Here is a 57,671-nt window from a genome sequence, read left to right on the forward strand (position 1 = left end):
AGAACGGTCTTGCCAACGCCTGCACCGCCGAACAGACCGATCTTGCCACCCTTGGCATATGGAGCCAGAAGGTCGACAACCTTGATGCCGGTGACCAGAATTTCAGCTTCAGTCGACTGTTCCGTATAGGCCGGAGCTGGCTGGTGAATGGCGCGCATCTGCTTGGTCTTCAGCGGGCCTGCTTCGTCAACCGGCTCGCCAATGACGTTCATGATGCGGCCGAGCGTTTCTTCGCCAACCGGAACCATGATCGGATTGCCGGTATCGCGCACTTCCTGACCGCGAACCAGACCTTCGGTCGAGTCCATGGCGATGGTGCGGACAGTGTCTTCACCGAGGTGCTGGGCAACTTCGAGAACCAGACGGTTGCCCTGATTGTCTACTTCAAGTGCGTTGAGGATCAGCGGCAGCTGGCCTTCCTCGAACTTGACGTCAACAACAGCGCCGATGACCTGCGTGATGCGGCCAATGCCGGCCGCCGGAGCAGCGGCAGTTTTTGCTGCAGTGGTCTTAGGAGCGGCCTTCTTGGCCGGCGCCTTAGCCGCTGGCGTTGTTTCGGCCGCGGCGGTAGTTTTAGGGGTCGCTGCTTTTGCCATCGATCCTTTTACCTTCCGATTAGAGCGCTTCCGCGCCCGAAATGATTTCGATCAGTTCCTTGGTGATCTGCGCCTGACGCTGGCGGTTGTACGTGATCGACAGTTTGTTGATCATGTCACCCGCATTGCGCGATGCGTTGTCCATCGCGCTCATCTTCGCGCCCATCTCACCAGCAACATTTTCCAGCAATGCGCGGAAAATCTGCACCGAGATATTACGCGGAATAAGCGTGCTCAGAATTGCTGCAGGGTCAGGTTCATATTCGTAGATCGCATCACCTGCTGCCTCTGCCGCAGCCTCGCCAGCCGAAGCCGGGATCAGCTGCTGGGCAGTCGGAACCTGGCTGATCACCGACTTGAATTCTGAATAGAACAGGGTGCAGACGTCGAAAGCGCCTTCCTCAAACAGCTTGATGATCTTCTGACCAATCTGGTCAGCATGAACAAAGGCGAGCTGTTTGACTTCACGCAGATCGACGTGATCAATGATCACCTTGGAGAATTCGCGGCGCAGAATGTCTGCGCCCTTCTTGCCAACCGTGATGATCTTGACCGTCTTGCCTTCAGCAAGGAGCTTGCGGGCATGATCGCGCGCCAGACGCGCGATCTGCGAGTTGAAACCACCGCAAAGACCACGTTCGGCCGTGCAGACAACGAGCAGATGGACATCGCTCTTACCCGTACCAGCCATCAGAGCCGGCGCATCTTCGCCGCTGACGTTCTGCGCAATATTGGCGAGAACGGCACTCATGCGCTGCGAATAAGGCCGTGCGGCCTCAGCAGCTTCCTGAGCACGGCGCAGCTTCGCCGCGGCGACCATTTGCATCGCCTTGGTGATTTTCTGCGTCGCCTTGACCGAGGCGATACGGTTTCTCAGATCCTTTAGTGAAGGCATCCGTTCATCCCGTCACAAAATTCAAGCAAAGGACTTGGCGAAGCTGTCGATCGCTGCCTTGAGCTTTGCCTTGATGTCGTCGGTGAGTGCCTGCTCGGTGCGGATTGCATCCAGCACATCCTTGTGCTCGGTGCGCAGCGAAGCAAGAAGGCCTTCTTCGAACTTGCTGACCTGGTTGATCGCCAGCTTGTCGAGATAACCGTTAACACCTGCGAAGATCACGGCAACCTGTTCTTCCGTCTTGAGCGGCGAGAACTGCGGCTGCTTGAGCAGCTCGGTCAGGCGGGCACCACGGTTCAGCAGGCGCTGCGTTGCAGCGTCAAGGTCAGAACCGAACTGGGCAAAGGCCGCCATTTCACGATACTGGGCAAGCTCACCCTTGATCGAACCGGCAACCTGCTTCATCGCCTTGATCTGAGCGGCAGAACCAACGCGCGAAACCGACAGACCGACGTTAACAGCCGGACGGATACCCTGATAGAACAGGTTGGTTTCAAGGAAGATCTGACCGTCGGTGATCGAGATCACGTTGGTCGGAATGAAGGCCGAAACGTCGTTGCCCTGCGTTTCGATAACCGGCAGAGCGGTCAGCGAACCAGCACCATTCTCGTCGTTGAGCTTTGCAGCGCGCTCGAGAAGACGGGAGTGCAGGTAGAAAACGTCGCCGGGATAAGCTTCACGGCCCGGAGGACGACGGAGCAGCAGCGACATCTGACGATAGGCGACAGCCTGCTTGGACAGATCGTCATAGCCGATCAGGGCATGCTGGCCGTTGTCGCGGAAATATTCACCCATTGCGCAGCCGGCAAACGGAGCCAGATACTGCATCGGCGCCGGATCGGAAGCGGTTGCAGCAACGATGATCGAATATTCGAGAGCACCGCGTTCTTCCAGAACCTTGACGAACTGGGCAACCGTCGAGCGCTTCTGACCGATAGCGACATAGACGCAGTACAGCTTGTCCTTTTCAGGGCCGTTGTCGTGGATCGGCTTCTGGTTCAGGAAGGTGTCGAGAATGATTGCGGTCTTGCCGGTCTGACGGTCACCGATCACCAGCTCGCGCTGGCCACGGCCAACCGGGATCAGGGCGTCGATGGCCTTGAGGCCCGTCGACATCGGCTCGTGAACCGACTTGCGTGGAATAATGCCAGGAGCCTTGACGTCGACGCGGCGACGCTCGGTAGCCTTGATCGGACCCTTGCCGTCGATCGGATTGCCCAGCGCGTCAACGACGCGACCAAGCAGAGCCGGACCGACCGGAACGTCAACGATGGCGCCAGTACGCTTTACGATGTCGCCTTCCTTGATGTCACGGTCGTTACCGAAAATAACGACACCGACATTGTCGTTTTCAAGGTTGAGCGCCATGCCGCGAATGCCACCAGGGAATTCGACCATTTCGCCAGCCTGGACATTGTCCAGACCATATACACGAGCAATACCGTCGCCGACGGACAGAACCTGACCGACTTCGGAGACTTCAGCCTCTTTGCCGAAATTCTTGATTTGCTCTTTCAGGATAGCGGAAATTTCCGCGGCGCGGATGTCCATCAGCCGACCTCTTTCAGTGCAAGCTTAAGAGAAGAAAGTTTTGTGCGAAGGGACGTGTCGATCTGACGCGAACCCATTTTGACGATGAGACCGCCGAGGATCGACGGATCGACGGTGACGTTGATCGTCACGTCCTTGCCGGCAACGCCCTTCAGCGTAGCCTTCAATTCATTTTGCTGGGCTGCGGTAAGCGCATGCGCCGAAATCACATCGGCGGTGACTTCACCGCGATGCTCGGCAGCAATCTTGCGGAATGCAGCAATAATGCCCGGCAGCGCGAACAGACGGCGATTTGCCGCAACCACGCGCAGGAAATTACCGACCAGACCCTTGATGCCAGCTTTGTCAGCAATAGCGCCAATAGCGTTAAGCTGATCTTCGGAAGAGAAAACCGGGCTGGAAATCAGGCGCTTGAGGTCTTCGCTTCCGCTCAAAAGCGCCTCGAAACGGTCAAGATCTTTTTCCACAGCCGCAACGGATTTTACTTCGAGCGCCAGCTCGAAAAGCGATCCGGCGTAACGCTGGGCGACACCTGAAATGAGCGAAGACGTTTCTGCCACGAAAAACCTGCTCTCTGCGTTGTAATCATCTTTTTGGTGGTCCAGAGCCTATTTTGGAACCAAATCGATGATTTTATTGAATGTTTTCGACCAAACCCCTGACGCGCGAGCGCGCCAACATCGAAATGTGAATGCCGTCTAGCATAGACGAAACCGACTCGCAACACGCGAATCCCGGACTTTTGTGCAAGCTTTGCCGCATTTTGCGAACAAAAAAGTCGCACTTGCCACATTAAGGCCGTTCACACGCCTCTTTTACAGCATGCAAGTCTAGCTGACAAAGCCAAAAGCATAGAGCAGAGGTCCTGCCGCAAGCAGGAATTCAACGATGGCGGCCAGCCAGTTCTGCAGGGTCGAGCCCTTGTCCGACAGGATTGAAATCAGTCGGCCGAACAGGGTGAAACCCCAGGCCACGCCAAGCACGAGCCACAGGAATGGCTGTGCGAAAATCAGACAGCCCAGCCCCAGCCCCAGATGGAAACCGGCAAGATTGGCGCGCACTGCGGCAATCGCCTCCGGCCGTTCATTGACCGGCTGCAGGCGCAGCACCTTCAGCATGAGGCCTGGCGCAAAAAGCAGCAGAAGGCCAAACACGGCCGTCACCACAGCAACACTCCATGCCAGCCATTCACCGGTTGTTGTCGGAAGGTAGAACTCCATTTTGATCCCTATTTCTGGCAGATCCATTGCTACAGGAAGCTTTGCGGATCGATATCGACCTGCACGCGGATTGAGCCTCGCTCTTTTGGCCCGGCGGTCAGCATGGCACGGATAAATGCCTGAATATCCGCGCGTTTTGTGCCATGCACAAGGATGCGGAAACGATATCGTCCCCGCACCAGCGCAAGCGGCGCCTCGGCCGGTCCCAGCACGGAAATTTCCGGCGACATTGGCGCAACCCGGCGCAATGCCCGCGCATGGTTTTCCGCATCCGGCCGGTTGTCGGCCGAAATGATCAGCGCGGCCAATCGTCCGAATGGTGGCAGCGCATTGCGCTCTCGTTCCTCAATCTCGCGGGCATAAAAGGCATCGGCATCACCGCTGACAATCGCACGCATCACCGGATGATCCGGCTGATAGGTCTGGATCAGGCCGAGCGATTTTCGTCCAGTTCGGCCGGCGCGCCCCGTCACCTGATTGAGCAGCTGAAATGTGCGTTCCGCCGCGCGCGGATCGCCATTGGCAAGGCCAAGATCGGCATCGACAACGCCCACCAGCGTCATGTTCGGGAAATTGTGCCCCTTGGCAACAAGCTGCGTGCCGATGACAATATCGACCTCGCCCCTGGCAATCGCCTCAAGTTCCATCCGTAGACGTTTGACACCGCCCGCCATATCCGACGAAAGCACAATGATTCGCGCCTCATCAAACAGGGCTGCGACTTCTTCGGCAATGCGCTCGACACCCGGACCGCAGGCCACCAGATGGTCAAGCGTGCCACATTCCGGACAGGCTTCCGGCACCGGTTGATGATAGCCGCATTGATGGCACATCAGCTGGCCACGAAAGCGGTGTTCGACCAGCCAGCTTGAACAGTTCGGACACTGGAAACGATGGCCGCAGACCCGGCAAAGCGTCAAGGGTGCATAACCGCGCCGGTTGAGGAACAGAAGTACCTGTTCGCCCCGCTCCAGTGTCCTGCCCATTTCCTCCGTCAGGGCAGGCGACAGAAAGCGTCCCGGCGGCGGCGGTGAACGGCGCATGTCGATGGTCTTCAGGTCAGGCAGGGCTGCCTCGGCATAACGGCCATGGAGCTTGATTCGCCTGTAGCGCCCCTGATCGGCATTGACCTGGCTTTCGATCGAAGGCGTTGCCGAGGCCAGCACGACCGGAAAATCGCCAATATGCCCGCGCACCACCGCCATATCCCGCGCATTGTAGAAGACCCGGTCCTCCTGCTTGTAGGCCGGATCATGTTCCTCATCGACCACGATCAGGCCGAGATCCTGAAACGGCAGAAACAGCGCCGAGCGCGCCCCCGCCACAACCCTGACCGTTCCTTCCGCCACCTGCCGCCAGACGCGCTCACGCGTGCGTGGAGCAAGATCGGAATGCCATTCGGCTGGCCTTGCCCCAAATCGGTCATGGAAACGGTCAAGAAACTGCTGCGTCAGGGCAATTTCCGGCAGAAGAATCAGAACCTGCCTACCCTGCTTAATCGCTTGTGCCACAGCCTCAAAATAGACTTCCGTCTTGCCCGAACCGGTCACCCCATCAAGCAATGACACGGAAAAGCGTTTTGCGGCCACTGATTCTGCCAGAATGTCGGCTGCTGCCTGCTGATCTTCCGACAGTTCCGCCCGGCCATGGGTAATGTCCGGCATGGCCACCACGGCCGGCGGTGGGAGCATGATTTCCTCAAACACGCCCTGATTTTTCAGCCCGTCAACCACCGTCTGCGAGACACCGGCAGCATGGGCAAGGCCGGAGCGCGTCCATGCCATGCCATCCCTGGCAAGCTCGATCACGCGCGCCCGCGTTTCCGTCATGCGTTCCGGCGCCTGGCCGGTATAGCGCAGCCCCGGCACTGGCGGCTCCGGATCAAAGGCTGCCGGCACACGCAACACCATGCGCGCCACCATGCCCACCGGTGACAGCGTATAATCGGCCGCCCAGCGGATGAAACGCAGCATGTCCGCATGCAATGGCGGGCAATCAAAAACCGCAGATATTGCCCGCAACTTCCTGCCATCTACCTTGTCAGTCTCACCATCACAGACAATGCCAGCCACCTCACGGGGGCCAAGCGGCACACGCACGATCGATCCGGGCTGGACCTGCATCCCTTCCGGCACCATATAGGAATATGGACGCTCGGCCGGCATGGGAACGAGCACCGGCACGACTCGCGGCGCGGGGTCTTCGAACAGTCCTGAAATAAGGTGCGAATCTTGTGACATGATCGCGTGACCTTGACGCGGCTTTGCGCTAAAGAAAAGCCACCTTATGGGACTTAAATGGATTTAACTCCTGAAATTGCCCCGCGATCACACCACTCTACGCAAGAGGAACGCTGCTATGAAGTTTTTCGTCGACACTGCGGATGTAAATGAAATCCGCGAATTGAACAACCTTGGCCTGGTCGATGGCGTAACCACCAACCCGTCCCTGATCGCGAAATCCGGCCGAAACATCCTGGAAGTGACCAAGGAAATCTGCGGCATCGTCAAGGGCCCGGTTTCGGCTGAAGTCACGGCAACCGATTTTGACGGCATGATCAAGGAAGCTGCCGTGCTTGCCAAGATTGCCGACAATATCTGCATCAAGCTGCCATTAACCCTTGATGGCCTGAAGGCCTGCAAGAAGCTGACCTCGGAAGGTCTGAAGACCAATGTGACGCTGTGCTTCTCGGCCAATCAGGCGCTTCTGGCCGCCAAGGCTGGCGCAACCTATATCTCGCCCTTCATTGGACGCCTCGATGATACCGGCATCAATGGCATGGAACTGATCGCGGAAATCCGTTCGATCTACGACAATTATGATTTCCGTACCGAAATCCTGGCGGCGTCGATCCGTACCGTCAACCATGTCAAGGAAGCCGCCCTGATTGGCGCTGACGTTGCCACGATCCCGCCTGCAACGCTGAAGGCGCTCGTCAAGCATCCGCTGACCGACAAGGGCCTTGAAGCCTTCCTCGCTGACTGGGCGAAGACCGGCCAGAAGATCGCCTGAACGGCCGGATTGGCTGAACCAGAAACAATGACGGCGGCTCGATGAGCCGCCGTTTGTTTATCCGAATGCTTTTGATGCGCCCTGAGCAGTTCCAGGAAAATCGGAAACCGGCTTTCGTCTGGAACTTTGAAAAAACAATATGTTAGAGCTGCGACATCTTGAGCGCCAGGGCAAGATAGACCTGCTCGGCCAGCTCATGTGCAGCACGCTTGAGCGCATCGCGTTCAGCCCGCAGATTGGCAAATTCCTGCCGCGGACGGTCAAAGGAGGCAATCGCCGTGCGGGTTCCCCTGGCAACCGGCTTGCCATTCATGTCACGCAGAACGAAGCGTGATGTCGCCTTGGCCATACCCGCCGATGGACGGCCCGTACGATCCGTACGGTCGCCAATATCGACGCTGACAGCAGACGAAACCGAATAGTTCAGGCCAAGATCAAGCTTGTAGACCGGATTGGCCGGCTCGCCCGCGCCGCCGCCAAGCAGGAAGATCAGGCGGTTGCGCACTTCCTGCCCAACAATGCTGTTTGCTGGCGCAATCGAGATGGAGGCAAGCTTGCTGCGCATATCCGGCGCCACGCTGGCGCCAATCGTTGTGCCCGCATTGGATGAATAAAGCGGCTGAACCGTGCAGCCTGCCACCAGCAATGTGCTGATGGCAACGACTGCTGCACCAAGCGATTTGAACGCTGCAGAAAAACGATCAGACAACGACATTGACGATCCTTTGCGGCACCACGATAACCTTTTTCGGCGAAGCTCCACCCAAGGCTGCCTTGACAAAATCAAGGTTGAGCACCGCCGCCTGGATTGTAGCTTGATCAGCGTCGCGTGCGATTGTCAAATCACCGCGCTTCTTGCCGTTGATCTGAACCGGCAGAACGACCTCGTTTTCCACCACGAGTGCGGGGTCAAAGGTCGGCCATGGCGCACGCGCAACCAGCGTCTTCACGCCATTGACCGTGCCCCCCAGTTCCGCAAGGCACTGTTCTGCCAGATGTGGCATCATCGGCCCGATCATGATGATGAGCTTTTCTGCCGCATCGCGCAGCGCTGCCTTCATGGTGTCATCCACATTGCCGCCTGCTGCCCGCTGCAGCGGTGTGGCAAGCGTGTTGACCAGTTCATAGAGGCGGGCAACCGCACGGTTGAAGGCAAGCTTTTCAATATCATCGCCGACCGCCTTGACCGCCTTGTGCGCAGCCTTCGACACAGCCAGGGCCTCCCCTTCGCCTGCAGGCTTTGGCGCCACATCCTTCAGGACGCAAGCAGCCTCGGCGATCAGGCGCCAGACGCGCTGCACGAAACGGTGCGCACCTTCTGCGCCGGCCTCCGTCCAGATCACATCGCGTTCCGGCGGCGAATCGGACAGCACGAACCAGCGTGCCGTATCCGCGCCATAGGAGGCGATGATGTCATCCGGATCGACGACATTCTTCTTCGACTTCGACATTTTCTCAATCGAGCCGATTTCGACCGGCGCGCCATTGGAAATCAGGCTTGCCACGCGCTTGCCGTCAACTTCCTCAATGCGCACCTCGGCCGGTGAAACCCACTGACCATCGGCCTTGTAGGTCTCATGCACCACCATGCCCTGGGTGAACAGGCCCTTGAACGGTTCATCGAAACCGACATGCCCCGTTGCCTTCATCGCACGGGTGAAGAAGCGCGAATAAAGCAGGTGCAGGATCGCGTGTTCAATGCCGCCAATATACTGGTCAACCGGCAGCCAGCGATCTGCCACGGCACGGTCGGTCGGCTCATTTTCCCAAGGTGCGGTAAAGCGCGCATAGTACCACGACGAATCAACGAATGTGTCCATCGTGTCGGTTTCACGGCGCGCATCGCCACCGCATTTCGGGCATTTGACATGCCGCCAGGTCGGATGGCGATCAAGCGGATTGCCCGGACGGTCGAATTCGACATCATCCGGCAGCTTGACCGGCAGGTCGGCGCGCGGCACCGGAACAACACCGCAAGCATCGCAATGGATCATCGGGATCGGGCAGCCCCAATAGCGCTGGCGCGAAATGCCCCAGTCACGCAGACGATACTGCACCTTGCGCATGGCCTGCGGACGACCGTTGAAATCGGTGTTTTCCAGACGGTTCGCAACTTCATTGAAGGCGTCTTGCGGCGTCATGCCATCGAGGAAGCGCGAATTGATCATCACGCCATCATCGGTATAGGCGGTCGTGTCGATGCTGAAGCTTGCCGCATCCTCGCCCTTCGGCAGAACCACCGGCGTGACTTTCAGCCCGTATTTGTTGGCGAAATCCAGGTCGCGCTGGTCATGGGCTGGGCAGCCGAAGATTGCGCCCGTGCCATATTCCATCAGCACGAAATTGGCGACATAAAGCGGCAGATCCCAGTTGTCGTCAAACGGATGCTTGACCTTGACGCCGGTATCAAACCCCTTCTTTTCTGTGGTTTCGAGCACGGCGACCGAAGTTCCGGCCTTGCGGCACTCGTCAATGAAGGTAGACAGGGCGGCATTTTCCGTCGCAAGCTTCTTGGCCAACGGATGATCGGCCGCGATTGCCACGAAGGCCGCACCAAACAGCGTGTCCGGACGCGTCGTATAGACTTCGACTTCCGAAAAACCCTCTGGAGCAGTCTTGCTGTCCAGCGCGAAGCGAACCTGCAGGCCTTCCGACTTGCCGATCCAGTTCTTCTGCATGACGCGGACCTTTTCCGGCCACTGATCAAGCGTCTCAAGACCGGCCAGCAGTTCCTCGCTGAAATCGGTGATCTTGAAGAACCACTGCGTCAGCTCACGCTGTTCGACCAGCGCGCCCGAACGCCAGCCACGGCCATCCACCACCTGCTCATTGGCCAGAACGGTGTTGTCGACCGGGTCCCAGTTGACCTTGGACGTCTTGCGCGTCACCAGCCCCTTTTCATACAGGTCGAGGAACAGCATCTGCTGGCGATGGTAATAATCGACATCGCAGGTGGCAAATTCACGCGACCAGTCGAGCGACAACCCCATCGACTTCAGCTGGCGCTTCATCGTGGCGATGTTCTGATAGGTCCATTCCTTCGGATGAACCTTGTTCTGCATGGCCGCGTTTTCCGCAGGCATGCCAAAGGCATCCCATCCCATCGGATGCAGGACATTATAGCCCTTGGCACGGCGATAGCGGGCAACAACATCGCCCATCGCATAATTTCGCACATGCCCCATGTGAATGCGCCCCGATGGATAAGGGAACATTTCGAGGACGTAATATTTCTCACGCGGGTCATTGTTGTCTGTCTTGAAGGTCTGGTCGTCTTCCCAGACTTTCTGCCAATGAGCCTCTGCGGTGCGCGGATTGTAACGTTCGGCGGCCATAACCGTATTTACTCTTATCAAGATGATGCAATAAGGAGTTCAATGTTTGATCCGACCTTCATCATGGTTTGGCGGTAGCGTCAACCTTTTGCGGAAAAAAGACCCGAAAGTGAGTGATTCATGTCCGAAATCGTTGCAAATCTGAACACAGTGAAGGCCGCGATTGCCCGCGCCGAGCAGGAAGCGCAGCGCGAAAAAGACTCAGTCACGCTGGTTGCCGTTTCAAAAACCTTCGATGCTGATGCAATTCGCCCCGTACTGGAGGCTGGTCATCGCGTCTTTGGCGAAAACCGCGTCCAGGAAGCGCAGGGCAAGTGGCCGGCGCTGCGTGAAGTCTATCCCGGCATTGAACTGCATCTGATCGGCCCCCTGCAATCCAACAAGACTGCCGATGCCGTTGCCCTGTTCGACGTGATTGAAACGGTTGACCGCGAAAAGATTGCCGCCGCCTTGGCTGCGGAAATCCGCAAGCAGGGCAGAAACCCGCAGCTTTATGTCCAGGTCAATACCGGGCTTGAGCCGCAAAAGGCCGGCATTGCACCGAAGGAAGCCGTAGCCTTTGTTGAACGCTGCCGCACCGAACATGGGCTGAATATCGTTGGCCTGATGTGCATTCCACCGGCAAATGAAAATCCGGGACCGCATTTTGCGCTTCTGGAAAAGCTCGCCCGTGAAGCCGGCGTCGAAAAGCTTTCCATGGGCATGTCAGGCGATTTCGAAACGGCGATCGGCTTTGGCGCAACCTCGGTGCGTGTCGGATCGGCCATTTTCGGTGGACGCGCCTATCCTGCATGAGGCGCGCCGGAACCTGTCACTGCTCCCTCAGGCGGACAGATCAAAAAACCACCGGCATAAGCATTCCTCAATCAGGGCAAAGGCATGGGAAATGATCCAACATGTTGTTTTTCCTTGTGAATGGGAAACCGGCTCCCGCCCTTCCTGAGCCTAGTGGAGCGTGATTTCCATCTCCACATTGCGCCAGTCCGATGGGCCAAGCAGGCGATGATGGGTAAAGATCACCGAATGCAGCGGTCCATCGATTTCCCGTTTCCAGAAGTCGATGAAATTGTTGAGTGCCGGAAATTTCGGCGCCAGATCATATTGCTGCCAGATGAACAGCTGCAACAGATGCGGATGATCCGGCAGATGATAATAGATCTTGGCGGTGGTCAGCCCATAGCCGGCCAGCTGCAGTTCAAATTCCGACTTCGATATGCTTGCAGGCCGCGGTGATATTTTCTCAGCCATGGCAAATTCCCCTTGAAAGCCTGTGTCTGCACAACCCTGACGGTCACACACCGAAACACTCCAGAGCGAATTTGGTCTGTCTGATCTGCGGTCTGGCAACAGCCTGCCCGTACAGCCTGCCGGACAGGATGGATGACCCAGGCCACAGGGCAGATCGGGTCACTCCCCAAATTAAACGGTTACGCAGTTTATTATCTCTTTATATTTTCAATATGATATGAAAAGCTCATCGTTTGTACACCGTTTTTGTTCGCAGTCAGTAAGGTCATGAACGGGAAGCTGTCCCATCGTCTAATTTACCTCCCTATTGCAGGGTTGTAGATAAATTCACAGATAGTCGGGACTGCGGCTATCATTATGGCGGGAGGATGCCGTTCTGTTTGGAGGAAATCATGTCGGAAAAGCTTTACCCCGTTCTGGAGGAAGCGAAAAAAAACACGCTTATCGATAATGCAACCTATAACGCCTGGTATCAGGAGAGCGTGACCGACCCTGAAGGGTTCTGGGCCAAGCATGGTCGCCGCATTGACTGGTTCAAGCCGTTCACAAAAGTCAAGAATGCAAGCTTTGAAGGCGATGTCTCGATCAAGTGGTATGAGGATGGCGTCACCAACGTCTCCTATAATTGCATCGACCGCCATCTGAAGAGCCGCGGCGACAAGACGGCCATCATCTGGGAGGGTGACAACCCCTACATCGACAAGCGAATCACCTATCGCGAGCTGTATGAAAATGTCTGCCGCCTCGCCAATGTGCTGAAGAAGCACGGTGTGAAGAAGGGCGACCGCGTTACCATTTACCTGCCGATGATCCCGGAAGCGGCCTATGCGATGCTGGCCTGCGCACGCATTGGCGCCATTCATTCGGTGGTCTTTGCCGGCTTCTCGCCGGAAGCGCTGGCTGGCCGTATCGTTGACTGCGAATCCACCTTCGTGATCACGGCTGATGAGGGCGTGCGCGGTGGCAAGCCGGTACCGCTGAAGGAAAACACCGATACGGCGATCGACCTTGCGGCAAAACAATATGTCATGGTCAACAAGGTTCTGGTCGTGCGCCGCACTGGTGGCAAGGTCAGCTGGGGCCGCGGCCGCGATCTGTGGTATCACGAAGAGGTCATGAGCGTTGAGCCGACCTGCGAGCCAGAACCGATGAATGCGGAAGATCCGTTGTTCATTCTCTACACCTCCGGTTCAACCGGCAAGCCGAAGGGCGTGCTGCATACCACTGGCGGCTATCTCGTCTATGCCTCGATGACGCATCAATATGTCTTCGACTATCATGACGGCGATATTTACTGGTGCACGGCCGATGTGGGCTGGGTGACGGGGCACTCCTATATCGTCTATGGCCCGCTCGCCAATGGCGCGACGACGCTGATGTTTGAAGGCGTACCCAATTTCCCGAATCAAGCCCGTTTCTGGGAAGTGATCGACAAGCATCACGTCAATATCTTCTACACCGCACCGACGGCAATCCGCTCGCTGATGGGGGCCGGCGATGAATTCGTCAAGCGCTCCTCGCGTTCCTCGCTGCGCCTGCTCGGCTCGGTTGGCGAGCCGATCAATCCGGAAGCATGGGAATGGTATTACCATGTGGTTGGCGAAGGAAAATCGCCAATCGTGGATACGTGGTGGCAGACGGAAACCGGTGGCATCCTGATTACCCCACTGCCCGGCGCAACCGATCTGAAGCCCGGCTCGGCAACCCGGCCGTTCTTTGGCATCAAGCCGCAGATTGTCGACAATGAAGGCAATGTGCTGGAAGGCCCGGCCGACGGCAATCTGTGCATCATCGACAGCTGGCCGGGCCAGATGCGCACCGTCTATGGCGATCACAAACGCTTTGTGGAAACTTATTTCTCCACCTACAAGGGCAAATATTTCACCGGTGACGGCTGCCGCCGCGACGAGGATGGCTATTACTGGATCACCGGCCGCGTCGATGACGTGCTGAACATTTCCGGCCACCGCCTTGGCACGGCCGAAATCGAATCCGCACTGGTCTCACACCATTCGGTCTCGGAAGCCGCCGTGGTCGGCTATCCGCATCCGATCAAGGGACAGGGCATCTATTGCTATGTCACGCTGATGACGGGCGCTGATTCGCAGGATCCGGAAGAATTGCGCAAGGAACTGATCCAGCATGTGCGCACGGAAATCGGGCCGATCGCAACGCCGGACAGGATCCAGTTTGCGCCCGGTCTGCCCAAGACGCGCTCCGGCAAGATCATGCGCCGCATCCTGCGCAAGATTGCCGAAGATGATTTCGGCTCTCTCGGCGATACCTCAACACTGGCCGATCCAAGTGTCGTCGATGACCTGATCGCAAACCGTCAGAACAGGAAATAAAAGCGGCATACCCCGACAGCCGACGGCTGTCGGGGGCATAAAACAGGACAAAGGCCGGGGAAACCCGGCCTTTGTCCTGTTTCAGCTGTTGCTCCGTTTCGCGCAGCACCAGCGGGAAAATGCCAGTGCCTTAAAAATCGATTGCGCGTCCCTTGATTTCCCAATCGCCAAAGCGTGCCGGATCCTTGCCACCACGTCCGCCGATTTCGCGCGGGGCTTCAACAAGCTTTTCCGCAGCGCGGCGCGCTTCTGCTTCCTTCAGCGCACGCTGGGCAGCCGGCGGCAGATCCTCGAAACGCCGTGCCGGGGTTTCGGCTGCTGTTTCATTCGAATTGTCTGTCATCCGTTATAATCCCTTATTGAAGCTTGGGTCTTTCATCACCATCATATAGTTTGCAAACGCAAAGAGGACAAACAGCTCTTTCGATGAAATTGATCCTTCTGGAGACGTCTGATCGATGAATATGATGAAGACTGCCATGCTGCTTGCACTCATGACAGCCTTGTTCATGGGCGTGGGCTATCTACTGGGCGGCGGCAACGGCATGATGATCGCGCTGGTGATTGCGATTGTCACCAATCTGTTCGGCTACTGGAATTCCGACAAGATGGTGCTACGCATGTACAATGCGCAGGAAGTCGATGAGCGCACGGCGCCAGACTATTATCGCATTGTACGCGGACTTGCCGCCAATGCGGGGCTGCCCATGCCGCGGGTCTATATCATTCATGAAGATCAGCCGAATGCCTTTGCCACCGGCCGTAATCCGGAAAATGCCGCCGTTGCCGCAACCACCGGCCTGCTTCAGCGCCTGACGCCGGAAGAAGTGGCGGGCGTCATGGCGCATGAACTGGCGCATGTGCAAAACCGCGACACGCTGATCATGACCATCACCGCAACCCTTGCCGGTGCAATTTCCATGCTGGGCAATTTCGCCTTCTTCCTTGGCGGCAGCCATCGTAATGAAAATGGCAACAGCCATGGCGGGCTGATTGCGACGATCATTGCCATGATCGTTGCGCCCTTTGCCGCCATGATCGTGCAGATGGCGATCAGCCGCACGCGCGAATATTCCGCCGACCGGCGCGGCGCCGAAATCTGCGGCAATCCGCTCTGGCTGGCCTCCGCGCTCAACAAGATCGCTCGCGGTGCAAAGATCACCGTCAATGAGGAAGCCGAACACAATCCGGCCACGGCGCACATGTTCATCATCAATCCGCTGAGCGGCCGCGGCGCAGACAATCTGTTTTCCACCCACCCGGCCACGGAAAACCGGATTGCCGCATTGCAGCAGATGGCGGTCGAAATGGGCATTCGCTCGACCAGCGCGCCGGTCGAGCCGGCAGCCCCTTCCCAATATGACGGTCCATGGGGTAATGCAGGCCGGAACAACAATCGTGGCACCACGCGTCGGGGCCCATGGTCATAAAGTAGAATACAGTGAACGATAAAAAGCCTGCGCCAGGGCGTGGAAACAATAACCGGCCAGCAAATAAGAAAACCTCTTCCAAAGTCGCACAGCCAGCCGCGATGCGACCCGGTCTGGCCGCGCGCTTATGTGCGGCGCGTCTGCTTGGCGCAGTGATTGAAAAGAAGACCTCGCTCGATGGCCTGACCGACAGCAGCCACGGCCATCCGCAATATCTCGCCCTTGAAATGCGCGACCGCGCATTGGTGCGTGCCATTCTGGGGGCTGCCTTGCGTAATCGCGGCACGATTGAGCGCGCCATCAACAAGCGGCTTGAACGCCCATTGCCTGATAATGCAGTGGCGCTGAAACATCTCTTGCATGTCGCCGTGGCGCAGATTTTCTATCTCAATCTGCCCGACCATTCGGCGGTTGATCTTGCGGTGGAAGCAGCCAATGCCGATCCGCGCAATCGCAAGTTCGCCGGTCTTACCAATGCGCTGCTGCGCCGCCTGTCACGCAACAAGGAACGCGCGCTGGCACATACATTGCAGCCGGAAACCAATGTGCCGGAATGGTTCGCCAAAAGCATCGAACAGGCCTATGGCGCAGAAAAAGCCCGCCAGATCCTCACCATGCACGGTTTTGAACCGCCGATCGACTTCACCGTCAAAGGCAATCCGCAGGAATGGGCCGAAAGGCTTGGCGGCATGGCGCTGCCCAATGGCTCCGTGCGAGTCAAGACGATTGAGGGTTCGCTCACAGACCTGCCGGGCTTTGCCGAAGGCGAATGGTGGGTACAGGATGTGGCGGCAAGCCTGCCTGCGCGCCTGATGGGCAATATAAAAGGAAAGCGCGTTGCCGATCTATGTGCAGCCCCCGGCGGCAAGACAGCGCAGCTAGCACTTCAGGGTGCTGATGTTACGGCGCTTGACCTGTCGGAAAACCGCCTGAAGCGCCTCAACGCCAATCTCGAACGGCTGGGCTTCAACGTCAAAACCGTTGCCACCAATCTTCTCGATTTCAGGCCGGATGAACTGTTCGACGCTGTTCTGCTCGATGCGCCCTGCTCGTCCACCGGCACGGTGCGTCGTCATCCGGATGTGCCCTGGACGAAATCGCCGCAGGACATCGAGAAGCTCGCCGCGCTTCAGGCAAAGCTGCTCGATCATGCAGCAACACTGGTGAAGCCGGGCGGCATCATCGTGTTCTCGAACTGCTCGCTGCATCCGGCCGAAGGCGAAGAAGTTGCGCGCAAGGCATTGCAGAACCCGCTTCTGGAAGCCTGTCCGATCACGCAAGCAGATTGCCCCGGTCTGGACGACCTCATTACCGAAGAAGGTTTCCTGCGCTCAACCCCTGCCGATTATCCGGCAGAAAAATTCGGGCACGACCCGGAACTTGCAGGCATGGACGGCTTTTTTGCCGCCCGTTTCAAGCGTAAAGCCTGAACAGCACAACCAGCACAATCTTCATCCAATTATGGTTAACGCAGAATTCACCATTTTGTGGAACTGTCGGTCCGATTGGCTGAAGCATGGCCGCTAGAGCCGTTTCAGGGCAAGCGGAAACCTGTTTTCTGCCCGGAAACGCGAAACAATACGTTAGAGCAATTCAGAGTTTCCGTAAAAATCTGGATTGTTCTAGAATATGAGCATGGGGAGAAGGAAGGCGTGGCAATCGCATTGAGCGAAACACCACAACTCTGGGGACTGGCCGTTGCACAGGCATGGCGCAAATTGAGCCGCCGCCTGCGCATGGGCCCGCTTGTGCGCTGGCGTTTCACGGGCTTTACCCCTGACCGTATCCTGATTTCCCCGCCCGATCTGCGCGTTGCCGATCCGCAATTGGCGCAGGAATTCTATCACGGCCGTTTCGCACTGGCCGGACGTCTGGTGGAAACGAGCGGCCTGTCGCCCTTTGCCGTTGAACCGCCAACGCGCGAATGGGAAGCTGCATTGCAAGGTTTTGGCTGGCTGCGCCATGTGAAGGCCGCCAACAGCGATCTTGCCACCGCCAATGCCCGCGCCCTGCTCGATGACTGGCTGCGCAGCTTTGGCAGGCGCATTGGCGGGGTTGCCTGGGCGCCTGAGGTCACGGCACAACGCATCATTGCCTGGCTGCAATATTCCAGCCTGTTTCTGACGGGTGCGGACGCCACCCTGCATCGTCGTTTCATGCGCTCACTTGCCATGCAGGTGCGCTATCTGCGCGCGGTTGCCGGTGCGATGGATGATTGTGAGGAACGCCTGCGCGCGCGCATTGCGCTTGCCTATGCTGCGCTGGCCTTGCCGGTCTCACCGCCGACCGCGCGCGCTGCCCGGCGTCATCTGGAAACTGAACTGAAGCGGCAGATCCTGCCGGATGGCGGACATATTTCGCGCAATCCGGTGGCAATTCTGGAATTGCTGGCTGATCTTCTGCCCTTGCGCCAGACCTATGCCGCCTGCACGGAAACCCCGCCCAAGGCGCTGATTGAAGCGGTTGAGCGCATGCTGCCTGCCCTTCGCTTCTTCCGCCATCAGGATGGCAATCTTGCCCTGTTCAATGGTGTCGGCCCGACCAAGCCGGAACGCCTGATTTCCGTTCTGCGTCATGATGAAACGGCTGGTGCGCCGCTGCCCCACGCACCCTATTCGGGCTATGAACGCCTTTCCATGGGTGGCACGACCATCATTGCCGATACCGGCCTGCCGCCGCCTGCCACCGCCTCGCGCGATGCCCATGCCGGCTGCCTGTCATTTGAAATGTCATCCGGGCGGCAGCGTTATATTGTCAATTCCGGTGTCGACCGCTTTGGCCCGCCGGAATTTCGCACGCTTGCCCGCTCGACTGCGGCCCATTCAACCGCCACGATCAACGACACCTCGTCCTGCCGCTTCAGCCTGGCTTCTGGCCTGTCGAGCATGATCGGTACACCAATCATCACCGGCCCGACCGCCGTGCAGCGCGACCGCATTTCCGACAATGGCCGGCAGGGCTTTGTCGCCAGCCATGATGGCTATGTCCGGCCCTTTGGCATTTTCCATGAACGCCGGGTCGTGCTGTCTCACAATGGCAGCGTCATTCAGGGTTTTGACCGTTTCTACCGTGGCGATGCCAAGCCGCTGAAGGCCAATGGGCGTGACAATATCGTTGTGCGCTTCCATATCCATCCGAATGTCACTGTCGGCTATGATGAAAACGGCCTGATCGTGCTTTCTGCCGAGTATGACGACACATGGGCCTTTTCCTGTTTTGAGGTCGCCCCCCAGCTCGAAGACTCAATTTTCTTCGCCGGTTTCCGCGGGCCGGTAGCCTCCAAACAGATTGTGCTGTCGTTCCAGGCCTCTGAACTGCCGGAGGTCAACTGGCAATTCAGCCGTATCGCCATCGGCAATTACGTATAAAGGTTTATTTTCGGTCTTTTGGGTAGGATTCGTTGCGCGTTTGTGATAGGGCGACCGCGTCCACTTTCCTGCGCGCCACGCGCGTCAGCAACGAAGAGACCGTTTCATGGCAGTCAGCTCCAAGCATATCCCCGCTCCCGATCTTTATCGGGTGCGCCGCGCCCTCCTTTCCGTTTCCGACAAGACCGGACTGATCGAATTTGCGCGCTTCCTCCACGCGCAAGGCATCGAACTCCTTTCCACCGGCGGCACCGCCAAGGCCATTGCCGCCGAAGGCATTCCGGTTCGCGATGTTTCCGACATAACCGGCTTTCCGGAAATCATGGATGGCCGCGTCAAGACCCTGCATCCAACCGTCCATGGTGGCCTGCTTGCCGTGCGCAACGACCCTGAACATGTCGCCGCCATGGAAGAGCACAAGATCGGCGGCATCGACCTTGCCGTCATCAATCTCTATCCGTTTGAGGAAGTCCGCTTCCAGGGTGCCGATTACGACACCACCGTTGAAAATATCGATATTGGCGGCCCGGCCATGATCCGCGCATCGGCCAAGAACCATGCCTATGTGGCAACGGTTGTTGACCCGACCGACTATGCGGACGTCATGGCAGAGCTGGAAAAGAATGCAGGCTCCCTGCCGCTTGCCTTCCGCAAGAAGCTTGCCGCCAAGGCCTTTGCCCGCACTGCAGCCTATGATGCCGCCATCTCCAACTGGTTTGCCGAAGCCATTGGCGAGGAAACCCCTGTCTGGCGTTCGCTTGCCGGCAAGCTGCATTCGGTCATGCGCTATGGCGAAAACCCGCACCAAACGGCCGGCTTCTATCTCACCGGCGAAAAGCGTCCGGGCGTTGCCACCGCAATCCAGCTTCAGGGCAAGCAGCTTTCCTACAACAATATCAACGACACCGACGCGGCCTTCGAACTCGTTGCCGAATTTGATCCCGCCCGCACGGCGGCCGTTGCCATCATCAAGCACGCCAATCCTTGCGGCGTTGCTGAAGGCGCAAGCCTGAAGGAAGCCTATCTGAAGGCGCTCGCCTGCGATCCGGTTTCGGCCTTTGGCGGCATTGTCGCGCTCAACAGGACGCTCGATGAGGAAGCTGCGGAAGAAATCGTCAAGATCTTCACCGAAGTCATCATCGCGCCGGATGCAACCGAAGGCGCCAGAGCCATTGTTGCCGCCAAGAAGAACCTGCGCCTGCTGATCACCGGCGGCCTGCCGGATCCGCGTGCCAGAGGCATTGCCGCCAAGACGGTTGCCGGCGGTCTGCTGGTTCAGTCGCGCGACAATGGCTCGGTTGATGATCTCGACCTGAAGGTCGTCACCAAGCGCGCCCCGACCGAAGCCGAACTCAACGACATGAAATTTGCCTTCCGCGTTGCCAAGCACGTGAAGTCGAACGCCATCGTCTATGTCAAGAATGGGGCTACGGTTGGCATCGGTGCCGGCCAGATGAGCCGCGTTGATTCGGCCCGCATTGCCGCCCGCAAGGCGGAAGATGCGGCCGCCACTGCCGGTCTTGCAGAACCGCTGACCAAGGGCTGCGTGGTTGCATCCGATGCCTTCTTCCCCTTTGCCGATGGCCTGCTTTCGGCTGTTGAAGCGGGGGCTACGGCTGTCATCCAGCCGGGTGGCTCGATGCGCGATGATGAGGTGATTGCCGCAGCCGATGAACATGGCATTGCCATGGTCATGACCGGCATGCGCCACTTCCGCCACTGATCAGCATTCTTGCGCATGCAACAAACTCCGGGTGAATTCGCCCGGAGTTTTTATTGTCTCGACAATGTCTTGCGAAATTGAAACATATACCCCCGATAGTGCAGCAATGGATGTTGTAGACCACGGCTTTGGGGAGAAAAGATTATGACGAGGTTCATTGGCGCCATTGATCAGGGAACCACGAGCTCACGTTTCATCATCTTCAACCCGCAAGGCGAGATCGTCGCATCAGGCCAGCGCGAACATGAGCAGATCTATCCAAAACCCGGATGGGTTGAGCATGACCCGCTGGAAATCTGGCGCAACACGAAACATGTCATCAGGCTGGCGCTGAAAAAGGCCAATCTTGAAGCCAGCGATCTTGCCGCCATCGGTATTACCAACCAGCGTGAAACCACCATCCTTTGGGACAAAAAGACCGGCAAGCCTCTCCATAATGCGATCGTGTGGATGGACACGCGCACGGATGAGCTGGTGGCAGAATTTTCAGGAAACGGCGGCGCCGATCGCCTGCGAGCCCAAACCGGTCTGCCGCTTTCAACCTATTTTTCCGCTCTGAAGCTGAGATGGCTCTTTGATCATGTTCCGGGCGCACGGGAAAAGGCCGAGGCGGGCGAAGCCCTGTTCGGCACGATCGACAGCTGGCTTGCCTGGAACCTGACCGGAGGGCCGAAAGGTGGCCTGCACATCACCGATGTGACGAATGCTTCGCGCACACAATTGATGAATCTGGCAACGCTTGCATGGGATGAGGAAATCCTCACCCTCTTCGACATTCCGCGCGCCTGCCTGCCCGAAATCCGCTCGTCCAGCGAACCATATGGCGACATTACTTTCTCAAGCCTGCGCTCTGTCAAGCTTGCCGGCATTCTGGGCGATCAGCAGGCAGCCCTCTTCGGACAGGCCTGTTTCAATCCGGGTGAGGCCAAGAACACCTATGGCACGGGCTGTTTTCTGCTGATGAATACGGGGGAAAAGATCGTTCCCTCGACCTGCGGCCTGTTGACCACGCTTGCCTACAGAATCGGCAAGGAAAAACCCGTCTATGCGCTGGAAGGCTCGATTGCGATCACCGGCGCACTGGTGCAATGGCTGCGCGACAATCTCGGCATCATCAAGAAAAGCAGCGATATTGAACAGCTTGCCCGCAGCGTCCCGGATAATGGCGACGTCTATTTCGTGCCGGCTTTTTCCGGCCTCTATGCACCGCACTGGAATGACACCGCACGCGGCGTGATTGCTGGCCTGACGCGCTATGCCAACAAGGGCCACATCGCCCGCGCTGCCCTTGAAGCCTGCTGCTATCAGGTGCGTGAAGTGCTGGACGCAATGATCAAGGATTCCGGTGTCGAGATCACCGAGCTGCGGGCCGATGGCGGCATGAGCGTCAATGAATTCGTCATGCAGTTTCAGTCGGACATTCTGAACGTTCCGGTCGTGCGCCCGCAGGTCATCGAGACGACGGCTCTGGGGGCTGCCTATGTGGCAGGGCTTGCCGTGGGCTATTGGAAATCCACGGATGACGTCATCCGCAACTGGAAGGCCGGCCACCGCTGGCAGCCGAAAATGGAGGCGGGCGAACGCGAAAAACTGTTCCGCTCATGGAACAAGGCGGTGCAGCATTCGCTCGACTGGGTCGAATGATCTTGCCCAATTGCTTAACCGGCAAAACTTTCACGCCTTGTTGGCCGGATAAGGCGTGATCGCAGCACAGATGAGTCCGACGGCAAAAAACAGCACCAGCACCGACATACCAATGGCGGCTGACCCCGTCATCGCGGTGATTGTTGCTACCAGAAACGGGGCGGCAAAGCTGGTGACCCGGCCCGCCAGCGCATAAATGCCGAAATAACGCCCGGCTTCCTTTGCCGTTATGCTGCGCGCAAACCATGAGCGGGATGAGGCCTGCACCGGCCCGAAGGCAGCACCAATCATCAGGCCATAGAACAGAAAAGTGTGTTCTGCCGGTGTTGCAAACAGGCCCGTTCCATCCGAAGCCACAAAATGGATGAGGCCGAACAGGGTGGAATCCTTAGTCGTCGAAATAATTCCGACCGTTGCGAGGAAAAGCAGAAACAGGGCCATAAGGACAATGGCTTTCGAGCCATGGCGGCTATCCAGTCGGCTTGCCGCCAGACAGCTGAAAATCGCAATCACATTGAGGATCATGCCATAGATGCCGACCTCGGTGATCGACCAGCCAAAGAGCGAGGCGGCATAGCCAGCCCCCAGCGCAAGGACGGCGTTCACTCCATCCTGATAGATCAGCCGCGCAATCAGAAAGCGCATGATGCCGGAACGTCCGGCTATTTCCCTGAGTACCGAACAAAGCTCGGCAATGCCTGATCTGAGCGCCTGTTTGAGCGGTTCGCCCTTTTCCGCATCCGGCGTGAAAAGGAACATCGGCATGATAAAAATGAAATACCACAGTGCGCTCAGAGGCCCGGTGATACGCGCATCCGCGCCATCGGCCGGATCAAGGCCGAAGAGCGGCTTGATGCCGATGATCGTCAGCCCCGTTTCCGGCGATGCGGCAAGGCAGGTTACAACAAAGATCAGCGCGATCATGCCGCCCAGATAGCCAAGCCCCCAGGCAATGTTGGAGACCTTACCAATGTCTTGCGCCGGCACCAGACGCGGCATCATCGCGTCGTTGAACACCACGGAAAATTCGGCCGAAATCATTGCAATGGCGAATGCGACCAGCACCCAGAACAGGCTTGCCCCCGGTACCGCAAACCACAACAGCGACAGGCTGATGATCTTCAGCACGGCAAAACTTGCGATCCACGGTTTGCGTGCGCCTGTCTTGTCGGAAACAATGCCGAGGATTGGTGACAGAATGGCGATCATAAAGCCGGCAGCCGCGATGCCATAGGCCCATGCCGCCTGCCCTTCGGCAGGGTTTTCTGCCATGCGCGAGACGAAATAGGGCCCGAAAATGAAGGTGGTGACGACCGTAAAGAACGGCTGCGCCGCCCAATCGAAAAAGATCCAGCCCCAAATGCCGCGCTTTTCCGCATTCGCCTGGTATAAAACTGCCTGATTTTGCAACTGGGCATTCCCCACAGTCGTGTTCGCCAATGCGAACGTCCCTCTTTGGGCTCGGATGTTTCAGCATTCCGGCTGCGTGTCAATAGAACATGTCCGAAGAGCCTGGGCGACAAAGGCATAAGCCGCCCACAGGTAACAACCATGTCCGGAATATTTGTGGCTTCCGCCTCCCCGTTTCCGGCCAGGTTTCGACAGGAAACAGCACACTGGAAATGATGGAGACAGGCAAGTGAAACAATTACGGGCACGATCCGCCCAGATGAACAGGGCGGCTTGCGCCGCCCTGTTCAGATTTGGATTTATCGGCTTTACCTGGCCAGATCAGACATGAGACCGGCCGCAACGGCAAGGCGCGATACCGTCAGATCGCCCCCTTCGGTCAGGGCAACCATACGGCTCTTGACCTGCTCAAGACGCTCCCCTTCCGCCGCCAGCCATGCGGCAACCGGATCCTTCTCCTTGCCGAAACGCTTCACCGCCGCAATGGTGATGGCACGTGCAGCCTGCGTGATCGTTTCATTGGCGCGCGACAGCGCCAGCCCGTCATAATAATCCGTCACCGGAATGGACTGGGCAGCCTCCTCGATACGGCCAATGCGGAAGACTTCCGATACGCCGAAATAGACCTTTGCGGCCGTCAACAGATCAGCACCGGCACGGTTTGCCACCAGCGCAATATCCGGCATGACGCTTGCAAGCTGAAGCTTGGCCAGATTCTGCGCCAGCTTTTCTGGCACACCCCTTTCAACAAGGGTCGCCTTGTTGCCAGCAATGGCCGAGATCAGGAACTCCGGCAGGAGCTCATCAAGATGCGGCTCAAGTGCGGCGCGTGCCTTGTGAATGATCCTGACCAGCTCATCAAGAGACGTATCGCCCGTATCATTGCGCAGCACCCAGCCTGTCGTCGTCAGCAGCATGTCGCCCACGAGCTGATAAAGCTCGTTCTGCGTCGTACCGGCGATCTTGTTATCGAGTGCATCTATGTCGTTATAGATTTTATCAATTTCAAAACCATCGCGCACGGCCACATAGGCGCGTACAATGCTGTCCGGCGCCGCACCTGTCGTATCGACCAGACGGCTGATGAAGGTGATGCCGCCACGATTGACCACATCATTGGCAAGCTGGGTCGCAATGATGTCACGCTTCAGACGGTGACTGGAAATTTCCTCCGCATAAGTCTTTGCCATGCGTTTCGGGAAATAGCCAAACAGCAGCGACCGGAAATAGGGCTCGTCCGGCAGTCTTGATGCCACCAGATCAGCCGACAGCGACAGCTTGGCATAGGCAAGCAGAACCGCCAGTTCCGGCCGGGTGAGCGGCTGGCCCGACTTCATGCGTTCCGCCAGAACGACATCGTTTGGCAGATTTTCCACCTTGCGGTCGAGCAGCTTGCGCGCTTCCAGCTCTGCCATGAGACGCGCCTGATAAGGCAGTTCCGCCAATCCCTGGCGTTCTGCAAGCGACAATGCCAGCGGCTGGAGATAATTGTTGCGCAGAACAAGCCCGGCCACCTCATCTGTCATGCTCATCAACAACCTGTCACGCGCCGGGCGCTTCAGCTTGCCAGCGCGCATGGCGGCAGCCAGCGCGATCTTGATATTGACCTCAACGTCCGAGCAGTTGACACCGGCCGAGTTGTCGATCGCATCGGTATTGCTGCGGCCGCCGGCCAGCGCATATTCGATGCGGCCACGCTGGGTCATGCCCAGATTGGCACCTTCGCCGATGACCCGCGCGCCAACCTCCGCCCCCGTGACACGGATGGCGTCATTGGCACGATCGCCAACCTGCGCATCCGTTTCGCTTGAGGCACGGATATAGGTGCCGATGCCGCCAAACCACAGAAGGTCAACCTTGGCCTTCAGAATGGCCACCATGACTTCCTGCGGTGTTGCCGTGGTCTTGCCAAGGCCAATGGCAGCGGCTGCCTCTGCCGATAATGTAATCGTCTTCTGGCTGCGGCTATAGACCCCGCCACCCGTTGAAAGCTTGGCGCGGTCATAATCCTGCCAGCTCGAACGTGGCGTCTCGAACAGGCGCTTGCGTTCGGCGAAGGCAATGGCCGGATCCGGATCGGGATCAATGAAAATGTCGCGATGGTCGAAAGCGGCGATCAGCTTGGTCTGCTCTGACAACAGCATGCCATTGCCGAACACATCGCCCGACATGTCGCCGACACCAACCACGGTAAAAGGCTCGGTCTGGATATCCTTGCCCAGCTCACGGAAATGGCGCTTGACCGCTTCCCATGCACCGCGTGCGGTAATGCCCATGCCCTTATGGTCATAACCGGCTGAACCACCGGATGCGAAAGCATCATCCAGCCAGAAATCATGCGCCTGACTGATGGCATTGGCCGTATCAGAGAAGGTGGCCGTACCCTTGTCGGCCGCAACCACGAAATATGGATCGTCATTGTCATGGCGCACGACACCGGCAGGTGGCACGACATGGCCATCGACAATATTGTCGGTGACAGAAAGCAGGGTCGAGATGAAGACCTTGTAGGCTTCCCGGCCAGCCTCAAACACCGCATTGCGATCGCCGCCAACCGGCAGACGCTTCGGATAGAAGCCGCCCTTGGCACCAACCGGTACGATCACCGCATTCTTTACCTGCTGCGCCTTCACCAGACCCAGCACTTCAGTGCGGTAATCCTGCGCACGGTCGGACCAGCGCAAGCCACCACGCGCGACCGGGCCAAAGCGCAAATGCACACCCTCGACTTCCGGGCCATAAACGAAGATTTCGCGATAGGGCCGCGGATTCGGCAGACCATCGACCAGACGCGGATTGAGCTTGAAGGCAAAGGTGACACGCGGTTTTCCGTCGCTGTCCGGCTGCCAGACATTGGTGCGCAAGGTTGCCTCGATCAGATTGCGGAACCGGCGCAGGATCTGATCGTCATCAATGCTCGGCACATTGAGAAGTGCTGACTCAATGGCATCGACAAGCTTCTTTTCCGCAGATTCGCGCCGCTTGGCCGACGGATTGAAGCGCAGGTCAAACAGGGAATAAAGATCGCTGGCAATTTCCGGATAGCGGTTGAGGGCTGCCGCGATGAAACCTTGCGAATAGGCGATGCCTGCCTGCTGCAGATAGCGGCCATAGGCGCGCAGCACCATGATCTGACGTGCCGAAAGACGCGCTGTCTGGACAAGGGCATTATAGCCATCATTATCAGCAAGGCCGTCCCAGACGGTGCGGAACACCTCTTCCAGCATTTCGCCGCCATCACTCAGGTCAACCGGCGCGTCATAGGCATTCACCAGTTGCATGTCATGCAGATAGACCGGCGCGCCATCCTTGCCAGCCTGCGGCAATTCGATGGCCTGCTCGCTGACGACCCTGAAGCCCATATTTTCCAGCAAGGGCACGCGCTGCGACAGCACGACCGGCGCACCATGATGATAGAGCTTCAGCGAAACCGCATTCGGCCCGTCGGTACGATAGCGATAGAAATCGATGAACAACGGCGCATCGGGGCTTAAACCCGCAATGCGCGTTGCATCAACCACGGCTTCCGGTGCGGTGAAGATTTCACGATAGGATGGCGGAAAGCTTGCCGCCAGCGCCACGATATGGGCTTCAACCGTATCCGCACTTTCACGCACCGCATCTTCCCAGGTGCGGACAATGGCACGGATTTCCGCCTCCAATGCCTCACGCTCGACATGCGGCGTCGAACGCACATGGCGATGGATGACGAATTGCACGCGCGTCAAGCCATTCTGCAGGAAAACCGGGTGGAATTCAAAACTGTCGCCGCCATAAACGCTGACAAGATAATTACCTATCTTTTCGCGCACGGCAGAATCATAGCGGTCGCGCGGGATATAAACCAGCACGCTGACAAAGCGGCCAAATCGATCCAGTCGCGGTATGGCGCGCACACGCGGACGCTCGCCAAGCGCCAGAATGAGCTCGGCATTGGCCGTCAGACTGTCCGTATCGATCTGGAACAGTTCATCACGCGGATATTCTTCCAGCACATTGATCAGCGCCTTGCCGGAATGGTCTTCGCGGTTGAAGCCAAGGCGATTGATCACCGCATCCGCCTTGAAGCGGATGAACGGAATGCTTGCCACCGAGCTTGTATAGGCAACCGAGGTGAACAGGCCCACTATGCGCAATTCGCCGACCGTCTCGCCCTTTTCGCCAAAAATCTTCACCCCGATATAATCGAGATAGGAGCGGCGATGCACCGACGAAATCGTATTGGCTTTGGTGACGATCAGCGGTTCGGCGCCATCCAGAAACTCGGTGATTTCACGCGGCGTCGCCCTATCATCAGCAGCCTTGCGCAGGACGCGCACATCGCTGTCATTGAGAATGCCCAGGGGCTTTCCGACCGGTACAAGAGAACGCTTCCTGCCCGTGCCTTCCAGGACAAGCTCGCGCATGCCAAGAAAGGTAAAATGATTGTCACGCAGCCATTCAAGGAAAGCGATCGCCTCCGCCATGGCTGCATTGCCGGTCAGGGCGTGAACGCGCCGGTAGCCCTCAATCGCATGCTCGAGCCGATTCAGCATCGGCTTCCAGTCACTGACGGCCGCGCGCACCTGGCCAAGCACCCGCTTCAGCCCATCCGAAAGGGCAGTTCTTGCCTGTTTCTCAAGCGCAGGCAGATGGATCTGCACCAGGCTGATGCGTTCAATTCCCTTTTCCGGCGCCCGCTGCGTCGCCTCGCCGACAATCTCCAGCGCATCCCTGTCCCGCCGGATGTCGAGCACCGGATGCACGACCATGTAAACCTGGTTGGTATGTTCGTTCAGCTCGCCCAGGATTGAATCGAGCAGAAACGGCATATTGTCATTGACGATGGTGACAACGCTCACCATTCGGCCCTTGCGCGCAACACCCGTATCAATGCTGATATGACTCTTGCCCTTGCGTGATGCCTGCAGCGCCGCATAGGCCAGTTGTGCAGAATTTTTAAGGGCTGCGACATCATAGGCCGCCAGATCTTCCGGGGGTGCCCATTCGAAGAGGAGTCTTGAAAACGCCTCTGGCACCTTCCCTCCCTTGTTGCTTGCCGTGGAAATTTTTTTCTTATTCGACTGATCCTGCCTTGCAGTCACGTCGGAAACTCCTGTCATGATGGCAATGCACGCCAAGCTAACAGATAAAAATTATGTTTCGATAAAAAATCGCATTTGCAGGCAAAAAATCACAAAATAGCCACAAAACTTGCCCGTTTGCTTCACAAAAGAAAGAAAAGAACAATTTTGGTAATAATAATATAAAAATCTACATTAGAGCTCAATCAAGTGATCATCAAGCTCATTGAGGTTTTCAGAACCGGCAGGAAAATGGCGCGCTAACAATGTGCCTGCCTGGTCAATGGCCACGACAAAACCTTCCGCCACTTCACGCCGCGAGGCATGCTGGGTCAGCGTGCCGACAATCGTGTTCCATTCTTCCTGTTTCACATGCTGATTGATGCCGGCGTCGGCGATCACTTCGGCATAATGTTCGGCCAGCGAGACGAACAAGAGGATACCGGTACGGTTGACGGTCTTATGTACATTGCGCGCCAGAAACTGCTGCACGGCATTGAGGTGGGCGCGCTTGTAGCGAATGCGATGCGGCACAATCGCGATGCGGATTGCCGGAAAAAACCACAGAACCAGCATGGCTGCGACAAAGGCCGCCAGGATGGCAAGCCCGAACACTGGCAGGCGAATATCAAACCAGTACCAATGGGCAAGGAATGCAACCAGTACGGCCGCAATCAATATGCCGCAGGTGGCGATAAAACCGGCTGCGAAGAAATAATCATCGCTTGAGCGCGCAAGCACGGCATAGATCTCGCCGCTGGTACCCTCTTCGGCACGGCGAATGGCGGCTGTAATGCGCTTGTGATCCTGCGGACTGATGAGTTTTTTCCCTTGCATGATCCGCTCCCTACCAGCTGCCAGAGGCGCCGCCGCCACCCGACGAACCACCGCCGCCGCTAAAGCCGCCACCGCCCGATGACCAACCGCCGCCACCAAAGCCGCCACCGGAACCGCCTCCCCTGCCATTGAAGTCGAAGGTCATTCCCAGCCAGCGATAGCGACCCGGGCCGATCTTGCGGCCATAGACCTGCACCATCATCGGCAGGACAAAACCGCTGCCGAAGATGAAGAAGAAAACGAGCAGGGCAACGACCAGTTCCCAGTCAACCTCATCATCGGCATTTTCTGCATGGCGTTTGGCGCGCGCTTCAAGTTCCGCCGCATCACCGGACAGAACCTGCAGAATATTGTCCACGCCCTGCGCAATGCCGCCGGAATAATCGCCATCTCGGAAGGCCGGAATGATCGTGCCATTGATGATGACACTCGCCAGGGCATCCGTCATCGTGCCTTCCAGACCATAGCCGACCTCAATGCGCACCTTGCGGTCATTGGGGGCGACCACGAGAAGAATACCATTGTTCAGCTGTTTCTGGCCCAGAGCCCAGGCGCGGAACAGGTGGTTTGCAAAGGATTCAATGTCCTCGCCATTGAGGCTTGGCACCGTCACCACCACCACCTGATCGGAGGATTTGGCTTCAAAATCGGCAAGCTTCTGTGTCAGGGCTTCGCGTGTGGCCGGATCAATAATGCCGGCAGCATCAACAACCCGGCCCGTCAGCGCCAGCGCGGGCGTCGAATGTTGCGCCAGCGCCTGCCCTGCAAGGAAAAGTGCTGCCACAACCAGAACAACAGCCAGACCAAGGCGGCGTGGCCAGTCAAGGCCACACACCAGTCTGTTCGTGCCGATTGCCGCCATGCCCGTGCGCATCAATTAACGCCGATCCCTAGAACTTTACCGTCGGTGCAGTCTGGTTTGCCGCATCGGTGGCAAAGGTCGGCATTGGCTCGGCATCGCGGAACCACAGGATCTTCCACAGCATGGTCGGCAGGGTTTTAAGCGAGGTGTTATAGACACGTACCGCTTCAATATAGTCGCGGCGCGCAACCGCAATACGGTTTTCCGTGCCTTCAAGCTGTGATTGCAGTGCCAGGAAATTCTGGTTCGCCTTCAGATCCGGATAGCGTTCTACCACCACCATCAGGCGCGACAAGGCGCTGGTGAGATTGGCCTGACTGTCCTGGAACTGCTTGAACAGTTCAGGGTTTTTGAGCGTTTCAGGCGTAATCTGCACCTGGGTTGCCTTGGCGCGCGCATCAATCACGGCCTGCAAGGTATCCTTTTCATGCGCTGCATAGCCCTTGACCGTCTCGACCAGATTGGGGATCAGGTCAGCGCGACGCTGATACTGGTTCTGTACCTCGCTCCATGCTGCCTTGGCCTGTTCTTCCTGTGTCGGAATCGTGTTGAATCCGCACGCCGAAAGCAATGGCACCAGAACAAACAGGCCAAGCGCAACCAGAATACGGCGGAAAGAAAAAGAAGTCGCAACCGTTATAGCCGACATGGGCTTCTCCCGTAAATGGCGCTCTCCCTGCGCCTGAAACTATACAAGACGGCCGCTGATACCACAGCAAGCCAAATCAAAAGATAGACAATGATTGTGCTTTTTCCAGACAATTACAACGCAGTGCAAACAAAAAGCGACGGATTGCTCCGTCGCTTTTCAAAAAATGCAAGCTGCAGCGATTATTCGCCTGCAGCCTCTTCAGCCGGTGCGGCAGCAGCTTCTGCGGCTGCAGCAGCTTCTTCAGCAGCCTTTGCAGCGGCTTCTTCTTCGGCCTGCTTGGCAAGAGCAATACGTTCCTGAGCCTTCTTGCCCGGAACAGCCTTGATCGGGTTGTTGCGTGCCGGACGCTTTGCCAGGCCAGCCTGGTCGAGGAAGCGCAGAACGCGGTCGGTCGGCTGTGCGCCCTGTGCAATCCAGTGCTGGATACGTTCAGCATTGAGCTTTACGCGCTCACCGTCCTTCGGCAGCATCGGGTTCCATGCGCCAACGGCTTCGATGAAACGGCCATCGCGCGGAGCACGAACGTCAGCAACGACGATGTGGTAGTAAGGACGCTTCTTGGAGCCAGCGCGGGCCAGACGGATCTTGAGTGCCATAGTTGTTTTCCTTTAGACAAGTGCTTCGCCCGGTTCAGGGCAAAACGGGTTAAACCGCCATTGCGGCTATTTTTTCCCACCGTGATTTGCGGCGGCATGCTCATGGTGCCGAATGACTTCCTTAACGATGAAATTCAGGAATTTTTCGGCAAAATCAGGGTCAAGCTGGGCTTCATCAGCCAGAGCCCGCAAACGTTCCACCTGACGTTTTTCACGTGCCGGATCAGAAGGTGGCAGACCACGCTCCGCCTTCAGCACACCCACGGCCTTGGTGCAGCGAAAGCGTTCGGCCAGCATGTGGATGAGCGCGGCGTCAATATTGTCGATCGAAGCCCGCAGGGCCAGAAGTTCTGCCGGTATCTCTGTCTGTTCGTCGCTCATGATGCTCACTTCTTTTTCGGCAAGCCGGGCAAGCCACCGCCAAGACCTGGAAGCTTCGGTCCGCCCAGACCGGGCAAGCCGCCCGGAAGACCACCGCCGGGCAGTCCCGGCAATCCGCCGCCTTTGGTCAGGCCGGCTGCTTCTGCCTGCTTGGCAAGTGCTTCAAGCTGTTTCGGGTCCATCTTGCTGAGATCTGGCATGCCCATACCGCCGCCAAGCCCCCCAAGACCAAGTTTGCTGGCAAGACCGCCCATCATCTGTTTCATCATGCCGCCTTTGCCCTTGCCCATGATCTTCATCATGTCGGCCATCTGGCGGTGCATTTTCAGAAGCTTGTTGATGTCGGCAGCGCTCGTGCCGGATCCCTTGGCGATGCGCTGCTTGCGGCTGTGCTTGAGAATGTCCGGATTGGCGCGCTCTTCCTTGGTCATCGAGGAAATGATCGCAAGCTGACGATCAAAAACCTTGTCATCAAGGCCCGCGGCGGCAATCTGATCCTTCACCTTGGTCATGCCCGGCATCATGCCCATGATGCCGCCCATGCCACCAAGCTTCTTCATCTGGCGGATCTGTTCGGCAAGATCATTGAGATCGAACTTGCCGGCCTGCATCTTCTTCGCCATCGCAGCGGCTTTTTCCGCGTCGATGTTTTCGGCAGCCTTTTCGACCAGCGAAACTATGTCGCCCATACCGAGAATACGGTCAGCGATGCGCCTTGGATAAAACTCCTCAAGCGCATCCATTTTTTCACCGGTGGCAATCAGCTTGATCGGCTTGCCGGTAACGGCACGCATCGAAAGGGCTGCACCGCCACGGCCATCACCATCCATACGGGTGAGCACGATGCCGGTAATGCCGACGCGCTCATCAAAATTGCGCGCCAGATTGACGGCATCCTGACCGGTCAGACTGTCGGCAACCAGCAGGATTTCATGCGGATCGGCGGCCTTGCGGATTTCCGCCATTTCCACCATCAGCGGCTCGTCAATATGGGTGCGGCCCGCCGTATCGAGAATCACGACATCATGGCCGCCGAGTCTTGCCGCCTGAACGGCGCGCCTGGCAATCTCAACCGGCGACTGCCCTGCAATGATCGGCAGTGTATCGACATTGGTCTGGATGCCAAGCTGGCGCAACTGCTCCTGTGCTGCCGGACGGCGCGTATCGAGCGAGGCCATCAGCACTTTCTTGCGCTGGCGTTCGCTCAGGCGCTTGGCGATCTTGCCGGTCGTGGTCGTCTTGCCCGACCCCTGCAGCCCCACCATCATGATGACGACAGGTGCCGGCGCATTGAGGTCGATCGAGACGCCATCTGTGCCCAGCATCTCGACCAGCTCGTCATGGACGATCTTGACGACCATCTGGCCGGGCTTGATGCTCTTGAGAATTTCCGCACCGACCGCCTTGGCGCGCACCTTGTCGGTGAAGGAGCGAACCACTTCCAGCGAAACGTCGGCTTCGATCAGCGCCCGGCGCACTTCGCGCAGCGCTGCCGTCACGTCGCTTTCGGAAAGAGCGCCGCGCCCGGTAAGGCCGTTAAAAATGGAGCCAAGTCGCTCCTGAAGTGATTCAAACATCCATTTTTCCTTTTATCCGGGAATGGCAGAAGGCTTCATCCGGGATAGATCGTGCCGCAACAGCCCCAGTTCAAGCATCATCCAAAGCAGTACCGCACCCGAGGGCGCATCGCGCTGTCGGATGTGGACCTCCGGGATCTGTTTATACCATAAGGGTCCCGGTCGGTGGCTCGCGTTCTGAAGATCGCGGATAGATAGGCTGTGGCAATAGGTGTTTGTGACGCCAATGTCAAGTAAAGCCCCATGGAGAAGACCGGAAAAACGTCCTGTGAATGCCCTGTTTTACGCATTTTACGCCAATATTTGTGAATCACTCTTGCTGTTTGCCAAGAGAAGTGCTTGAAAATGCCCGGCTCGCTGCGACCCGAATTGCGCCCCATTGCGGCAGCATATATGGCGCGCGACGCCATTTCAGCATGACAATGCCTGTCGATGATGGCAATTTCACATCGAGATCGAACCGACCTGAAGGAGAAAAGAATGGCACTGGTTGCCAAGAGCCGGTCATGGAAGACCGCAGCACTTGTATTTGTAGGCTTGATCGCGGGTGCAGCAGGCGCAGAAGCGGCTCAATGCGGCAACAATGCCGCCGGTTATGACGCATGGTTGCAGCAGACATTGCAGGAAGCCAAAGCGCGTGGCGTCGGCCCGGCCGGTCTTGCCGCCCTGGCCAAGACCAAATATGCGCAGGCTACCATCAATGCCGACCGCAACCAGAAGAGCTTCAAGCTCTCCTTTGAAGATTTCATGAAAAAGCGCGGCGCCGACACCATCATCAAGCGTGGCCGTGCCCTGAAACAGCAGAATGCCGCCCTGTTTGCAGCAATCGAAAAGCGCTATGGCGTGCCGGCTGGCCCGCTTCTGGCAATCTGGGGCATGGAAACCGGCTTTGGCGCCTATCTCGGCAAGCAGCACACCCTGTCTGCCGTGGCAACCCTTGCCTATGACTGCCGCCGTTCGGCCTATTTCACCGATCAGCTTTATGCCGCCCTCAAGCTGATTGACCGTCAGGATTTGCGCCCTGACGCCATTGGCGCCATGCATGGCGAAATTGGCCAGACCCAGTTCATGCCGGCCAATGTGTTGAAATATGGCGTGGATGGCGATGGCAGCGGCCATATCGACATGGCAAGGTCCAAGGCTGACGCGCTTTATTCAACCGCCAATTTCCTCGTCGCCCACGGCTGGCGTCGCGGTGCGGGCTATCAGCCGGGCGAGCCGAATTTTGTCGCCATTCAGGGCTGGAACGCCGCCCCGATCTATCAGCGCGCCATTGCCGCTATCGGCAAGGCAATCGACGGCAATTGATGAAATGACCATGCAATCAAAAACCCGGCATTGGCCGGGTTTTTGATTGCGGTATCAGATTTCTGGCCGTTTGAAATCGCCCGTCTGCCGGTCCATGACCCAAAGCTCGCCGGTTGAAATATCAAACCAGGCACCATGCAGGGTCAGCTTGCCCTTTTTCTCCAGAATATCAACACAAGGGAAAGTGCGCAGATTGTTGATGGAATAGCGGATGGAAATACGCTCCAACGCCGTCTGACGCTCCGCAGCCGTCATCAGCTTGTTGCCGCTGACGGCCTCCGTTGCAGGCGCAATCAGGCTCATCCACTTGCCGATGAAGTCGCCCGGCGAAAGCGGCGCGCTTTCCGTATCAAGCGCCGCCTTGATGCCGCCGCAGCGACCATGGCCCATCACGACAATATGTTTCACCTTGAGGCTTTGCACCGCAAATTCAAGTGCTGCCGAAGCGGCGTGATATTCGCCGTCCGGCTCATAGGGCGGAACAAGATTGGCCACATTGCGCAGCACAAAGATTTCGCCCGGCGCCGTGTTGAAAATGGTTTCAGGTGCCGCACGTGAATCGCAGCAGGCGATCATCAGCGTTTCGGGCGACTGCCCCTTGTCGGCCAGCTCACGATAGCGCGCGGTCTCGTGCGAAAACCGGTCAGCCATGAAGCGCCGATAACCGGCAAGTAGATTTTCGGGAAGATCTGACATTACTTTCCCTTATCCTTGTAAATTTCCGAACGCAACTCCCAATCGCATTCCAGTTTCAGGCGCGCAGCCCCTTTGTCGGATGCACCAGACGGCGCATCTGCACCATGGCCATTGGCGTATGCAGGCTCGACGCATCAGCCACCAGCATCAGCTCATCCGCACCGCGCTTGGCCGAACGCGCCATGATTTCAAACACTGCCGCCGCAGTGCTTTGCAGCATTTTTTCCTCCGAATAACCGTTCAGCTTGCGCGAAAGCAGAACGGCTGCCGTCAGATCACCAAGCCCGTTGGTGGGCCCGTCGACACGGCGATGCTCGGCCAGAAGCGCCAGTGTCGGGGTCAGAAGCAGATTGCCGATACTGCCATTCATCAGCGGATAGGCCGAAGTGATCAGCATGGTTGCCGGCCCCGCATCAAGGGCTGCTTCCATCAGCGCCTTGTTGTCTTCAAGCGGCACGCCAGTGAGCCACGACAGTTCAAAACGGTTGGGGGTCGCAATATCGGCAAGCGGCATGAGATGATCGCGAATGGCAATCGCCGTTGCTTCCGGAACATAAAGCCCCTTTTCATCCCCGATGACCGGATCACACAGATAAAGCACATCCGGATTGATCGTCCTGATCTTCTGCACCAGCCTGGCAATCGGCAAGGCCTGATCGGCGTGACCAAGATAGCCGGTAATGATGGCGCCAATCTCACTCAGCCATGGCGCGCGTTCCAGATCCTGCATCAGGCTCTCAAACTGCTCTGACGGCGGCACGATGCGCGTGGCCGGCCCATGTCCGGGATGCCAGGGCAGAATGATCGTCGGCACCGACCAGACCGGATGACCAAGTGTTTCCAGAGCGAAAACGACCGTGCGATTGCCCACAGAACCACGCACAACATGACTTGAAATGACGAGAACGGGTTTCGCGTCGGCAGGAACAGGTATGCTCATCAAGACCCTAGCTTTGCAGTAAATGAAAAAGTAGCCAGCCCATAATGGCCAGAGAAACGATCAGACCAAGCGCGCGCCCGATGCGGGCCGACCACAGTTCAACCGCATCCTCGGCGTTTGCATCGCCTACAGTGATATGCTGTGCCATGCGTTTCATCGTATGTCGAGACATTGCTTCCAGCCCGAATGCCTCTCTTTGCACAAGATCCAGTATGCGACGCGATTCCTGCTGGTCCGCATCCCGAAAATCATGCCTGTACGTGCCGTCAGCAGAAGCATCGCTTGCAACTTCATGGGGGCTGGCCCCTGATCGCTTACGCTCATTCATGATGTCGTTCCCTGCGGCGGCGACTCGCCTGGCCGAATTGCGACAGCATCACGTGGGTTGCGATTTTGCGCAAGAAAAATTGAAACATCGCATGGCGATTTGATATTTCCAGGCGCCATGGCCAGCCAATCCCCGCACCGTGCAAGATGAAATGGCGTCTGCAGAATTTCTCAATCAAAACAAAAGATTAAAAAAATGTGATTGGATTATGGAATTTTAATAAAAGCTATAAAATCGTCACAATTAATATTATCGGATAGATAATATTCATGCTTGGCATTAAAAGCAAACTTTAATCAAACCCTAGGCATCGGGCATCATGGAAATACAAGTTGGAATCCTGTTTGCGTGCATGTCATTCATGATGCTTGCCAACGGAATGGTTCTGGCCATTGTCTCGCGTGAGCTTCCAGCGTCCTTGCGGCCTTCTGCCACTTTCTGGCAATGCGGCGTCGTTCTGTTTGCCACGAGTTGCGCGAGCGTCATCTGCATTCCCTATCTGCCGCAAAACCTGATACTGGTGCTGGCCAATGGGCTGATTGTCCTGGGCATTACGGCGCTTTACATTGCAATACGCCGGTTTTTCGATCTGCCCATAAGCAGATGGTACTTGTTGCCGACACTGTTGACGATTGCCATCGTCATCTTTTTCACCAACATCTATCCGAGTTTCAAAATCCGCACCGTACTGGTTTCAAGCATCTGGATATTTCCGCTGGGGGCATCTGCCCATATATTGTTCGAGCGCAGCCGCAGCGATCCCTCGTTCAGTCGCAAGATCCTGGCCAGCATATTCTGCATTGCCATCATCTATGTCGCGCTGCGGGCGATTGCCTATGAAACGCTCCGCATTCCGCCGAACTACACCATCGCAAGCAATATGCACTGGCTGAATATTTTCACCCCGATCTTTCTGGCGCTTCTGCCCGTGGTCGGCACAACCGCCTTCCTTCTCATGTGCTCCGACCATCTGCGCAGGCAGCTTGAGCGCGCCGCCTCGACGGACTATCTCACCAGCCTGCCCAACCGGAGAGCTTTTACCGAATATGGCAAGTCGCTGTTCAGTCAGGCGCGCCGGCAGAACCATGACTTTGTCATTGCAACGCTTGATATCGACAATTTCAAATCCATCAATGACCTTTATGGTCACGAGGCAGGCGATCAGGTTCTCATGCGTCTGGCCAGCCTGTTTGCCGGCCATCACAATGCCATGAAGCTGATTGCACGCATTGGCGGCGAGGAATTCGCCATCATCTTTTCCGATATTGACACGGCCTGGGAGGTGGCAGAAAAAATCCGCCGTGACGTTGAACATGCCCGGTTCAGGATGGGCACGTCTGATCTGAAGGTTACAGTCTCCATCGGCCTTGCCAGGATCAACAATGATCTGACCTTTGAGAGCATCATGCGCCGCGCCGACACGGCGCTGTACCGTGCCAAGGCAAGCGGCCGCAACCGTATTGAAGTCGCCTCATCAGGTTCCGAAACCCAGGCAAAGCCCATGCCCCACAATGGGCAATATCTGCATTAGACCGAGGCCTGCAAGGTGCAGAAACATCGGTTGCAAGGGAGCGTTGTTATTGCGCAGTTCCGGACGGAAAGCCGGTTCCTATTTTCCTGAAGCTGCTCCAGGCCATCCTGCGCAAGGCTGGATATGAAAACGCCCCCGGCAATGGCGGGGGCGTTCGTTTGATCAGGCGTTCGGCTTATTTCATCGTCGGAATGACGAATTCGGCACCATCCTTGATACCCGACGGCCAGCGCGAAGTAACCGTCTTGGTCTTGGTGTAGAAGCGGAAGGCATCCGGGCCATGCTGGTTGAGGTCACCAAAGGCCGAGGCCTTCCAGCCACCGAAGGTATAGTAGGCAATCGGAACCGGGATCGGCACATTGATGCCAACCATGCCAGCCTGAACACGGTTTGCGAAGTCGCGTGCTGCATCGCCGTCACGGGTGAAGATGGCAACGCCATTGCCATATTCATGCTCGTTCGGCAGGGCGAGCGCTTCCTCATAATTCCTGGCGCGGACAACCGAGAGAACCGGACCGAAGATTTCTTCCTTATAGATGCGCATGTCCGGCGTTACATGGTCGAACAGGCAGCCGCCGATATAGAAACCGTTTTCATAGCCCTGCAGCTTGAAGTTACGGCCGTCAACGACGAGCTTGGCACCTTCCTCAACGCCAAGATCGACATAGCCGCGGACACGGTCAAGCGCAGCCTTGGTGACCAGTGGGCCAAAATCGGCCTTGGGGTCGGTCGATGGGCCAACCCGCAGCGCTTCAACGCGCGGGATCAGCTTTTCCATCAGGCGGTTGGCGGTGTCTTCACCAACCGGAACGGCAACCGAGATCGCCATGCAGCGTTCGCCAGCCGAACCGTAACCTGCACCGATAAGCGCATCGACGGTCTGATCCATGTCGGCGTCCGGCATGATGAGAAGATGGTTCTTCGCGCCGCCAAAGCACTGTACGCGCTTGCCATTGGCACAACCGCGGGCATAGATGTACTGGGCAATCGGCGTGGAACCGACAAAACCGATCGCCTTGACATCCTCATCATCCAGAAGCGCATCAACGGCTTCCTTGTCGCCATTGACGACGTTGAAGATGCCAGCCGGCAAACCAGCTTCGATGAACAGTTCGGCCAGACGCATCGGTACGCCCGGATCGCGTTCGGATGGCTTCAGGATGAAGGCGTTACCCGAAGCAATGGCAGGGCCAGCCTTCCACAGCGGAATCATGGCCGGGAAATTGAACGGGGTGATGCCGGCAACAACGCCAAGCGGCTGACGCATGGAATAGACATCAATGCCCGTGCCGGCATTGTCGGTGAACTCGCCCTTGAGCATGTGTGCCGCACCAAGGCAGACCTCGATCACTTCCAGACCGCGCTGAATATCGCCCTTGGCGTCCGGAATGGTCTTGCCATGTTCACGCGCCAGCAATTCGGCCAGGCTGTCATATTCGGCTTCGACCAGCTCGATGAACTTGCGCAGGACACGGACGCGGCGCTGCGGGTTGACCGCTGCCCAGGCAGGCTGTGCAGCCTTGGCGTTTTCGACTGCTGCCCGTACTTCTTCCTTGGTTGCCAGCGCAACCTGATCCTTAACCGTGCCGTCCAGCGGCTGATAGACGTCGGCCAGACGGCCGCTCTTGCCCGGCACATGCTTGCCGCCGATAAAATGTCCTACGATCGCCATCGAAGTTCTCCCTGTAGATGAACTTGCGCGGAAGCCTGATTTGCGGCTCCCAGCCTGAGTGCCACTTTGACTCTGCAAATTCATTCCCGCAACAATCGAAAAATCGTATCCGTTGTGCAAGAAATAGCGTAATGAAGATCCATGAACTGGGATGATATTCGCATTTTTCTCGCCGTCGCACGTTCCGGCCAGATATTGGGCGCCGCCAAGCGATTGGGACTTAACCACACCACAGTCGCGCGCAGACTGTCTGCGCTGGAGGCTGCCCTTTCCACGACCCTGCTGACAAGGCGCACCAGCGGCACCACCCTGACCCAGGCAGGCGAAGAATTCCTGCTTGCAGCCGAACGCATGGAAACGGAAATGCTGGCTGCGCGCGCGCAGATCGGCAATGCCGACATTGCCATTTCCGGCACGGTGCGCATCGGTACGCCGGATGGCTTTGGCGTGAATTTTCTGGCGCCGCGCCTGGCGCGGCTGACGCAGCAATATCCCGATCTGATCATCCAGCTCGTTCCCGTGCCGCGCTCATTCTCACTGTCGCGGCGCGAAGCAGACATTGCCATCACGGTCGAACGCCCCGAACAGGGCAGGCTGATTGCACGCAAGCTGGTTGATTATACTCTGGCGCTGTTTGCACATCGCTCCTATCTCGAAGCCAATGGAACGCCGCAAAGCGTAGAAGAACTCGGCAATCATCGCCTGATCGGCTATGTGGAGGATCTGGTCGTCACGCCATCCCTCGCCTATGCTTCGGAAATCAGCCGCGACTGGAAACCGGATTTTGAAATCTCCAGTACACTTGGCCAGATGGAAGCGGTGCGCGCAGGCGGCGGCATCGGCATTCTGCATTCATTCATTGCACGTGCCGATCCTGATCTGATCCCAGTCCTGCCAGACCGCGTCATCCGGCGCTCATACTGGCTGACCTATCATGAATCAGCGCGCACATTGCGCCGTGTGACCGCCATTTCAGCACTGATTTCTGAACTGGTCGAAAATGAAAAATCGCTGTTTGCATAAAGCAGCTCCAGGAAGTGGAACCGGTTTTCCGTCCGGAACTGCGAAATAACAATGTGTTGGAGCAGAACCCCAAGGCAGCGGCCTGCCTCGGGAATGATCCGATGCACATATTCAGGATGAAGCCTGCCTACATCCGCCGGAAGATGAGCATGACGATGAAGATCGCCGCAGCAGGAAGCAGCAGGGCATAAAGTCCGAACAACCAATGGCTGAACCCGCCAACGATCGCGCCGACCATCATGGCCGTCCAGACGGCAATATGCTGTAGCCAGCGCCATTTCGGCACCTCACCGCGAATGGAGCCGGCAAAATCGGCAGCGGCGTTGAACAGGGTTCCGGTCACATAGGTAACACCCAGGCGCGCCGCGCCGATCGGCTGGACGGCGGCATTTTGCGCGCCCATGGCCGCAGCAAGCAGCAGAACCGGCTGGACGATAAGCGCACCTTTCAGACGCAGCAGACTGACGACAACAAGCGTCAGCGCCACTGTTGTCATGATTGCAAGGCTGCCCCTCTTGCCATTGCGACGCACCACCAAGGTTCCAACCACACCACCAATGAAAAACAATGTGACCAACGCCAGGGGCAGCGCGATCATCACTTCACCCAGAAGATTGGGCTGGCCTGCAATGGCCGCACCAAGCTGGGTCGTGTTGCCGCTGACGAAGGAAGCAAAGAAGCCTCCCAGCTGCAGAAAGGCAACCGCGTCTACGCACCCCGCAGACGCTGTGAGTACGAGTCCAAGCGACAGATTGGATTTCGGTGTCATGATCGTGAATTGAAAAACCCGGCGCGTTATGACCGGGTCAAGTTATGCAATGTCAGACGCGTTTGATGATTCTGATAATGATCAGCAGGATCGCTGCGCCGATAAATGCGTTGACGATAGAAGACATAATACCGCCGCCAACGGAAAAGCCAAGACGTGGCAACAGCCAGCCGGCAAAAAAGGCACCGATGACGCCGACGACAATATTGCCGATCAGGCCGAAACCACCGCCCTGCACCACCTTGCCCGCCAGCCAACCGGCAATGAGGCCGACAAACAGAAAGACTATGAGACTTCCGATTTCCACGATTTATCTCCCACACAAGCCGCGCCCCTTTACGCGGCTCGCGCAATTTTGACTACAAGTTTGCGTCACTTACAAGTGGCATCAGCGGAAGATATGCAAAATCATGGCGCCAGATGGCGGAATGCGGCGACAACAGCGTCATAGACCTTGCGCTTGAATGGCACGATCAGTTCCGGCAGCTCCTGCATCGGCTTCCACTCCCAGCAGTCAAACTCGGCCATATGCCCCCCGGGCGGCGGATTGATCGCGATCTCGCTTTCATCACCCTCAAAACGATAGGCAAACCATTTCTGCTTCTGCCCGCGATATTTGCCTTTCAGGGCCACGCCCACCAGATGCGCCGGCAGGTCATAATAGATCCAGCCCGGTGTCTGATCGATCAGCGAAACCGATTTTATGCCGGTTTCCTCATAAAGCTCGCGCAAGGCAGCACTTTGCGGCTCTTCCCCCTCATCGATCCCCCCCTGCGGCATCTGCCACAGCTTGCTCTGTCCTTCCATCTCACCGTCCGGTTCCGGGATGCGTCGCCCCACCCAGACCATCCCGTCCCTGTTGAGCACCATCACCCCAACACAGGGACGGTAAGGCAGGCTTTCGGGATCAACCGGATGTTTGAGCTTGGACATTCTATTCTCCGAAGAAACAATTCTGACTGTCACTGATAACCAGCGAAAACAGCCTATTCAACACGATTCATATTACGACTCTATGACATCGACCGACATGAAATTCGAGCTTGTTGACCAGGTGCGCCAACAACCGAAGTGAACAAGCAAAAAGGCGAAAGCCGAAGCTTCCGCCTTTTCCGGTTTATCATGCTTTGGTCATGGTCAGGCAGGCTGGAGCACTTATCCGTCCCAAAACCGGTTCCCGCCGTCGAGGCGAATGCTCTAGTTCAGAACACCCTTTTTCGGGTCTGGCGGAAAGGCTGCATTGGCCACTTCACCGCGCAGAAGTTTCAGCGCCTCGTTCAGCTGCAAATCCTTGGCCGGATCAGCCGGAACATAGGCTGCAGAACCGGAGCCCTCTTCATCCTCTGCCGCGCCCTTGATATGGCCCTTCAGCTCGGATTCGCCACGCACCACATCCTTGCCCTGCAGTTCAGGCGGCAACGGCTGCTCGACCTTGATATCCGGCGTGATGCCCTTGCCCTGGATCGACTTGCCCGACGGCGTGTAATAAAGCGCCGTGGTCAGACGCAGCGAGCCATTTTCGCCAAGCGGAATGATGGTCTGCACCGAGCCCTTGCCGAAGGATTGCGTGCCGAGGATCGTAGCACGGCGATGATCCTGCAGCGCACCGGCAACGATTTCCGACGCACTGGCCGAACCGCCATTGATCAGCACGATGATCGGCTTGCCATTGGTCAGGTCACCCTTGTGGGCGTCAAAACGGGTAATGTCTTCCGGATCACGGCCACGAGTCGAGACCACTTCACCACGATCAAGGAAGACATCGGAAACGGCAACGGCCTGATCCAGCAGTCCACCCGGATTGAGGCGCAGGTCAAGGATATAGCCCTTGAGCTTGTCTTCCGGCACTTTTGACTGAATGTCCTGGATGGCCTTTTTCAGATCATCCGTCGTCTGTTCGGTAAACGAGATCACCCGCAGATAGCCGACATCATTCTCGATGCGCGAACGCACCGCCTTGACCTTGATCACCGCGCGGGTGATCTTCAGCGTGATCGGCTTTTCCGCGCCAGGGCGCGTAATGGTCAGTTCCACATCCGTGCCGACCTGGCCGCGCATCTTGTCGACGGCATCATTCAGCGTCAGGCCTCGCACTTCCTCGCCATTGATCTTGGTGATCAGATCGCCAGCCAGAACGCCAGCCTTGGACGCCGGCGTATCATCAATCGGCGCGATCACCTTGACGGCATCATTTTCCATGGTGACTTCAATGCCAAGGCCGCCAAACTCACCCTTGGTCTGCACGCGCATGTCCTGGGCGGCTTCCGGGTCGAGATAGGAAGAATGCGGATCAAGCGAGGTCAGCATGCCGTTGATGGCGCTTTCGATCAGCTTCTTGTCATCCGGCGGCGTCACATATTGCGAGCGCACCCGCTCAAAAATATCGCCAAGCAGCGACAGCTGCTTATAGACATCACTATCTTTCGCAGCAGCGAACGCGCTCGATGCCGGTGCGCCCTGAACCATCACCATCGCCGAAGCACCCATCAGGGCACCGGCAAACAGCAGCGACAGTTTACGTATCATCTTGTGTCCTTCCAGAAAGCCGTGCAGACCACCACGGGGCCGGATCCACGGGTTTTCCATCTTTTCGAAACTCAATGTAGAGCAATGGCGCACCGCTGCCCACATCAATTGGCGCTACGCTGGCAAGAAGTTTTTCACCCATTGTGCCCACCGGCTCGCCAGCAAGAACAAATTGCCCCTGTACCGCATCGATTCGCCCCATACCGGCCAGCACGACATGATAGCCATTGCCAGCATCGAGGATCAAGAGCTGGCCGTATGATCTGAATTTGCCCGCATATAACACCACGCCATCAGAAGGTGACGTAATCGTGGCAGACGGCAGAGTTTCCAACACCTGCCCCATCATTGTGCCGCCAACACCATCCTTGTCACCAAATTTGCGGACAATTTTTCCCGATGCTGGCAAGGCAAGCTGTCCCTTGAGGGCTTCCAGATCAAGCTGCGCCAGCAATCCGTCAGATGAGGGCTGCAGTTCGCCTGCCCGCTCGCGGGCCTTTGCCAGGCGCTCGGCTTCCGCCTTGCGTGCCGCATCGGCTGCCGCCCTTACACCTGCCATTTCCTCGTCGAGCGAGGCGATCAGATCCTTCAGACTGCCAGCCCGCGCGGCAAGTTCTTCCGAGCACTTGCGCTGTGCCGCAATCTCCTGCTCGGACTGCGTCTGCAATTTCTTCTTTTCTTCCAGCAGCAATGACTGGCGCTGTCGCTCTTCAGCCTGGGCAGTGCGCGTTGCAACCAGTTTTTGCTGTTCTTCCGCAATCGAGGTGGTCAGACGCTGCATTTCCTGCAGATCATCGGCCAGTTCCTCGACATTCTGGCGCATTTCCGGCACCACTGCGCCAAGCAGAACGGCGCTGCGTACCGACGCCAGCGCATCGTCGGGCCGCACCAGAAGCGCAGGCGGCGGGTTCAGCCCCATGCGCTGCAAGGCCGCCAGCACCTCGGCCAGCACGCCACGCCGCGCACGCAGCGAAATGCGGATGCCATCCTCCTGCTCACGCAGCATCACCAGCCTGTCAGTAATCGCAGCAATATCCTGCTCCAGCTTCTTGTCGGTCTTGGCAGACTGGATGAGCGCAGCGGAAATCGTCGCCTGATCTTTTTTCAGCGCCGCAACCTCTGCCTCGAGCTGTTTCAGCCGGTCGCTGGTGACGACAAGCTCACTGTTCAGTTTTTCATATTCCTGTGCCGCCTGATCGCGTTCCAGCTTCAAGGCATCCTGCGCCTGCGCCTGCACGACACAACCTGCCGCCGCGCCAGTCAGCAAGGCTGCGCACAACAAGGCCGGTATTGTCCGCCGGGAACACATGCAAGCAAGGAACATGAAACGCTTATTCCAGCCAATCTGGTCAAATTCGCGACAAGACTAGTCTGAACCCGTTAACGAATGATCAACCATAACCAGTTTCAGGCATCATGAGCGATGATAGGGATGCCCCGCCAGAATGGTCGCAGCGCGGTAAAGCTGTTCGGCAATCAGAATACGCGCAATCTGATGCGGCCAGGTCAGGGCGCCCAGCGCCAGAACCAGATCCGCGCGCGCGCGCAGACTGGGGTCGTGCCCATCCGGGCCGCCAATGGCGACAATGAGCTGCCGTCTGCCCTCGTCGCGCATGCGACCGATCCGTTCGGCAAAGGCCTCCGAGCCCAGTGCCTTGCCGCGTTCATCAAGCAGGATCAGTGCCGCACCATTGTCCAGCGCTTCATGGATGCGTGCGGATTCCTCGGCCTTGCGTAATTCCGCCGTTTGGCCGCGGCTTTCCGCAATCTCGCTCACACCGGCAAATTCCAGCCCCAAGGGCGGGCCAGCCTTGGCAAAACGGTCAAAATAACGCTCGACCAATTCCCGTTCGGGGCCAGCCTTCATCCGGCCCACGGCAAATACGCTCACACGCATGACGCCCTCTACCCGGCAGCTAAAGCAGTTCCAGGAAAACGGGAACCGGTTTTCCGTCCGGAACTGCAAAACAACACGTTATGGCAATTCAGATTTTCATGGAAACTCTGAACCGCTCAATGGCACGCCTTTTCCGCCACAAGGCCGGATCAATGCCGCATGTCTCAGTCTTCATCCACGCTGCCACGAAACCTCGGCAGGTTATAACCAGACTGCCAGGCAGAGCAGACGGCGCATTGGCATTTTCCGATCTGGTCAATCAGATCGGCGCTTTATTCTGTCACCCCGCACCTTGTCCGAAACCGCCATACACTTTTCGGGATGCGCGTCAATGCATCGTTTCCGACGCATGATCTGCGTCGAAATCGTCATTCAGCCAGATCTTCTCGAGATTGTAGAAGTCGCGGACTTCCGGCCGGAAGATATGGATGATGACATCGCCAGTATCAATGAGCACCCAATCGCCACTGTCGAGGCCTTCAACCCGGATATCCTTGCAGCCGATGGCATGAAGCGCACGCAACAGGTGATCCGCAACCGCCGAAACATGGCGATGCGAACGACCGGATGCGACGATCATGTAATCGCCGATCGAGGACCTTCCACGAATGTCGATGGGGATGATGGCTTCCGCCTTGGAGGCTTCCAGACTGGCCAAGGCCGCGTCAATGGTCCGGGACACGAGATCCTTCTCGTCCATCCTGACCGATGAAGGCCTGATCTGAGCCTTCTTCTGAACTGCTGTTCTCAGTGTCTTCCCTTTCTAACAAGAACAACGCTATGCGGCAGTTGCAGGCACCGCACGCGATAATGATAGGCAGAGTCCCCTTTTTGTTTCAAGAGATCTGTCACTGTCAGACCAATCACTTTTTTAAATTTCCATACTCTGCCACATATATTTGGTGGAATCAGACAGGAACTCCATCAATATCATGTGCGGCCCTTGCGGATCGCGCTCGATGACAGTGATGAACGGGGTCCGTGAATGAACGTCCAGGCTGGCGGCGACCGGCGTGCAAGCGAAGGTGCCAAGCGTTCATCCACACGGCCTCTTGCAAATGTCTGCGCCATGCGTGACGAAAGACAGGACAATGTCGAGCCTGGACGGTCGATCACCGCAATCGGAAAATGTGCGGCAATGTCATCCCAGCGCTGCCAGCGATGGAACGAGGCCAGATTGTCGGCACCCATGATCCAGACAAAATGCACACCCGGATTGGCAGCCTTGATCAGCGCCAGCGTATCAGCAGTATAATGCACATCGAATGCCGCCTCCAGCGCCGTTACCTTGATGCGCGGATCACGGGCAATGGCCTCGCTCAGACGAATGCGCTCGGCCAGGGGCGCCAGATCACGCGGATCCTTGAGCGGATTGCCTGGCGTCACCATCCACCACAGCTGATCAAGCCGCAGCCGGCGCAAGGCGATTTCCGCCACCAGCGCATGCCCCGCATGCGGCGGATTGAATGAACCGCCAAACAGGCCGACCGTCATGCCCTTTTCGACATGCGGCATGCGCAGATAATGTGCCGCAACACCCGGATAGCGCTGCAATAACGCCGGAAGCCCAAAGCCGAACCGCATCAGGACATGCCCCGGAACTGGGAAAGTGACATCACGCTGTTCCCACCCTAAACCGGCCGCGTCTGACCATTACCGCGCACGCAATATTTGAAAGAGGTCAATTGCTCGACGCCAACCGGCCCACGCGCATGCATCTTGCCGGTCGCAATGCCGATTTCCGCACCCATACCAAACTCGCCGCCATCGGCAAATTGCGTTGAAGCATTGTGCAGCAGAATGGCCGAGTCAATCTCGTTGAAGAAACGCGCAACCGCATCGGCATCTTCCGCAATGATCGCCTCGGTATGATGCGAGGAATATTGGCCGATATGTGCAATCGCACCACCGACACCATCAACCAGTTTCACCGAAATGATTGCATCAAGATATTCCGTTGACCAGTCTGCTTCTTCTGCCAGCCTGGCAGACGGATAAAGCGCCTTCACCTCTTCGCTGGCGCGGATTTCGCAGCCGCTAGCGGCAAGATCGTCCAGTACCGGCACGAGATGAGTCGCAGCCGCAGCGCGGTCAACCAGCAGCGTTTCGGTCGCGCCGCAAATGCCGGTGCGACGCATCTTGGCGTTAAGCGCAATCTTGCGCGCCATTTCAAGATCAGCCGTCTTGTCGATATAGAGATGGCAGATACCTTCCAGATGCGCAAAAACCGGCACGCGCGCTTCCGACTGCACCCGCGCAACAAGACTCTTGCCGCCACGCGGAACGATCACATCAATGGCGCCATCAAGCCCCTTGAGCATTTCGCCAACGGCCGCGCGGTCGGTCACCGGCACGATCTGGATCGCATCCACCGGCAGGTCGCCTGCCTCAAGCCCCTTGACCAGCGCCTTGTGAATGGCTTGCGAGGAATGGATCGAATCCGATCCCCCGCGCAGGATCACGGCATTGCCTGCCTTCAGGCAAAGCGCACCGGCATCGGCCGTCACATTCGGGCGGCTTTCATAAATGACGCCAATCACGCCAAGCGGCGTGCGCACGCGCTCAATGTGCAGCCCATTCGGGCGATCCCATGCGGCGATCACTTCCCCAACAGGATCAGGCAGCGCCGCAATGGCGCGGATGCCTTCGGCAATCGCTTCAAGCCGCTTGTCATCCAGCTTCAGACGATCGATGAAAGAAGCCGCCATGCCGGCTTTTGCCGCGTTGTCGAGATCAAGCTGATTGGCCGCAAGGATCGCATCGCGGCTTGCAAGCACTGCATCGGCACCAGCAAACAGAGCCCTGTTCTTCTGTTCCGTACTGGCAATGGCAAGTGGAGCAGCGGCAGCCTTGGCCCTGCGGCCTACTTCCGCCATGACTTCCGCTATATTGCCTGCTTCATCCACCTTGTTCAGCATTGCCATCCCCTATGCCTCAACTGTCTCGTTGCTGACGGCAGAGCCGCGCACCACGAGATCATTGCGATGGATCATGGCGCTGCGCGCATCATAGCCAAGAATGGCGCTGATCTCATCGCTCTTGTGCCCGGCAATTTTGCGGGCATCATCCGCGTCATAGGCAATCAGCCCGCGCGCAATTTCGATACCGTCTTCATTGAGAACCGCGACAGTGTCACCGCGTTCAAAATGCCCTTCAATTTCCCGGACGCCGGCAGGCAGCAATGACTTGCCGGATTTGAGTGCTCGCACCGCACCTGCATCGACCACCAATCGCCCTGCCGGCTCAAGATTGCCGGAGATCCAGGTTTTCCATGCATTGACCGGTGTGCGTGAGGCTTCAAACAGGGTTGCCCTCTCGCCGCGATCGATCGCCGAAAGCGGCCCCATGCGCACGCCAGAGGTAATGATCATCGCCGTTCCGGCCGCATTGGCAATCTTGCCTGCATCCAGCTTGGTCTTCATGCCACCGCGCGACAGTTCCGACGCAGCAGCCCCTGCCATGGCCTCAATCGCCGGCGTGATGGTTTCAACCAGCGGCAGGAATTGCGCATCCGGATTCTTGTGTGGCGGAGCCGTATAAAGCCCGTCAATATCCGACAGCAGGATCAGAAGATCCGCACCCATCATGGTCGCAACACGCGCGGCAAGTCGATCATTGTCGCCATAGCGGATTTCGGATGTCGCAACCGTATCATTCTCATTGATGACCGGAATCGCCTTCAGCTTCAGCAATGTCTCGATCGTGGCGCGCGCATTGAGATAGCGGCGTCGTTCTTCCGTATCTGAAAGCGTCACCAGAATCTGGCCGGACTTGATGCCGTGGCCGCCAAGCACATCGGCATAGGCCTTTGCCAGCGCAATCTGTCCAGCCGCCGCTGCCGCCTGGCTTTCCTCAAGCTTCAGCGCCTTTTTCGGCAGGCCAAGCACAGTTCGCCCCAGCGCGATCGCACCGGAAGACACCACCAGAACCTCAACACCAGCATGATGCAGCGTGGCGATATCTTGCCCCAGGCTTTCCAGCCATTCGGTTTTCAGCCCCTTGTTGCGATCAACCAGAAGAGCAGAACCAATCTTGACAACGATGCGGCGGTATTCTTTTAGTTTTTTCAGCATTGTTTCATTCCCTCGCCGCGCGCTGATTTATTCTTCGCCCGCAGTCTCACCCGCTTCTTCCGCGCGGCTCAGATCAATCACGCGCGCAAGCTGGCGCAAGGCATCATTCAGCCCTTCATGGCTTACCGCCGACAACAGCAGCGGATCGCGGCCACACGCCTTTTTCAGCGCCTTCACCTTTTCCTTGCGTGCCTCCGCATCAAGCGTATCGATCTGCGACAGGGCGACGATTTCCGGCTTATCGGCCAGCCCATGTTCATAGGCTTCCAGTTCACCACGGATGATCCTGTATGCCCTGGCGACATCTTCTTCCTGCGCCGAAACCAGATGCAGCAGCACGCGCGTGCGCTCAACATGGCCGAGGAAGCGAACGCCAAGACCAACGCCTTCGCTTGCTCCTTCGATCAACCCCGGAATGTCGGCGATGACGAATTCACGTCCGTCAACCCGCGCAACACCCAGATTGGGATGCAGCGTGGTAAACGGATAATCGGCAATCTTCGGCTTGGCCGCAGTCACACTCGCAAGGAAGGTTGACTTGCCCGCATTGGGCAGACCAACGAGACCCGCATCGGCAATGAGCTTCAAGCGCAGCCAGATCGTGCGTTCAACCCCTTCCTGCCCCGGATTGGCATGACGCGGCGCGCGATTGGTCGAGGTCGTGAAATGCAGATTGCCAAAGCCGCCATTGCCACCCTTGGCCAGACGGAAACGCTGGCCAACCTCGGTGAGGTCACAGATCAGCGTCTCATTGTCTTCCTCGAAAACCTGCGTGCCCACCGGCACTTTCAGCACCACATCCGCTCCCTTTGCCCCGGTCATGTTGCGGCCCATGCCATGCATGCCGGTCTTGGCAAAGAAATGCTGCTGATAGCGATAGTCAATCAGCGTGTTGAGCCCTTCCACGGCCTCAACCCAGACATCGCCTCCGCGTCCGCCGTCGCCCCCATCCGGGCCGCCGAACTCAAGAAATTTCTCACGGCGGAACGAAACCGCCCCAGCTCCGCCATTTCCGGAGCGGATATAGATTTTCGCCTGATCGAGAAACTTCATTGAATCAAACCTTCCAGAGGCTTCAGCCTCAAATCCCTTCAGATGCGGCCTTACCGCATATGCGTGTTGCAATTACAGCAAAACACGCATCCTGCAAACAGTCGAGAATGCGTGTTCTGGCTCATTTTAAAGCAGGTTTCGCAAAATCGGCAGCAACAACCATTCTTGCAGCGCCGTCATGTGAAACGTGCCTGTCTGTCGGCCTGCACCTATGCCGACCAGCTGCGCAAGCCAACCCAGGTGCGCCGATCCAAAGCATAGCGTTCAACCGGAACCATTCCGGCAGAAAGCGATTGCTGCATGCCTGTTCCGGCATATTGGAATCCGCATTTATGGATCACCCGCTTGGAAGCCGTATTGCTCACCCGGCAGGCGACATGCAGACGATCAATGTCGGTTGCCCGGAATGCCAGATCAATCAGCGCATGAGCAGCTTCTGTTGCATAGCCGCGCCCCCAATAAGGTTCGCCCAGCCAATAACCGATTTCCAGCCCCTCACCATGTTTATAGGCGTGGATGCCACAACTGCCCATGAAAATGCCGGTTTCCGCCTGGGTAATCGCATAGATGCAATTGCCCATTTCGCCAGTTTTCACGCGTTCAACAAATTCCACGGCATGCGCGCGGGTATAAGGATGCGGCATGCGGGCAAGCATATCGGAAACGCGTCGATTATTGGCAAGATGGGCAATGGCATCCACGTCTTCTTCATGCGGCGGGCGCAGAACCAGACGCTCCGTGACAAGGATCGGACACGCAATCCTGTGCGCGATTTCACCGGACAGGCTTTCAGTGTCGGGGCCGCCAAAGCCTGGCGAGACATCGCCCGGTCTGACTGCTCTTGCATAACAGTCTTCTTCCAACAATTCGTCGACCATTTCATACCTCCAAATGCAAAAAGGGAAGATGGGTGTCCCATCTTCCCCTTCGATCTTTTGGCGGCTCGCCTTGGCACCGGGTCCGATGGGACGCCGGTGCTTATGAGAGTGCCCGGCTTACTCTGCTGCTTCCGCGATTGGGGTGACCGACACATAGGTGCGGCCATTGGCTTTCTTGCGGAAAGACACGGCGCCATTCACGGTTGCAAAAATGGTGTGGTCCTTGCCGAGGCCAACATTGGCGCCCGGATGCCACTTGGTACCGCGCTGACGAACGATGATGTTGCCGGCGAGAACCATTTCACCGCCGAACTTCTTCACGCCAAGGCGCTTGGATTCTGAATCGCGACCGTTACGCGAGGAACCGCCAGCTTTTTTGTGTGCCATTGGTGTTCTCCTTTGATCTCTCTATTACTCAGCCGCTTCCGACTTGGCTGCAGCCTTCTTGGGCGCTGCCTTCGGAGCCTTCTTCTCGGCTGCCTTCTTGGTTGGCTTTGCGCCATCCGTAAGGATTTCCGAGATGCGGACGGTCGTCAGTTCCTGACGATGGCCACGGGTGCGCTTCGAGTTCTGACGACGACGCTTCTTGAAGGCGATAACCTTGCGGCCACGGCCCTGTTCAACGACTTCGGCGGTTACAAGAGCGCCTGGAACGGTCGGAGCGCCGATGGTCGAACCAACCATCAGAACTTCGGTGAATTCTACGATGTCGCCAGCTTCACCAGCGATCTTCTCGACCTTGATCAGGTCATTTGCGGCAACGCGATACTGCTTGCCACCGGTCTTAATGACTGCGAACATTCTTTGTCCTTTCGGGTCGTTCGGTCCGGCTCTCATATTTCCAGCAGCATGCCGAATCCACGGGCCGTCTTTTTATCAGTCGGTTTGCTTCAAGCCTTGCGGCTTCTGATCGGTTTTCGGCGAGCCTGAAAACCAGTCACAACAATAGGCGCAGTTCTCCCCGCGCCTAAGGTTGGGTGCATATAGGTTGGTTGGATGGGAAAAGTCAACAATTTTCACATCAAGATGCAAAATGGGGCTTGTCATCTTTCGATCATCCCGTTATTCAGCCGCTGCACTCGGCATTCGTAATCAATGCTCGCAGCTGTTTGGGCTCACAAGGGCTCGAAAATTGGCGCTGCATAATGCGGAGAGGTGGCTGAGTGGTTGAAAGCACCGCACTCGAAATGCGGCATGGGGGCAACTCCATCGGGGGTTCGAATCCCTCCCTCTCCGCCACTTGCCCCCGCGAAAGCGTTCTCCCGATCCGGCTGCGGCCGGAATTTCTCGTTGTTTTCGAGGGTTATGCGGGTGAGGCTGAGCACCGGCGCCGGTGCCAGGCTGCCCGGAGGCGGTCTCTGAGGCCCGATATTCTCCGGACCTCATGACTGCGCCGGTTTGGTGAATTCTTCACAAGGCATTGAATTTGAACGGGTTAATCTCCTACTCGCTGAACACTTCGATTTCAGGGACATTCTTTGAAGAAGGAACAGAAATCGAACCTTTGGTCGAATTACGAAGTGGCTGGGCTGTCCCTTCGATCCTCGAGTGGGACTTGTATGGTGACGCCCGATCATCGAGAAACCCCTGACCGTTTTCCGGCCAAGCGGTGCTTCTCATGTTCACGCCAACGGGGCACATGCGCTGTCATCAGCGCCTTGAAGACTTTGCCATGGTTGGGAACCCGTAGATGCAGCAACTCGTGTGCGATCACGAAGTCCTGGAAGCACTTCTCCTGATCGGCCAGGTCCTCGGCAAGTGTGATGATACCGCCGGTTGAGCATGATCCCCACTTGCGCGTCATGCGCTGGATTCGAACAATGCGCGGTGTCGCCTTCAGACGCTCACACCAGTAGTCGACCCGGGCACGGAGAGAGGCGCGTCGGTCTTCAGGACTCGGCATCGTGATCGCCGTCGAGCAGGATCGCGAGCACCACATCGACGACCCGGCCACGATCTTCCTTACCGAGCCCGAGCAGCGGGCGGTACAGTGCGGCGCGCAGCTTCCGGCGCTCATCGTCATTGACCCTGGCATTAGGGTACCTATGCGTTTCAGTCTCTGCATCCCTCGCCAGCTCCATCGCGGAGATGCCGGCATTGCGCAGCGCTTCATCGTCCTTGAGGTTCCAATAGACCCCGAACGCCCGAGTCGATAGGCCGCTGTCCTTCGCCGCCTTGATCGCCTCTTCCTTTTCCTTTGCCAGCGCGGCCAGCATGTCCATGGCGGCGAGGCCGGTGGTGTTCCGGTTCTCCAGATCCTTCAAGATCCGCTCGGCCCTGTCCTTCAGCGACTGCAGGACAGGCGCGGTATCTGCCTCGTCCTCAATCTCCTTCTGGAGCCCGCGCACGAGGTTGAACACCTTGCCCTCGTCCGATCCCGGCTCGCCGCGCAGCCCTTCCAGAGTCTTGACATCGAAGGTGACCGTCTTGGTCAGCCGGCCGAGGCCCTCCTGCGTCGCGCTATCCTCGACCAGACGGCGGGTTTTGTAGGCGAGGTCGGCGACGTAGCCGACATGGTCCGCATAGGCGTTCCGCACGGCGGCATAAAGCTGCGCCAGCCGCTTGAAGGTCGTGATGTGATCGCGCAGTTCGGGCGAAGGCGAAAGGATCTCCCACAAGGCTTCGATCTCCTTGTAGGCCTCGAAAAACGCCTTACGCGGCTCGGGATCGAGGAAGCGGCCATAGACCAGCTTCTCCAGCTTCTCATCTGCGCTGCCCTCATCGCCGGCGTCGAGGTAATCGATCTTGGCCTTCTCGATCTTGCCCAAGAAATCCTTGAGCAGGAGGTCCAGGTCCTCGATCACGTCGCTGACGTCGGAACTGTCGAACTGCAGCGCCTTCTTCAGTTCGCGCAGCACGCCGACGAAATCGACGACGAGGCCGACGCGCTTCTGCACGCCATTGGCATCGACATAGGGCCGGTTCACGCGGGCGATGGCCTGCAGCAGCACGTGATCCCGCATCGGCTTGTCGAGATACATGCAATAGAGTAGCGGGGCGTCGTAGCCGGTCAGCAGCTTGTCGGTGACGATGAGGATCTTTGGGTCCTCGTTCGGTTTCTTGAACAGCAAGCGCACATCGGCCTCGCGCTCGGGCGAGAGCTGAACCTCGGCGACCAGTGGGCGGTCAACCACGTCCGCTGCATTGTCCGTGTACACTGCCTCGGACCACTCGGGCGGTAGCAGCCTGTCTAGCGCCCGTTTGTACTTGGCGCATGCTTCGCGGTTCACGCCGACCAGAAACGCCTTGTAACCGAGTGGGTGGACCTTCTCCCGGAAATGCTCGGCGACGAAGGCAGCGACCTTCTCGACGCGGTCATCGGCGGTGAGAAAGGTGCGGAGGCCAACGGCGCGGTCGAGTACCCTGTTCAGTTCCTCGACATCCGTCACGCCCTCGGCAGCGGCGAGCTCGAAGAATTCCTTGTCCAGCCGTTCGGCCGGCACGGTCATCTCGCTCGGTGCCATGGTGTGGCGGATGGGCAGGGTAGTCTCGTCTTCGATGGATTCGCGGATCGAATATTTGTCGAGATAGCCCTGCTCGTCCTCGATGCCGAAGATCTTGAAGGTGCCTTCGCCTTGCGCCGTCTTGGCGATCGGTGTGCCGGTGAAGCCGATGATGGTCGCGTTCGGAACCGCAGCCATCATGTAGGTGCCGAGGTCCTTGGCGACGGAGCGGTGCGCCTCGTCGATGAAGACGTAGATGTTCTCGCGAGTATTGGCGTCTTTGTCGATGCCCTCGAACTTGTGGATCATCGAGATGATCAGGCCGCGCTTGTCGGTCTTGAGCAGCTCCTGCACCTCGGCCTTGGAGTTCGCCCGCCAGACCGGGATGTCCTGCTGCTGCATCTCGCCGAGCAGCTTTTCGACCCAGCCCTTGAGCTGGCCTTCGAGCTCGGTGCGATCCACCACCAGGATGACGGTGGCGTTCTGGAACCGCGCCTTGTCTTCCAGGATCAGCTTCGCGGCGGTGAGCAGGGTGAACGTCTTGCCTGACCCCTGCGTGTGCCAGACGAGGCCGCGCTTCTTTTCCTTGTCCTCGCAGCGCGCGACGATCTTGTCGATGGCGATGCGCTGGTGCTGGCGCAGGATCGATTTTCTCGTCTCGCCGTCCTCGACATAGAACAGGATCCAGTCGCGCAGCGTGCGCAGGAAGTCGGTCGGCTCGAAAAAGGCCTGCACCGCGAACTTGTAGGTCTCCTCGGGCTGCTGCTTCCAGCGTGCCATGAAGCGGCGGTTGGCGTTCCAGGTGACGCCGTACCAGTAATCGAGCAGATGGGTGACGTTGAAGAGCTGCGGCGCGCCGATCAGCTCCGGCGTCTCCTTCTCGTAACGCTTGAGCTGCGTCACGCCCCGGTCGATGGCGCCGCCATCCTTGGGGTTCTTGTGCTCGACGATGCAGACGGGCACGCCATTGACGACGAACATCACATCCGCCCGGTTGCCCTTGCGCGCCGGCGGCTTCAGCTTCCATTCCCAGGTGACGTGAAAGACGTTCTCGCCCGGATGCTCGAAGTCGATGAGCTGAACATGGCGGTGGCGCTTCTCGCCCTCGTCGTACCATTGCCGCTCGCCGCGCAGCCAGGCGAGCATGTCGCGATTGCCCTCGATGGTGGGCGGGATCGCCTCCAGTTTCTCGATCACCTGGCGGATGGCATCGGCCGTCATCCACGGATTGAATTTGGCGAGCGCCGCCTCCAGCTCATCGCGGAGCATCATGCCGGCCTCGCCGCCGCGCTTCTGCTTAGCGACCTCGGGCGTGATCGGCGTCCAGCCGATGCCAACGGCGTGGGTCACCATCGGGAACTGGACCGTGCCGGCCTCGCTGATCTTCAGTTCGCTCATGCCGCCACCTCCGCCACCGGCTTCGCATCGAGCGCCGAGAGGTCGAGATCGGCCACGCGGATCTCGCCGGTCATCAGCTTGTGCAAGAGCGCCTTGAAGAGGTCGTCGAGCACGGCGCGCTTGCGGCGGTGCAGGTCGATCTTTCGGTCGATGGCCTCGAGGACGGCGACGATCTCGCGCTGTTCGTCTACGGTTGGCAGCGGGAAAAGGACAGTCCGAAGTTTGGTCGCATTGATATTAGCTTGCCCAACTGCGCGGCTCGCAAGTTTCTTGATTTCACTCTGGGTTTTCGGCCAATTCATAAAGTAATTCAGGTAGGCTGGCAGGCACCGCGCCTCGTCCAACGAAACCCGTACGAGATAAGACGCGAAGACTGCATCGCGCGGGT

General features: G+C 57.7%; 50 protein-coding genes and 1 tRNA gene (2 of these 51 only partly in view). 12 read left to right on the plus strand and 39 right to left on the minus strand.

The genetic code is table 11. From position 1 onward, the window contains the following. The 6 genes from atpD to ACFO1V_RS00590 form a co-directional block, all read right to left on the minus strand. Window positions 1-596, minus strand: the 5' portion of a protein-coding gene (gene atpD, locus ACFO1V_RS00565) for a F0F1 ATP synthase subunit beta (protein WP_374829806.1). Its footprint begins 943 nt before the window's first position; 596 of the gene's 1,539 nt are visible here — the first part of the coding sequence; the start codon lies at window positions 594-596; its stop codon lies off the left edge, out of view. A gap of 19 nt (window positions 597-615) precedes the next feature. Continuing rightward, on the minus strand, window positions 616-1,491 hold the full coding sequence (locus tag ACFO1V_RS00570) for a F0F1 ATP synthase subunit gamma (RefSeq protein WP_374829804.1): 876 nt from the start codon (window positions 1,489-1,491) through the stop codon (window positions 616-618). 21 nt (window positions 1,492-1,512) lie between these two features. After that, window positions 1,513-3,042 carry a F0F1 ATP synthase subunit alpha gene (gene atpA, locus ACFO1V_RS00575; protein ID WP_374829802.1) on the minus strand — a complete coding sequence of 510 codons (1,530 nt, stop codon included), beginning with the start codon at window positions 3,040-3,042 and terminating at the stop codon, window positions 1,513-1,515. Next, window positions 3,042-3,602 carry a F0F1 ATP synthase subunit delta gene (locus tag ACFO1V_RS00580; RefSeq protein WP_374829800.1) on the minus strand — a complete coding sequence of 187 codons (561 nt, stop codon included), beginning with the start codon at window positions 3,600-3,602 and terminating at the stop codon, window positions 3,042-3,044. Before ACFO1V_RS00580 ends, atpA begins: the two co-directional genes overlap by 1 nt. 270 nt (window positions 3,603-3,872) lie before the next feature. Continuing rightward, a complete protein-coding gene (locus ACFO1V_RS00585) occupies window positions 3,873-4,262 on the minus strand; it encodes an AGROH133_08824 family phage infection protein (RefSeq protein ID WP_374829798.1) in 390 nt (129 codons plus the stop codon). A gap of 29 nt (window positions 4,263-4,291) precedes the next feature. Continuing rightward, the gene (locus tag ACFO1V_RS00590) at window positions 4,292-6,502 is read right to left on the minus strand and encodes a primosomal protein N' (RefSeq protein ID WP_374829796.1); all 2,211 of its coding nucleotides are present in this window, start codon (window positions 6,500-6,502) and stop codon (window positions 4,292-4,294) included. Window positions 6,503-6,620: 118 nt separating this feature from the next. Between ACFO1V_RS00590 and fsa the strand changes: the two genes are divergently transcribed. Continuing rightward, window positions 6,621-7,274: a fructose-6-phosphate aldolase gene (gene fsa / locus ACFO1V_RS00595; protein ID WP_374829794.1), complete on the plus strand. Its 654-nt coding sequence runs from the start codon at window positions 6,621-6,623 to the stop codon at window positions 7,272-7,274. A 142-nt stretch (window positions 7,275-7,416) separates the two neighbouring features. Here the strand turns inward: fsa and lptE are convergent, their stop codons facing one another. After that, entirely contained in the window at window positions 7,417-7,989 is a 573-nt protein-coding gene (gene lptE / locus ACFO1V_RS00600) for an LPS assembly lipoprotein LptE (RefSeq protein ID WP_374829792.1), read from the minus strand. Continuing rightward, window positions 7,976-10,609, minus strand: coding sequence for a leucine--tRNA ligase (gene leuS / locus ACFO1V_RS00605; RefSeq protein ID WP_374829790.1), 2,634 nt, complete (start codon window positions 10,607-10,609; stop codon window positions 7,976-7,978). Before leuS ends, lptE begins: the two co-directional genes overlap by 14 nt. Before the next feature lie 120 nt (window positions 10,610-10,729). Here leuS and ACFO1V_RS00610 point away from each other — a divergent pair, with 120 nt between their 5' ends. Further along, window positions 10,730-11,404, plus strand: a complete 675-nt coding sequence (locus tag ACFO1V_RS00610) for a YggS family pyridoxal phosphate-dependent enzyme (protein ID WP_374829788.1) — start codon at window positions 10,730-10,732, stop codon at window positions 11,402-11,404. Between the two features lie 150 nt (window positions 11,405-11,554). Here ACFO1V_RS00610 and ACFO1V_RS00615 read toward each other — a convergent pair whose 3' ends face one another. Continuing rightward, window positions 11,555-11,857, minus strand: a complete 303-nt coding sequence (locus ACFO1V_RS00615; RefSeq protein WP_374829786.1) for an usg protein — start codon at window positions 11,855-11,857, stop codon at window positions 11,555-11,557. Window positions 11,858-12,249: 392 nt separating this feature from the next. On the opposite strand from ACFO1V_RS00615, the gene acs reads away from it, so the two are divergent. Next, complete coding sequence (gene acs / locus ACFO1V_RS00620) at window positions 12,250-14,205, plus strand: acetate--CoA ligase (RefSeq protein WP_374829784.1); 1,956 nt, start codon at window positions 12,250-12,252, stop codon at window positions 14,203-14,205. Between the two features lie 130 nt (window positions 14,206-14,335). Here the strand turns inward: acs and ACFO1V_RS00625 are convergent, their stop codons facing one another. Then, entirely contained in the window at window positions 14,336-14,548 is a 213-nt protein-coding gene (locus tag ACFO1V_RS00625) for a DUF1674 domain-containing protein (protein ID WP_374829782.1), read from the minus strand. A 115-nt stretch (window positions 14,549-14,663) separates the two neighbouring features. On the opposite strand from ACFO1V_RS00625, the gene htpX reads away from it, so the two are divergent. The 5 genes from htpX (at window position 14,664) to glpK (ending at window position 22,370) form a co-directional block, all read left to right on the plus strand. Beyond that, window positions 14,664-15,635, plus strand: a complete 972-nt coding sequence (gene htpX, locus ACFO1V_RS00630) for a zinc metalloprotease HtpX (RefSeq protein WP_374829780.1) — start codon at window positions 14,664-14,666, stop codon at window positions 15,633-15,635. 11 nt (window positions 15,636-15,646) lie between these two features. Further along, entirely contained in the window at window positions 15,647-17,065 is a 1,419-nt protein-coding gene (locus ACFO1V_RS00635; RefSeq protein ID WP_374829778.1) for an RsmB/NOP family class I SAM-dependent RNA methyltransferase, read from the plus strand. 222 nt (window positions 17,066-17,287) lie between these two features. Continuing rightward, window positions 17,288-19,003 (plus strand): heparinase II/III family protein, encoded by a 1,716-nt coding sequence (locus ACFO1V_RS00640; protein ID WP_374829776.1) that lies wholly within the window; start codon window positions 17,288-17,290, stop codon window positions 19,001-19,003. A 106-nt stretch (window positions 19,004-19,109) separates the two neighbouring features. Then, a complete protein-coding gene (purH, locus tag ACFO1V_RS00645; RefSeq protein WP_374829774.1) occupies window positions 19,110-20,726 on the plus strand; it encodes a bifunctional phosphoribosylaminoimidazolecarboxamide formyltransferase/IMP cyclohydrolase in 1,617 nt (538 codons plus the stop codon). Window positions 20,727-20,870: 144 nt separating this feature from the next. Beyond that, window positions 20,871-22,370: a glycerol kinase GlpK gene (gene glpK, locus ACFO1V_RS00650; protein WP_374829772.1), complete on the plus strand. Its 1,500-nt coding sequence runs from the start codon at window positions 20,871-20,873 to the stop codon at window positions 22,368-22,370. A 30-nt stretch (window positions 22,371-22,400) separates the two neighbouring features. Here the strand turns inward: glpK and ACFO1V_RS00655 are convergent, their stop codons facing one another. From ACFO1V_RS00655 to ffh, 8 genes are all read right to left on the minus strand, one after another. Next, on the minus strand, window positions 22,401-23,780 hold the full coding sequence (locus ACFO1V_RS00655) for an MFS transporter (RefSeq protein ID WP_374829770.1): 1,380 nt from the start codon (window positions 23,778-23,780) through the stop codon (window positions 22,401-22,403). Window positions 23,781-24,088: 308 nt separating this feature from the next. Further along, complete coding sequence (locus ACFO1V_RS00660; protein WP_374829989.1) at window positions 24,089-28,864, minus strand: NAD-glutamate dehydrogenase; 4,776 nt, start codon at window positions 28,862-28,864, stop codon at window positions 24,089-24,091. A 174-nt stretch (window positions 28,865-29,038) separates the two neighbouring features. Continuing rightward, on the minus strand, window positions 29,039-29,680 hold the full coding sequence (locus ACFO1V_RS00665; RefSeq protein WP_374829768.1) for a TPM domain-containing protein: 642 nt from the start codon (window positions 29,678-29,680) through the stop codon (window positions 29,039-29,041). Window positions 29,681-29,690: 10 nt separating this feature from the next. After that, window positions 29,691-30,554 (minus strand): TPM domain-containing protein, encoded by an 864-nt coding sequence (locus ACFO1V_RS00670; protein WP_374829766.1) that lies wholly within the window; start codon window positions 30,552-30,554, stop codon window positions 29,691-29,693. 16 nt (window positions 30,555-30,570) lie between these two features. Beyond that, window positions 30,571-31,191 carry a LemA family protein gene (locus tag ACFO1V_RS00675; protein ID WP_374829764.1) on the minus strand — a complete coding sequence of 207 codons (621 nt, stop codon included), beginning with the start codon at window positions 31,189-31,191 and terminating at the stop codon, window positions 30,571-30,573. 182 nt (window positions 31,192-31,373) lie between these two features. Continuing rightward, window positions 31,374-31,790, minus strand: coding sequence for a 30S ribosomal protein S16 (gene rpsP, locus ACFO1V_RS00680; protein ID WP_374829762.1), 417 nt, complete (start codon window positions 31,788-31,790; stop codon window positions 31,374-31,376). Between the two features lie 66 nt (window positions 31,791-31,856). Further along, window positions 31,857-32,171: a chorismate mutase gene (locus tag ACFO1V_RS00685; protein WP_374829760.1), complete on the minus strand. Its 315-nt coding sequence runs from the start codon at window positions 32,169-32,171 to the stop codon at window positions 31,857-31,859. Window positions 32,172-32,176: 5 nt separating this feature from the next. After that, complete coding sequence (ffh, locus tag ACFO1V_RS00690; protein WP_374829758.1) at window positions 32,177-33,748, minus strand: signal recognition particle protein; 1,572 nt, start codon at window positions 33,746-33,748, stop codon at window positions 32,177-32,179. Window positions 33,749-34,228: 480 nt separating this feature from the next. Here ffh and ACFO1V_RS00695 point away from each other — a divergent pair, with 480 nt between their 5' ends. Beyond that, on the plus strand, window positions 34,229-35,056 hold the full coding sequence (locus ACFO1V_RS00695) for a lytic murein transglycosylase (RefSeq protein ID WP_374829756.1): 828 nt from the start codon (window positions 34,229-34,231) through the stop codon (window positions 35,054-35,056). A 54-nt stretch (window positions 35,057-35,110) separates the two neighbouring features. On the opposite strand, the gene ACFO1V_RS00700 is transcribed toward ACFO1V_RS00695, so the two are convergent. From ACFO1V_RS00700 to ACFO1V_RS00710, 3 genes are read right to left on the minus strand one after another with little or no spacing between them, the layout of a single operon-like run. Further along, window positions 35,111-35,752, minus strand: a complete 642-nt coding sequence (locus ACFO1V_RS00700; protein ID WP_374829754.1) for a carbonic anhydrase — start codon at window positions 35,750-35,752, stop codon at window positions 35,111-35,113. A 55-nt stretch (window positions 35,753-35,807) separates the two neighbouring features. Next, entirely contained in the window at window positions 35,808-36,692 is an 885-nt protein-coding gene (pdxY, locus tag ACFO1V_RS00705; RefSeq protein ID WP_374829752.1) for a pyridoxal kinase PdxY, read from the minus strand. A 7-nt stretch (window positions 36,693-36,699) separates the two neighbouring features. Beyond that, a complete protein-coding gene (locus ACFO1V_RS00710; protein WP_374829750.1) occupies window positions 36,700-37,020 on the minus strand; it encodes a hypothetical protein in 321 nt (106 codons plus the stop codon). A 361-nt stretch (window positions 37,021-37,381) separates the two neighbouring features. Here ACFO1V_RS00710 and ACFO1V_RS00715 point away from each other — a divergent pair, with 361 nt between their 5' ends. Then, window positions 37,382-38,551 (plus strand): GGDEF domain-containing protein, encoded by a 1,170-nt coding sequence (locus ACFO1V_RS00715; protein ID WP_374829748.1) that lies wholly within the window; start codon window positions 37,382-37,384, stop codon window positions 38,549-38,551. A gap of 175 nt (window positions 38,552-38,726) precedes the next feature. Here ACFO1V_RS00715 and ACFO1V_RS00720 read toward each other — a convergent pair whose 3' ends face one another. Continuing rightward, window positions 38,727-40,223, minus strand: coding sequence for a CoA-acylating methylmalonate-semialdehyde dehydrogenase (locus ACFO1V_RS00720; RefSeq protein ID WP_374829746.1), 1,497 nt, complete (start codon window positions 40,221-40,223; stop codon window positions 38,727-38,729). Window positions 40,224-40,364: 141 nt separating this feature from the next. On the opposite strand from ACFO1V_RS00720, the gene ACFO1V_RS00725 reads away from it, so the two are divergent. Further along, window positions 40,365-41,246 carry a LysR family transcriptional regulator gene (locus tag ACFO1V_RS00725; protein ID WP_374829744.1) on the plus strand — a complete coding sequence of 294 codons (882 nt, stop codon included), beginning with the start codon at window positions 40,365-40,367 and terminating at the stop codon, window positions 41,244-41,246. Window positions 41,247-41,373: 127 nt separating this feature from the next. On the opposite strand, the gene ACFO1V_RS00730 is transcribed toward ACFO1V_RS00725, so the two are convergent. The 14 genes from ACFO1V_RS00730 to rplU form a co-directional block, all read right to left on the minus strand. After that, window positions 41,374-42,015 carry a YoaK family protein gene (locus tag ACFO1V_RS00730; protein WP_374829742.1) on the minus strand — a complete coding sequence of 214 codons (642 nt, stop codon included), beginning with the start codon at window positions 42,013-42,015 and terminating at the stop codon, window positions 41,374-41,376. Window positions 42,016-42,067: 52 nt separating this feature from the next. Further along, window positions 42,068-42,322 (minus strand): GlsB/YeaQ/YmgE family stress response membrane protein, encoded by a 255-nt coding sequence (locus ACFO1V_RS00735; protein ID WP_374829740.1) that lies wholly within the window; start codon window positions 42,320-42,322, stop codon window positions 42,068-42,070. A 101-nt stretch (window positions 42,323-42,423) separates the two neighbouring features. Further along, window positions 42,424-42,948 carry an RNA pyrophosphohydrolase gene (locus tag ACFO1V_RS00740; RefSeq protein WP_374829738.1) on the minus strand — a complete coding sequence of 175 codons (525 nt, stop codon included), beginning with the start codon at window positions 42,946-42,948 and terminating at the stop codon, window positions 42,424-42,426. A gap of 264 nt (window positions 42,949-43,212) precedes the next feature. After that, entirely contained in the window at window positions 43,213-44,541 is a 1,329-nt protein-coding gene (locus tag ACFO1V_RS00745; RefSeq protein WP_374829736.1) for a S41 family peptidase, read from the minus strand. After that, entirely contained in the window at window positions 44,531-45,865 is a 1,335-nt protein-coding gene (locus ACFO1V_RS00750) for a murein hydrolase activator EnvC family protein (protein WP_374829734.1), read from the minus strand. The genes ACFO1V_RS00745 and ACFO1V_RS00750 overlap by 11 nt, the downstream gene beginning before the upstream one ends. A 90-nt stretch (window positions 45,866-45,955) precedes the next feature. After that, on the minus strand, window positions 45,956-46,438 hold the full coding sequence (gene rlmH / locus ACFO1V_RS00755; protein WP_374829732.1) for a 23S rRNA (pseudouridine(1915)-N(3))-methyltransferase RlmH: 483 nt from the start codon (window positions 46,436-46,438) through the stop codon (window positions 45,956-45,958). A gap of 328 nt (window positions 46,439-46,766) precedes the next feature. Then, window positions 46,767-47,138, minus strand: coding sequence for a ribosome silencing factor (rsfS, locus tag ACFO1V_RS00760; RefSeq protein ID WP_374829730.1), 372 nt, complete (start codon window positions 47,136-47,138; stop codon window positions 46,767-46,769). 230 nt (window positions 47,139-47,368) lie between these two features. Next, entirely contained in the window at window positions 47,369-48,022 is a 654-nt protein-coding gene (locus tag ACFO1V_RS00765; RefSeq protein WP_374829728.1) for a nicotinate-nucleotide adenylyltransferase, read from the minus strand. A gap of 47 nt (window positions 48,023-48,069) precedes the next feature. Beyond that, window positions 48,070-49,356 carry a glutamate-5-semialdehyde dehydrogenase gene (locus ACFO1V_RS00770; protein WP_374829726.1) on the minus strand — a complete coding sequence of 429 codons (1,287 nt, stop codon included), beginning with the start codon at window positions 49,354-49,356 and terminating at the stop codon, window positions 48,070-48,072. Between the two features lie 9 nt (window positions 49,357-49,365). Then, window positions 49,366-50,511 carry a glutamate 5-kinase gene (gene proB / locus ACFO1V_RS00775; protein WP_374829724.1) on the minus strand — a complete coding sequence of 382 codons (1,146 nt, stop codon included), beginning with the start codon at window positions 50,509-50,511 and terminating at the stop codon, window positions 49,366-49,368. 27 nt (window positions 50,512-50,538) lie between these two features. Continuing rightward, on the minus strand, window positions 50,539-51,564 hold the full coding sequence (gene obgE / locus ACFO1V_RS00780) for a GTPase ObgE (RefSeq protein WP_374829722.1): 1,026 nt from the start codon (window positions 51,562-51,564) through the stop codon (window positions 50,539-50,541). A gap of 209 nt (window positions 51,565-51,773) precedes the next feature. Next, the gene (locus ACFO1V_RS00785) at window positions 51,774-52,442 is read right to left on the minus strand and encodes a GNAT family N-acetyltransferase (RefSeq protein WP_374829720.1); all 669 of its coding nucleotides are present in this window, start codon (window positions 52,440-52,442) and stop codon (window positions 51,774-51,776) included. Window positions 52,443-52,559: 117 nt separating this feature from the next. Continuing rightward, window positions 52,560-52,829, minus strand: coding sequence for a 50S ribosomal protein L27 (gene rpmA / locus ACFO1V_RS00790; RefSeq protein ID WP_374829718.1), 270 nt, complete (start codon window positions 52,827-52,829; stop codon window positions 52,560-52,562). Window positions 52,830-52,853: 24 nt separating this feature from the next. Next, complete coding sequence (gene rplU / locus ACFO1V_RS00795; protein ID WP_374829716.1) at window positions 52,854-53,243, minus strand: 50S ribosomal protein L21; 390 nt, start codon at window positions 53,241-53,243, stop codon at window positions 52,854-52,856. 348 nt (window positions 53,244-53,591) lie between these two features. Between rplU and ACFO1V_RS00800 the strand changes: the two genes are divergently transcribed. Continuing rightward, window positions 53,592-53,681 (plus strand) — tRNA-Ser (locus tag ACFO1V_RS00800). Between the two features lie 334 nt (window positions 53,682-54,015). On the opposite strand, the gene ACFO1V_RS00805 is transcribed toward ACFO1V_RS00800, so the two are convergent. The 3 genes in view from ACFO1V_RS00805 to ACFO1V_RS00815 are tightly spaced (each overlapping or abutting the next) and all read right to left on the minus strand, a layout consistent with a single transcriptional unit that may run on beyond the window. Continuing rightward, window positions 54,016-54,345: a M48 metallopeptidase family protein gene (locus ACFO1V_RS00805; protein WP_131674864.1), complete on the minus strand. Its 330-nt coding sequence runs from the start codon at window positions 54,343-54,345 to the stop codon at window positions 54,016-54,018. Then, a complete protein-coding gene (locus ACFO1V_RS00810; RefSeq protein WP_374829713.1) occupies window positions 54,332-57,283 on the minus strand; it encodes a type I restriction endonuclease subunit R in 2,952 nt (983 codons plus the stop codon). The genes ACFO1V_RS00805 and ACFO1V_RS00810 overlap by 14 nt, the downstream gene beginning before the upstream one ends. Then, window positions 57,280-57,671: the 3' end of a restriction endonuclease subunit S gene (locus ACFO1V_RS00815; RefSeq protein ID WP_374829711.1), read on the minus strand. Its footprint extends 886 nt past the window's final position; only the last 392 of its 1,278 coding nucleotides appear in the window; its start codon lies off the right edge, out of view; it ends in the stop codon at window positions 57,280-57,282. The genes ACFO1V_RS00810 and ACFO1V_RS00815 overlap by 4 nt, the downstream gene beginning before the upstream one ends.

It is taken from the genome of Daeguia caeni, from assembly GCF_042653845.1.
Taxonomy (GTDB): domain Bacteria; phylum Pseudomonadota; class Alphaproteobacteria; order Rhizobiales; family Rhizobiaceae; genus Brucella; species Brucella caeni.

Bases quoted from the DNA above. Each gene is read 5' to 3' on its own strand.
- ACFO1V_RS00570 (WP_374829804.1), bottom strand. From the start codon at position 1,491: ATGCCTTCACTAAAGGATCTGAGAAACCGTATCGCCTCGGTCAAGGCG.
- atpA (WP_374829802.1), bottom strand. From the start codon at position 3,042: ATGGACATCCGCGCCGCGGAAATTTCCGCTATCCTGAAAGAGCAAATC.
- ACFO1V_RS00585 (WP_374829798.1), bottom strand. From the start codon at position 4,262: ATGGAGTTCTACCTTCCGACAACAACCGGTGAATGGCTGGCATGGAGT.
- ACFO1V_RS00590 (WP_374829796.1), bottom strand. From the start codon at position 6,502: ATGTCACAAGATTCGCACCTTATTTCAGGACTGTTCGAAGACCCCGCG.
- fsa (WP_374829794.1), top strand. From the start codon at position 6,621: ATGAAGTTTTTCGTCGACACTGCGGATGTAAATGAAATCCGCGAATTG.
- lptE (WP_374829792.1), bottom strand. From the start codon at position 7,989: ATGTCGTTGTCTGATCGTTTTTCTGCAGCGTTCAAATCGCTTGGTGCA.
- leuS (WP_374829790.1), bottom strand. From the start codon at position 10,609: ATGGCCGCCGAACGTTACAATCCGCGCACCGCAGAGGCTCATTGGCAG.
- ACFO1V_RS00610 (WP_374829788.1), top strand. From the start codon at position 10,730: ATGTCCGAAATCGTTGCAAATCTGAACACAGTGAAGGCCGCGATTGCC.
- ACFO1V_RS00615 (WP_374829786.1), bottom strand. From the start codon at position 11,857: ATGGCTGAGAAAATATCACCGCGGCCTGCAAGCATATCGAAGTCGGAA.
- acs (WP_374829784.1), top strand. From the start codon at position 12,250: ATGTCGGAAAAGCTTTACCCCGTTCTGGAGGAAGCGAAAAAAAACACG.
- ACFO1V_RS00625 (WP_374829782.1), bottom strand. From the start codon at position 14,548: ATGACAGACAATTCGAATGAAACAGCAGCCGAAACCCCGGCACGGCGT.
- htpX (WP_374829780.1), top strand. From the start codon at position 14,664: ATGAATATGATGAAGACTGCCATGCTGCTTGCACTCATGACAGCCTTG.
- purH (WP_374829774.1), top strand. From the start codon at position 19,110: ATGGCAGTCAGCTCCAAGCATATCCCCGCTCCCGATCTTTATCGGGTG.
- glpK (WP_374829772.1), top strand. From the start codon at position 20,871: ATGACGAGGTTCATTGGCGCCATTGATCAGGGAACCACGAGCTCACGT.
- ACFO1V_RS00665 (WP_374829768.1), bottom strand. From the start codon at position 29,680: ATGCAAGGGAAAAAACTCATCAGTCCGCAGGATCACAAGCGCATTACA.
- ACFO1V_RS00670 (WP_374829766.1), bottom strand. From the start codon at position 30,554: ATGCGCACGGGCATGGCGGCAATCGGCACGAACAGACTGGTGTGTGGC.
- ACFO1V_RS00675 (WP_374829764.1), bottom strand. From the start codon at position 31,191: ATGTCGGCTATAACGGTTGCGACTTCTTTTTCTTTCCGCCGTATTCTG.
- rpsP (WP_374829762.1), bottom strand. From the start codon at position 31,790: ATGGCACTCAAGATCCGTCTGGCCCGCGCTGGCTCCAAGAAGCGTCCT.
- ACFO1V_RS00685 (WP_374829760.1), bottom strand. From the start codon at position 32,171: ATGAGCGACGAACAGACAGAGATACCGGCAGAACTTCTGGCCCTGCGG.
- ffh (WP_374829758.1), bottom strand. From the start codon at position 33,748: ATGTTTGAATCACTTCAGGAGCGACTTGGCTCCATTTTTAACGGCCTT.
- ACFO1V_RS00695 (WP_374829756.1), top strand. From the start codon at position 34,229: ATGGCACTGGTTGCCAAGAGCCGGTCATGGAAGACCGCAGCACTTGTA.
- ACFO1V_RS00700 (WP_374829754.1), bottom strand. From the start codon at position 35,752: ATGTCAGATCTTCCCGAAAATCTACTTGCCGGTTATCGGCGCTTCATG.
- pdxY (WP_374829752.1), bottom strand. From the start codon at position 36,692: ATGAGCATACCTGTTCCTGCCGACGCGAAACCCGTTCTCGTCATTTCA.
- ACFO1V_RS00710 (WP_374829750.1), bottom strand. From the start codon at position 37,020: ATGAATGAGCGTAAGCGATCAGGGGCCAGCCCCCATGAAGTTGCAAGC.
- ACFO1V_RS00715 (WP_374829748.1), top strand. From the start codon at position 37,382: ATGATGCTTGCCAACGGAATGGTTCTGGCCATTGTCTCGCGTGAGCTT.
- ACFO1V_RS00720 (WP_374829746.1), bottom strand. From the start codon at position 40,223: ATGGCGATCGTAGGACATTTTATCGGCGGCAAGCATGTGCCGGGCAAG.
- ACFO1V_RS00725 (WP_374829744.1), top strand. From the start codon at position 40,365: ATGAACTGGGATGATATTCGCATTTTTCTCGCCGTCGCACGTTCCGGC.
- ACFO1V_RS00730 (WP_374829742.1), bottom strand. From the start codon at position 42,015: ATGACACCGAAATCCAATCTGTCGCTTGGACTCGTACTCACAGCGTCT.
- ACFO1V_RS00740 (WP_374829738.1), bottom strand. From the start codon at position 42,948: ATGTCCAAGCTCAAACATCCGGTTGATCCCGAAAGCCTGCCTTACCGT.
- ACFO1V_RS00745 (WP_374829736.1), bottom strand. From the start codon at position 44,541: ATGATACGTAAACTGTCGCTGCTGTTTGCCGGTGCCCTGATGGGTGCT.
- ACFO1V_RS00750 (WP_374829734.1), bottom strand. From the start codon at position 45,865: ATGTTCCTTGCTTGCATGTGTTCCCGGCGGACAATACCGGCCTTGTTG.
- rlmH (WP_374829732.1), bottom strand. From the start codon at position 46,438: ATGCGTGTGAGCGTATTTGCCGTGGGCCGGATGAAGGCTGGCCCCGAA.
- rsfS (WP_374829730.1), bottom strand. From the start codon at position 47,138: ATGGACGAGAAGGATCTCGTGTCCCGGACCATTGACGCGGCCTTGGCC.
- ACFO1V_RS00765 (WP_374829728.1), bottom strand. From the start codon at position 48,022: ATGCGGTTCGGCTTTGGGCTTCCGGCGTTATTGCAGCGCTATCCGGGT.
- ACFO1V_RS00770 (WP_374829726.1), bottom strand. From the start codon at position 49,356: ATGCTGAACAAGGTGGATGAAGCAGGCAATATAGCGGAAGTCATGGCG.
- proB (WP_374829724.1), bottom strand. From the start codon at position 50,511: ATGCTGAAAAAACTAAAAGAATACCGCCGCATCGTTGTCAAGATTGGT.
- obgE (WP_374829722.1), bottom strand. From the start codon at position 51,564: ATGAAGTTTCTCGATCAGGCGAAAATCTATATCCGCTCCGGAAATGGC.
- ACFO1V_RS00785 (WP_374829720.1), bottom strand. From the start codon at position 52,442: ATGGTCGACGAATTGTTGGAAGAAGACTGTTATGCAAGAGCAGTCAGA.
- rpmA (WP_374829718.1), bottom strand. From the start codon at position 52,829: ATGGCACACAAAAAAGCTGGCGGTTCCTCGCGTAACGGTCGCGATTCA.
- rplU (WP_374829716.1), bottom strand. From the start codon at position 53,243: ATGTTCGCAGTCATTAAGACCGGTGGCAAGCAGTATCGCGTTGCCGCA.
- ACFO1V_RS00805 (WP_131674864.1), bottom strand. From the start codon at position 54,345: ATGCCGAGTCCTGAAGACCGACGCGCCTCTCTCCGTGCCCGGGTCGAC.
- ACFO1V_RS00810 (WP_374829713.1), bottom strand. From the start codon at position 57,283: ATGAGCGAACTGAAGATCAGCGAGGCCGGCACGGTCCAGTTCCCGATG.